Origin of the sequence: Lysobacter sp. TAB13, assembly GCF_052113885.1 — a bacterium.
Lineage (GTDB): Bacteria > Pseudomonadota > Gammaproteobacteria > Xanthomonadales > Xanthomonadaceae > Lysobacter > Lysobacter gummosus.
The window spans coordinates 115,344-170,562 of sequence record NZ_JBFRDR010000012.1; the positions used below are offsets into that span (position 1 = coordinate 115,344).

A 55,219-nucleotide genomic window follows, 5' to 3' on the forward strand; every position below is an offset into this window, starting at 1 on the left:
AACCACAGCACGAAGCGCTTGACCTCGCCCGCCGGCAACCGCACCGGCGTGCGCACGAAGCGGCCGTGGGTGATTTCGCTGATCAACCGAGGCGAGGCCGCGGCAGCGGCCGGCCCGGAAGCGAGCGTCGGCGGACAAACGGCGCACAGGCACGTCGCCAAAGCGGCAGAAAAAAGACGGGGCGAAGCGAGCATGGGGTTCTCCTGGATGCGCCACCTTATACCCGCGCCGCGGTGGAGAAAACGCATCGGCCGCCTTCGCATCCGCGCGAGCGGTGGACGCCCGCCCGGGTTTGCCTGATCCTTGGCGCGGCAGCACTGTCGAGCGGCGCCGCCGTTCGCATGGAGCGGGCTTCCAGGAGGAACCTGTCGTCATGAAAAAGCTGAAGTCGATTCTGATCCGCCGCGGCGAGTCGTCCGGCAATGCCGATCGCGCCGCGCGCCCGCGCTCGCATGCGCACGCCGATCCGTTCCTTATCTGATCGCACCGGGTTTCATCACGACGTTCCCGCCACAGGACATCGCATATGCCACGTCCCGCTTTCATCGCCGCGAGCATCGCACTGCCTGTGACGCTGGCGTTGCTGTCCGCCGCCGCGCCGGTTCGCGCGCAAGCGCCGGCCGCGCAAACCGCGTGCGCATTCGGCGCCTTCGTCAACGAAACCGATCCGGCCGGCCTCAACGTCCGCGCCGGCCCCGGCACCGCCTATCCCGTGCTCGGCACTTTGCCGCCGACCAAGCTCAGCACCGACGATCCGCCGCTGCGCGCGCGGGTCGAAGTACGGGTCACCGCGGGCGCAGACGGCTGGTTCCGCATCGCCGGCGCGCAGGACAACGAAGCCTTGCTCGACGCCGCGGCGCGGCCGATGTTCAAGGGCACCGGCTGGGTCAGCGGGCGCAAGCTGACGGTGAAATCGCAAGCCACTGTCGGCCGGCAACGGCCCGACGCCAAATCGCCGGCGATATTGATCGGGAAAGACGGCATGAGCTTCGACAACGACGGGTTCCTCGAACACGGCCGCCTTGTCGCCTGCGCCGGACAATGGGCGCAGGTCGAATACGCACCCGACAGCGAGCTGCGCGCCAACTTGCAGATCAAGCCCGCCGCGACCGTCGGAGTCGAAGCGGGACGGGTCCGCGCCTGGGTCGATCATCTGTGCGCGCTGCAGGAAACCAGCTGCGACGGCGGCTGAGCGCAGCCGGCCGTCGCAGGCGGCCGGTCAACCCCGCAGCGGCGGCCGGGTTTCGCCGAACACCACGCTGTGCACCAGCGGCATCGCCATGAAGTCGTGCGGGAAGCCGGGCTCGATCGCGCTGGCCCGATCCAGGCGCGCACGTTGTTCATCGCTGAAGCTCACCTCCAACGCGCCGAGGTTGTCTTCCAGTTGCGCCAGCGTGCGCGCGCCGATGATCGGCGAGGTCACCGCCGGATGCAGCAGGGTCCAGGCCAGGGCGACTTGCGCCGGGGTCTTGCCGATGTCGGCGGCGACCTCCTTGACCACGTCCGCGATCGCCAGGCTGCGTTCGCTCAGCGCGCCATTGCCGGCGGCGACGTTCTTGCGCGTGCCGACCGCCTCGGGCACGCCGCTGCCGATGTCCAGGTCGGCGCGGCTGTACTTGCCGGTCAGCACGCCCATGCCCAGCGGCGACCACGGCACCACGCCCAGGCCGAGTTCGGCCGCCATCGGCATCAGGTCGCGCTCGACCGTGCGCTCGATCAGGCTGTACTGGATCTGCAAGGCGATCAGCGGCGACCAGCCGCGCAGGTCGGCGATGGCCTGCATGCGCGCGACCTGCCAGGCCGGGGTGTCGGAGATGCCGACGTAGATCAGCTTGCCGGCGCGGACCAGATCGTCCATCGCGCGCAGGATTTCCTCGGCCGGCGTGGTGGCGTCCCACACGTGCAGGTACAGCAGGTCGATGTAGTCGCTGCCCAGGCGGCGCAGGCTGTCTTCGACCGATCGCACCATGCTCTTGCGGTGGTTGCCGCCGGCGTTGGGGTCCTTCGGGCGCGAGGTCATGGTGTATTTGGTCGCGATCACCAACTGATCGCGGCGGCCCTGGGCGAACTGGCCGACCAATCGCTCCGAGGAGCCGCCCGTGTACTGGTTGGCGGTATCGATGAAGTTGCCGCCGCGTTCGACATAGGCATCGAAGATCCGCCGCGCCTCGGCCTCTTCCGCGCCCCAGCCCCAGTCGTTGCCGAAGGTCATCGCCCCCAGCGACAGCGGCGAGACGCGCAGGCCGGAGCGGCCGAGCAGACGGTAGCTATCCAAGGTGGTCGCAGTGCTCATGGAAGGTGTCTCCAGTGGGATGCCGGCACGATAGGCCGCGCGCACTGCTGCGTTAATCCGGCATTATCCGCATGGGCCATTAAGAGAGCGATGCATAATGCGCGGCAACGACTACGCCGAACTGCGCGCCTTCGCCGCCATCGCCGAACACGGCAGCTTCGTCCGCGCCGCCGCCCACCTGGGCCTGTCGCCGTCGGCGCTGAGCCAGACCATCCGCAGCCTGGAAGAACGCCTGGGCGTGCGCCTGCTCAACCGCACCACCCGCTCAGTGGCGCCGAGCGAGGCCGGGCAGCGGCTGTTGGCGCGATTGCAGCCGGCCATGGCCGACCTGGACGCCGCCGTCGCCGACCTGCGCAGCCAGCGCGACACCCCGGCCGGGCTGCTGCGCATCAATTCATCGCGGATCGCCGCGATCCAGCACATCGCGCCGCTGCTGGGGCCGTTCCACCAGCGCTATCCGGACATCCTTATTGATCTGGTCACCGACGATCGCCTGGTGGATATCGTCGCCGGCCGCTTCGACGCCGGCGTGCGCCTGGGCGAGATGGTCGAGAAGGACATGATCACCGTGCGCCTGGGCGGACCGGCCGAGATGATGGTAGTGGCCGCGCCCTCCTATCTGCAGCGCTGCGGCGCGCCGGCCGATCCGCGCGAACTGCGCGATCACCGCTGCATCAACTTCCGCTGGCCCACCGACGGCAGCCTGTACCACTGGGAGTTCCAGCGCGGCGCGGAGAAACTCGAAGCCGCGGTCGACGGGCCGCTGATCGTCACCGAGCCGGAAGTGGCCCAGCGCGCCGCGCTCGACGGCATCGGCATCGCCTACCTGTTCGACTTCCACGTGCGCGAGCACCTCGCCGCCGGCCGGCTGGTGCAGCTGCTGCCGCAATGGACCCCGGCGTTTCCCGGCTTCTATCTGTATTACCCCAGCCGCCGGCAGATGCCGGCGCCGTTGCGGGCGTTCGTGGAATTTTTGCGCGAGCGCCAGCCGGCCGATTGAGCAAACCGGCGCCGGCGATGCCGTCGCCGCGCACTGGCCGGCGTTAAACGGTGCAACTGGTTCCTCGCCGGCGGTGCCGGCCCCTTACACTTGGCCCATGCCCGATACCCTGCCCGTGCTGGTGCTGAGCACCTGCCCCGACCAGACCAGCGCCGACGCGATCGCCCTGGCCCTGGTCGAGGAAGGCCTGGCCGCCTGCGTCACCCGCATCCCCGGCGCGCGCTCGACCTACCGCTGGCAGGGCCGGATCGAACATGCGACCGAGGTCCAGCTGTTGATCAAGACCCGCGTCACCATCCACGGCGCCCTGATCAAGCGGCTCACCGAACTGCATCCGTATGAACTGCCGGAGGTCGTCGTGGTCGAACCCCGCGACGTCTCCGAGCCTTACATGCGATGGGTCAACGAACAGACTCCCGACCGATGACCAACCACTCGTTTCCGGGCCGGCGCCTGCGCGCCGGTCTGACCGCCCTGGCCTTCGCCGGTTTCGCCCTGCTGCTGTCCGCGCCCGCGCTGGCAGTGGACGAGAGCGATCTGCTGCCGGTGGACGAAGCCTTCGCGCTCAAGGCCGATGCGCCCGCGCCCGATCGCATCGCGATCTCGTGGAAGATCGCCAAGGGCTATTACCTCTACCGCCACCGCATCTCGGTCAAGGCCGACGCCGGCTTCGCCGCGCAGCCGTTGCAATTGCCCAAGGGCAAGGCGCACAAGGACCAGTTCTTCGGCGACGTCGAGACTTATCACAGCGACCTCAACGCCGTGCTGCCCGGCAAGGGCCGCGGCGCCAGCACGACGCTGACGATCAAATACCAGGGCTGCGCCGAAGCCGGCGTGTGCTATCCGCCGCAGACGCGCACGCTGACCCTCGCCCTGCCCGGCGCGGCCGCGATCGCCGCGACCGCTGCGAATGCGGCGGCGGTCGATCCGGTGCCCGCGGCCGCGCCGCTGGGGAATTTCGGCTCGCGCGTGGGCGCGTCCAATCCGCTGCTCGGCGCCGCCTCGCCGCTGAGCGCGCCGGGCAACGCCAACGTCGGCGCGACCGAAGCGCTGCCGCTGCCGCCGGAACAGGCCTTCGGCTTCGAAGCCATCGCCCAGGACGGCAACACCTTGCTGCTGCGCTTCACCCCGGCGCGCGGCTATTACCTGTATCGCGACAAGACTTCGCTGAAGACCGACAACGCCGCCATCGCCGCCGGCAAGCCGCAATGGCCGCGCGGCACCGCCCATCGCGACGAACACTTCGGCGATGTCACCGTGTTCTTCGAACAGATCGACGTGCCGCTGCCGCTGATCCGGCGCAGCGCCGAGGCGGCGACGATCGTGCTGACCGCCGGCTTCCAGGGCTGCCAGACCGACGGCATCTGCTATCCGCCGATGACCCGCAAGATCAGCGTCGATCTGCCGGCCGGCACTGTGACCGCCGCGGCGCCCGCCGACGCGGCGAAAACCGGCGCCAGCACCGCGACCCTGGCCGCGGCCATCGCCGCGACCGAAGCGGCCACTGGCGACAGCGCCCCCGCGCCGGCCGGCACGACCGCCATCGGCGCCGCGCCTGCCGTCGCACCCAATCCGGAGGACGTGATCGATCAAACCGGCGCCAGCGCGAATCCCAAGCTCGCCGCCGCGACCGCGGCCGCCGAAGCCAAGTCCTCGCCCGCAGTCGGCGCCGCCGCGCCGCAGGCCGAAGACAGCCTGCTCGCCGCGACCCTGGCCGGGCCCAACCGCTACCTGGCGCTGCTGAGTTTCTTCGGCTTCGGCCTGTTGCTCGCCTTCACCCCGTGCGTGCTGCCGATGGTGCCGATCCTGTCGGGCCTGATCATCGGCCAGGGCCCGGGCCTGGGCGCGAAACGCGCGTTCGCGCTGTCGCTGGTGTACGTGCTGGCCAGCGCGGTGGTGTTCACCATCGCCGGCGTGATCGCCGGGCTGGTCGGCGCCAACCTGCAGATCGCGTTCCAGACCCCGTGGGTGATCGTGCTGTTCGCGCTGCTGTTCCTGGTGTTGTCGCTGTCGAGCTTCGGCCTGTACGAACTGCAGCTGCCGCATCGCCTGCGCAATCTGGTCGGCGAAGTCAGCAATCGCCAGCGCAGCGGTTCGTGGGCGGGCGTGGCGATCATGGGCGCGCTGTCGGCGCTGATCGTCGGCCCGTGCGTGGCGCCGCCGCTGGCCGCGGCGGTGCTCTACATCGGCCAGACCCGCGACCCGGTGTTCGGCGGCGCGGCCTTGTTCGCGCTGGCGATGGGCATGGGCGCGCCGCTGATCGCCTTCGGCGTCGCCGCCGGCAAGGGCCTGCCGACCAGCGGGCCGTGGATGGTCGGCGTGCAGCGCGCGTTCGGGCTGGTGTTCGTGGGCATGGCGATCTGGATGCTCGGACGCATCCTGCCCGGCCCGGTGACCTTGGCGCTGTGGGGTGCGTTGCTGCTAGGCGCTGCGGTGATGATCGCGCTGCCGCTGAGCCGCGGCGCGCTCGGCGACGGCGTTCGCGGGCTGGGCTGGATCGCGGCGCTGCTGCTGGGCCTGACCGGCGCGGTGCAGATCGTCGGTGCGCTGGCCGGCAGCAGCGACCCGCTGCGTCCGCTCGCCGGTCTGCGCGGCGGCGCGGCCACGCATCCGGCCGAACTGCCGTTCCGCAAGATCAAATCCAGCGAAGACCTCGACCGCGAAATCGCCGCCGCGCAGAGCGCCGGCCGGCCGCTGATGCTCGACTTCTATGCCGACTGGTGCGTGGCCTGCAAGGAGATGGAGAAGTACACCTTCCCCGAACCGCAGGTGCATCAGGCACTGGACGGCTTCGTCCTGCTCAAGGCCGACGTCACCGCCAACGACGACCTCGATCAGGCGCTGATGAAGCGGCTGGGCATCATCGGCCCGCCGATGACGCTGTACTTCGCCCACGGCGCCGAGCGCCGCGACCTGCGCCTGGTCGGTTTCGAAAAAGCCCCCGAGTTCGCCCAACGCGCCGCGCGTGCGCGCGAAGCGGCGCGCTGAGGCGGCGCGGTGGCCATTCCTTCCGCGCTGAAGATCGTGCTGATCGCCGCCGCCGCCGGCGCGCTGGGCGTGTTCGCCGGGCAGCTGGTCAGCGGCAACGGCTGGCTGATGCGCACCGACCTGGGCCAGCGCGTGCTGCAGGAACGCATGGAGCGCGATTCGCCCAAGCCGCCGGCCGATCTGGCCGTGGCCGCGCGCGGCGCGGCGATGCCGCCGCTGCGGTTGCAGGGCCTGGACAAGCAGCCGCTGCAGTTGCCGCAGGCCTACGCCGGCCGGCCGATCCTGATCAACATCTGGGCCAGCTGGTGCGGGCCGTGCATCAAGGAAATGCCCGAGCTCAGCCGCTACGCCCGCGGCCAGGGCGCGGACGGCACGCAAGTGGTCGGCATCGCCCTGGACAACGCCGCCGACGTCGCCGAGTTCCTGCAACGCGTGCCGGTCGGCTACCCGATCCTGCTCGACACCCCGGGCCCGCGCGACGCCGGCGTGCAGTTGGGCAACCTCAAGGGCGTGCTGCCCTACAGCGTGCTGATCGGCGCCGACGGCAAGCTGGTCAAGCAGCGGATCGGGCCGTTCGAGGACGGCGAGATCGAAGGCTGGGCGAACTGATCCACCGCCGCGACAGGGCTCGGCCCCGGCCCGCGCGCCGATCTGCGACCGCGACCGCAACATGAACGAGCCCCAGGCCCGCCCGCCATCGCCCCGGCCGTGTTCGAATGGAGGCCGGGCAGAATTTCGCAGTCCCGCGGCCGTGTGTCGCCAACGGTGGCGAACGGGCACCGAAAATTCACCTGTCGCGCCGATCGTGCCGACATTTAGAGCCGCCACTCAAACAACCGCTTAAATCGCGGCAACTTCGCCGATTTGGCGGGCAACTCCTGGACAGCTGAGCGGCCATCACGCAAACTGCCGCCCTTTGAAGGCAACCGTCCGGTCCCGATGGCCAAGCTCCTGGTCCTGCACGGCCCCAACCTCAATCTGCTCGGCACGCGCGAGCCCGAGGTCTACGGCCGCACCACCCTGGCGCAGATCGACGCTGGCCTGGGCGAACGCGCGCAGGCCGCCGGGCACGCCCTGGAGAGCCTGCAGTCCAACGCCGAGCACGTCCTGGTGGACCGCATCCAGGCCGCGCGCGGCGACGGCACCGCCCTGATCCTGATCAACCCGGCCGCCTTCACCCACACCAGCGTGGCGATCCGCGACGCCCTGGCGGCGGTGGCGATCCCCTTCATCGAGATCCACCTGTCCAACCCGCATACCCGCGAAGACTTCCGCCGCCACAGCTACTTCAGCGACCTGGCCCTCGGCGTGGTCTGCGGCTTCGGCGCCGATAGTTACCGCTACGCACTCGAAGCTGCAATCAAGCGGCTGGCACCCTGATCCCCCATTCGCCCGGACCGCCTCGCGCGGCCCGCACCCAAGATCCAAACCAGAGGCCCGCTTCATGGACCTGCGCAAAATCAAGAAACTGATCGACCTGCTCGAGGAATCCAACCTCGCCGAGATCGAGATCAAGGAAGGCGAGGAATCCGTCCGCCTGGCCCGCACGCCCAAGGGCGGCTACGCGATGGCGCAACCGCAGCCGATGTACGCGCCGCAGCCCGAGCAGCCGCGCGCGCCGCAACCGATGCCGATGCAGTCGCCGACCGAAGCGGCCACCGGCGGCAGCGCCAAGCCCATCAGCGACCTGCCCGACGGCCACGTCGTGCGCGCGCCGATGGTCGGCACCTTCTACACCTCGCCAGCGCCGGACAAGCCGTCCTTCGTCGCCGTCGGCCAGGCGGTCAAGGCCGGCGACACGCTGGGCATCATCGAAGCGATGAAGATGTTCAACCCGATCGAAGCCGACGTGTCCGGCACGGTGCTCAAGGTCATGGCCGAAAGCGGCCAGCCGATCGAGTTCGATCAGCCTTTGTTCGTAATCGGCTGATCGCCGATTACGACGGGAATAGGGAATGGGGAATCGGGAATCGTCGAAGCGGCCCCACGAGGGCTTGGAGGTCTGGCGCGACGCCATGGATCTCGTAGAGACGATTTACCGGTTCTCGGCCCGATTTCCCGACAGCGAGCGGTTCGGCCTGACCTCACAGCTGCGCAGGGCGGCGATCAGCATTCCGTCGAACGTGGCAGAAGGTGCGGCACGGCGTTCCACGAAGGAATATCTGCGTTTCCTTTCGATCGCTCGAGGCTCGCTTTCGGAATTGGATACGCAGCAACAGATCGCCGTACGCCTTGGATTCGCCGAATCATCGCCGCCGCTCAATGAATTGATTGATCGAGTATTCGCAAAGCTCACCGGCTTGATGAACGTACTCAGCAAGCGCGAGGCATCGTCATGAAAAACCGTATGCGCTTTTACGATTCCCGATTCCCCATTCCCTATTCCCGAACTTGGCACCCCAATGCTCGATAAAGTCGTCATCGCCAACCGCGGCGAAATCGCGCTGCGCATCCTGCGCGCGTGCCACGCGCTGGGCATCCGCACGGTCGCGGTGCATTCCACCGTGGACCGTAATCTCAAGCACGTGGCCATGGCCGACGAGTCGGTCTGCATCGGGCCGGCGCCGTCGTCGGAGAGCTACCTCAACATGGCCTCGATCATCGCCGCGGCCGAGGTCACCGACGCCCAGGCGATCCATCCGGGCTACGGCTTTCTCAGCGAGAACGCCGACTTCGCCGAGCGCGTGGAGCAATCGGGCTTCATCTTCATCGGCCCGCGCGCCGAGACCATCCGCCTGATGGGCGACAAGGTCGAAGCGATCCGCGCGATGAAGGAAGCCGGCGTGCCCTGCGTGCCCGGCAGCGGCGGTCCGCTCGGCGACGACAACGCCGCCAACATCAAGATCGCGCGCGAAATCGGCTACCCGATCATCGTCAAGGCCGCCGGCGGCGGCGGCGGCCGCGGCATGCGCGTGGTGCACACCGAAGCGCATCTCAACGCCGCGATCCAGACCACCAAGTCCGAAGCCAAGGCCGCGTTCGGCAACGACATGGTGTACATGGAGAAATTCCTGGAGAACCCGCGTCACGTGGAAATCCAGGTGCTCGCCGACGGCCAGGGCAACGCCATCCATCTGGGCGAACGCGACTGCTCGATGCAGCGCCGCCACCAGAAGGTCGTCGAGGAAGCGCCGGCGCCGGGCATCACGCCCGAGCAGCGCGCGCAGATCGGCAAGGTCTGCGTGGAAGCCTGCATCCGCATCGGTTATCGCGGCGCGGGCACGTTCGAGTTCCTGTACGAGGACGGGCGTTTCTACTTCATCGAGATGAACACCCGCATCCAGGTGGAGCATCCGGTGACTGAGCTGGTGACCGGCATCGATCTGGTGCGCGAGCAGTTGATGATCGCCGCCGGCCGCAAGCTGTCGATCAAGCAAAGCGACATCGTGCTCGACGGCCACGCCATCGAATGCCGCATCAACGCCGAAGACCCGGAAACCTTCATGCCCTGCCCGGGCCCGATCAATCATTTCCACGCCCCGGGCGGCCCCGGCGTGCGCGTCGATAGCCATATCTACGAAGGCTATCGCGTGCCGCCGAACTACGACTCGATGATCGGCAAGCTGATCGTGCACGGCCCCGACCGCGACACCGCGATCGCGCGCATGCGCGTGGCGCTCAGCGAGATGGTCGTTGACGGCATCAAGACCAACATCCCGCTGCAGCAGCGCATCTTGTCCGATGCCGGTTTCCAGCAGGGCGGGATGAACATCCATTACCTGGAAAAGCGGCTCAAGGAGCAGAAGGAGAAGACGATTTCGATCGTCTGATCCGGCGGTCCCGTCGCGCGGTGTTGCGATGGGGTTGCGGATGTTCTTGAGCTATGACGAAAGCCCCTTCGCGAGAAGGGGCTTTTTGTTTTTTGCGGCGGGCGAGTTTTGCAGGAGGGCCTTCGGGCCCGATGCCTTTCGCTCAAAGGTGATGCAGCTTCGATGCGAGCGGAAACAAAAGCATCGGGCCTGAAAGGCCCTCCCACAAAAGACTTCGTGGGTTCGCAGCGCGTGTAGCTCAGCAGGATTCGCGAATCCTCAAGTCGATTCGCAGCAAGGAGGTTTCTTGTGGGAGGGCCCTTCAGGCCCGATGCCTTTCGTTCAAAAGCCAGGAAGCTTCGATGCAAGCGGACACAAAAGCATCGGACCTGAAGGCCCTCCTACAAAAGATTTCGTGGCTCCGCAGCGCATGTTGCCTTCGCCGCTTCGCGCCTCGCCGGTTCGGCGGGCCCGGAAAACTTTCGCCAGGATGCGATCAACCAGCATCCGGCCACCGCTTACCGCGATCGGATCAAACCCGATCGCGCGGCCCGGAGCTTTGCGCCCCGGCCATGACACAAACCCGCGACAGCCGCCCGCCGCGCGCAAGCGGCGCGCATGCATCGGCGGCGGCGACGGAACCGGCAAGCATCAATTCGCCGCTTCCAGCCAGGTCGCCATTTCCTGCACGTCGGTCTCGGTCAGCTCCGATGCGCCGGGCACGTTGCGCGGCTGGTTCGAGCTCTTGCCGCTCTTGCCCGCCGCCACCTGGGTGCCCGGAATCGGCTGCACGCCACCGGTGGAGGAGGGGCTGACGACCATCACGTACTCGCTGGAGCCGTCGGGCCACACCACCTTGAACGTGCTGCCCGGCGGCAGCGACGAGAACGGCGCGCCGCTCTGCGCGCGGTAGACCGCCGCGATCTGCGCCGCGCTGAGCGAGCGCTGTTCGGCCTTGGAGTCCACCGAGGTCACCGCCACCTGCGACAGGTCGCGGTAGTCCTCGCCGAACACATCGATCATTACGCCGGCGGCGCCGACCGAGTAGGCGCTCAGCAACAGCGCCCAAAACCCGACCTTGGCCGTGCTTATCACGTGCTCGCGTTTCATTTCGTCCTCTCTTCGCCAGTCAGCGAATCGACCATTTCCTGCACCACGTCCGCCCCCTGACGCGGGATCGCCGCGTCGTAAACGAAACTTGCGAAATCCTGCTGCGGGTCTTGCGAGCAAATGCCGCCGTTGGCGCAGTAGGAGGTCATCAACGAGCCCTTGGGACCGCAGTCCTGGCCCAATTTGCATGCCGCGAGCTGCCAGGCCAGTTCGGCGAACTGGGTGCCGGCGACGCGGTTGTATCCGAATCCGGTGCTGCGCCCGTTGGCGGCGATGCCCATGCCCGGCGCCAGCGCGGAATACGCGTCGGCGTCCTTGGAGCGCACCACGCGATCGACCAGGCTCTGGCGGTATTCCTCGGTCTTCTCCAAGGGTTTGCCGGCGGCCAGCAGCGAGGCTTCGGCGGGCAGGCTGCCGGCCTTGGCCGCTTCGGTGCGCTTGATCACGATCATCGAGTAGCTGAGGTTGTCCTCGGGCGCGAAGCGCGCGCAACGCTGGCTCACGCGCGTGCGCGCGGCCGCCATCGCGGCGGAGCTGCGCATCTTCATCGCGTCGATCGTGCGGGTGTCGTTGCCGTAATCGACCGGCGCGTTGGAATAGTTGGCGCAGTAGTCGTACACGCGCGTCAGCAGCCAGATCGCTTCCGGCTCGCCGGCGTCGGCGCGCGTGCGCAGCGTCTGCGCGTAGGCGTACAGGTCCGGCGCCTGCTCGAACTGCTGACGCAGCGGCGATTGCGCCGGCAGGTGCGCGTTGCGGCGCGGCGCGGGCGCACGGATCGAGTCGTCGCGGCCCAAGTCGCCCTGCCGCGCCAGCGGCTGCGGCCGCGCCTGCGGCGACTGGCCGATCTCCGGCGCCGCCATGGCGGTATCGTCCTGCACGCCGCCGCGGCCGGCGTAGACGAAAGCGCCGGCCAGCAAGGTCAGGCCCACGAACACCGCCAACGAGCGCCCGCTCACGCGCGTGACCGCCGGTCTTTCATGCGGAATCTGCGGGTAGCCGGTCGTGTAGGCATCGGACATCAAGTGCGTGACTCGGGATCCTGGCTGGCGGACGGCGGCGCGGGGGCCGGCACGGACGCGATGACCGCCGTACCGGACCGGCCGCGCGGGCTGGAGGGGCACATCGGTACATCGTTGAGGCACCGATGATAAGTCAAGCGCCCGACAGATGTCCGCGTCCATATAAAATGTGCGGAGCGTCACGATCCGGGCATGCCCGGTCTGAACGGGTCGGCGGTGCCGATGCCCGCCACGGACCAAAGCCGCGTGGAATCCGGCCTTGGCGCCCGCACACGCTTCCCTGCCGCGTTGCGCGACCGGGACCGGCCCTCGCCCTGTTCATCGCAGGCGGCCCACGACGCGCCCGCCAGGCCGTCGCAGCGGCCGCTTCCATGCGCAAACCCCCGCCACCCACGGCACGCGAGCCGCCCGCGCGCTATCTGATCGCGGCCAAACGGGTCAATAATGGCCGCCGCTTTCGATCACCCACCGCGCCTCATGCCCTTTCTCGAACTGACCCTGCGCTGCAGCGAAGCCGAACAACCGCGTTTCGAAGCCGCGCTGGACGATGTCGGCGCGCTCGCCGTGACCATGCTCGACGCCGATGCCGACACCAGCGACGAGCACGCGATCCTCGAGCCGGGCGTGGGCGAAACCCCGCTGTGGCAGTCCATCGTCCTCAGCGCGCTGTTCCCGCACGAGACCGACGCGCTGATCGTGTTGGCCGCGCTGGAATCCTTCGACCCTGGCCTGGACTGGACCCAGGTGCGCTTCCGCCAGGTCGAAGACCAGGATTGGGAACGCGCGTGGATGGACCAGTACGAGCCGCTGCACTTCGGCCGTCGCACCTGGATCGTGCCGTGGAATCACGAACTGCCCGCGCAGGCCGACACGCCCGAAGCGGCGGTGGTGCGGCTGGACCCGGGACTGGCGTTCGGCTCGGGCACCCACCCGACCACCTCGCTGTGCCTGGCCTGGCTGGACACCCTGGCCGACGAAGGCCAGCTCGACGGCCGCCGCGTGCTCGACTTCGGCTGCGGCTCGGGCATCCTCGCCCTGGCCGCGCTCAAGCTCGGCGCCGCGCACGCGGTCGGCGTCGATAACGACCCGCAGGCGCTGATCGCCACCCACGACAACGCCGAGCGCAACGGCGTGGGCGCGCGGATCGAGGTGCACCTGCCGCAGGACGAACCGCCGGCGACCTATCCGGTGGTGGTCGCGAACATCCTCGCCTCGGCGCTGATCGCGCTGGCCGACACCCTGGCCGCGCGCGTCGCGCCGGGCGGACGCATCGCCCTGTCGGGCATCCTGGCCGGACAAGAGGACGAGGTGCTGGCGCGCTACGCCGCCGACTTCGATCAGCTACGCGCCGACCGTCTCGAAGACTGGATCCGCGTCACAGGCATCCGTCGTCGCTGAGCGCGGCGCCATGGTTGAATAACGCGAATGTTCGTCGCCTGCCCTCACTGCGGATATCTGGTCGCGCTGATCGTCGCCAAGGACGGTCCGCCGCGGACCTGTCCGCGTTGCAACGGCGCGCTGCAAAGCGAAACCGCGGATGCGGGCGACGCGGCCGCCGCGACGCCGCAACAAAGCGCCACGGCCGAGCCGGGCGCGACGCCGGACCCGAACCCGCCCGCCGCGCCATCGGCCGCGCACGCGATTGAGCCCGGCGAGTTGCGCCGACCCGGCACCGTGGCGACGACGCAGCGCGCGCCCAAGCCGCCGCTCGACACGCCGGCGGCGAGCACCGGCGCGGACGTGCGCGCCGAGCGCGAAATCGTCATCGCCGATGTCGGCGACGACGCAGCCGACGCTCATCGGGCCGATGACGAATCCGCGCGCGCAGCGGCGCATGCCGACGCGCCGGCGAGCTCATCGTCATCCGATCCGGACGCGTCGACCGAGCCGTCCGTCGCATCGGCACAAACTCCGTCCGCGCCGCTGCCGCCGCTCACCGAAGCCGCGCCCCTGCCGGCGCGGCCGGCCAGGCGCGCTGCCGCGCGCAACGGCAAATCCGAGACCGCCGTATCCGCCGGCCGGCGCGCGCCGAGCTTCGCCCGCCAGCAGGCGCGCGCACGCGCCGCCGCGCCGCGCATGCATTGGAGCGGGCCGCTGCTCGCGGTCGCTCTCACGCTGATCTTGTCGTTGCAATTGCTGCTCGCGCAGCGCGACGAACTCGCCGCCGACGCGCGCTGGCGGCCGCTGGTGGCGACGCTGTGCGGCGTGCTGCCGTGCGAGATTCCGCCGTGGCGCGAACCGGCCGCGCTGACCATGCTTAATCGCAATGTGCTGCCGGTCGCCGACCGCGCGGGCGTGCTGCGCGTTTCCGCCGGATTCCGCAACGATGCGCGCTGGCCCCAGCCCTGGCCGACCCTGGTGCTGAGTCTGGAGGACGTGGATGGCCGCCGGGTCGGCCAGCGCGCGTTCTCTCCCAGGGACTACCGCAAGGGTTTTCGGCCGCAGGAACTGATCGCACCGGGGCAAAGCGCCGCGGTGCAGTTTGACGTGCGCGAACCGGCGCCGCACGTAGTCGCGTTCACTTTCGATTTCCGTTGAAATATCGAACCGTCGCGTTGTTTATAGCGACTCCAGCGCGCTAGACTCCCCCTCCCGTCGGCGCGACCGGCGGACAGAACCTGCTACGGGGAAGCACTTGAACGCACTCAACGACCGCAACGAAGCCGCCCGCTCCGGACCTCGCGTTCCGTTGCGCGATCACGTCGCGACTTCGATCCGTCGTTACCTGGGCGACCTCAACGGCAGCGGCACCGAGAACCTGTACGAAATCGCGCTGCGCGAGCTGGAAATTCCGCTGTTCGCCGAAGTGCTGCTGCACTGCGACGGCAACCAGAGCCGCGCCGCGGCGATGCTCGGCATCCATCGCGCCACCCTGCGCAAGAAGCTGCGCGAATACGGCCTGGAGTAACGGCCGCATCGCACGGCGGCCGCACCGGCCCGCCGCCGCGACGATTCATCCCGCGATCCACCGCCGCCCCGCACCCGCACTGACCGCGGCGCATGCCGCCGACTGCGCGTCATGATGCCCATGCGATGATCCGCCGGCCCCTCCCACCGGCACGCGACATGCAGGACGACTTCACCCGACCCGGTTCCATCCTGCGGCCGTTTCCGGACGCAGGTAACGTGTTCGCGCCCGGCCAGGAATCGCTGCAACGCCATCTGCATCCGCTGGTGTCCATCGACCTGAGCGCGGTGCGTCCGCAGTGGTCGGGTTGGCTGCACCTGCTCAGCCCGCTGGAGCCCTGCGACGGGCTGGTCGGCCAATACACCGAAGACGAATTCCACGGCGAATTGCTGCGCAGCAACTGGATCGGTTTCGCGGTCGAGGACGGCCGTTACCGCCTGCTCGGCGACGCGCGTTATTTCCTGCTCGAACGCAGCCTGGAAGAAACGCCGCCGCAGCTGCGCGGCGACCGCGCCGAACTGGAAAAGCATTACCTCGCCGAAGAACGGGCCTATCGCGTGTCGCGCGATTATTACCGCGAGCACGGCCGTCTGGTCCGGCTCAACCGGTTCGGCAATGCGCCCTCGGACGACACCACAGCGCTGGACCTGGTCGAGCGGCTCGGCGGCTTCGCCGACGCGGGCTACAACTGGGAAGAGACGGTCGAATTCCCGCTCGAATACGGACAGGCCGAAGGCGTGGAACAAGCGGTGTGGCCGCTCAGTCCCAGCGGCCGCCGCTTCGAACACGTGGCCTCGGTGCCGGGCTGGAATTACCGCAAGACCGGCGCGGACCTGATCGTGTTGTTCTACGAACCGGTCGAACAATTGGCGCTGCTGACTTTCGACTGGACCTGAGCTCGCGCCGCGCGCCTAGAGTTGCGCGCGGGTGCCGAGAAAGCGCAGGTACTCGGGGTCTTCGGCCGCGAACAGCTCGGCGCCGGCGCCCATGTAGGCGCGCATGAGTTGATCGGCGGCCGCGTCGGCTTCGCCGGTGTCCAGCAGCACCTGTCCCAGGCGCAGATGGATGAAGGGATTGCCCACGCCGCCGGGGCATTGCATCGCGTATTCCAGCACCGAACGCGCGGATTTGAGATCGCGCAGATGGAAATAGCAGTCGCCGATCGCGGTCAGAATCCAGGTCGATGCCTCCCAGTCTTTCTTCGGCTCCGGCACGAGTTCCCAGGCGTCGTTGAACTGGGTCACCGCGGCGTCGAAACGGCCTTGCTCGGTCAGTTGGTTGCCGGCTTCGCACAGGCGGTTGAGGTGGTTGTAGACGGTGTCGTCCATTTGTAGGGGTTGGGAGTTCATTTTTTTGCTCTCCGCGGGGGCGGGGTTGCTTGAGGCATGTAGGTTTGGGTTGCTGTGCGGCGCGCGCGTACGGCGCTTCTTGCGTTACTCGCTGCCGTCCATGGCGAAGTTTTCGCGTGCTTCGGATCGTCCGGCCCGGCCATCCATGGCCGGGCGTGTAGCCCGACTGCGCGCAATGCGCGCAAAGCGTCGGGCTACACCCACCAATACCGTATCAAATGAAAAAATACGGGGGCGGCGAAACACACCGAATCCAACCGATCGAGCACGCCGCCATGGCCTTCGATCATATGCCCCCAATCCTTGATTCCGCGGTCGCGCTTGATCGCCGACATCACCAGGCCGCCGTAGAAGCCCATCAGGTTGATCACCAGCGCCAACGCCGCGGCTTGCCAGGGATTGAACGGGGTGATCCACCACAAGGCCGCGCCGAGCGCGGTCGCCGAGGCCACGCCGCCGATGAAACCCTCGAGCGTTTTCGACGGCGACAGCTTCGGCGCGATCAGGCGCTTGCCGCACAGCTTGCCCCATACGTACTGCAGCACGTCGGAGGACTGCACCACGATCACCAGGAACGCGATCAACAGCAGATTGCGCCCTTCATAACCGGGAATATGCAGATTGATCAGCGCCGGCACGTGGGAAATGCAGAACACGCAGATCATCAGGCCCCACTGAACCTTGGCCGTGCGCTCCAGATAACGGGTGGTATCGCCGCCGATCGTGGACAGGATCGGCAGCAGCAAGAACGCATACACCGGAATCAACAGCGTATACAGCCCGTACCAGTCGATGTAGACCAGCCAGTACTGCAACGGCAGCGCCAGATAGAACGCCGCCAGCAGCGCGTAGTAATCGCCGCGACGGGTCGGCGCCAGAGTGATGAATTCGCGCAGCGCGAACAAGGACACCAGCGCGAACAACACGATCATGCCGCTGCGGCCGATCACGAACGCCACTCCGACCACCAGCGCCATCACCCACCACGCGCGGATGCGCGCGACCAGATTGGCGATCACCGCGCTCGGGCGTTCGCGGGTTTTCCAGCGCAGCCATTCGGCGATCACCGTCGCGATCAGCAGCACGCCGGCCACGCCGGAGAACAACAGCACCGAGTGCGGCAACTCGCGGGCGAATCCCAGCCACTGGTTCATGCCGCCGTCCCCTGGCCGTGCTCGGACAAGGCCAGCAAGGCGTTGCGCGCGCGCTGCAGGAACGCCTGCTTGTCTTCGTCCGCCTCCAGCCGCAGGGTGTCGCCGAAGGTCGCCGTACACAGCAGCGGCAAGGGCAGCAGCTTGCCCTTGGGCATCACCCGGGCCAGGTTGTCGATCCACACCGGCACGAATTCCAGCTCCGGCCGCTTGCGCGCCAGGTGATACAGGCCGCTCTTGAACGGCAGCAGCGGCTCATCGCTCTGATTGCGCGTGCCTTCCGGAAACAGGATCAGCGAACTGCCGCCATCCACGGCTTCGCACAAGGTTTCGATCGCATCCTGCTTGCGCTGCTGCGGATCGCGCTCGATCAGCACACCGTTGAAGACTTCGCGGATCAGATAGCGGCGCAGGACATCGCGCTGCCAGTAATCGGCGCCGGCCACCGGCCGCACGTCGCGGCGCAGCGACGGCGGCAACGCCGACCAGATCATGACGAAATCGCCGTGGCTGACGTGGTTGCCGTAATAAACCCGGTGATCGGCCGAGGGCGAGCAGCGCCACAGCGCGCGCGCGCCGGTCAGCAGCCGGATCGCGGCGCTGAAGCCGTCGGCCAGCAGTTGCGAAATCATCGCGCCTCCAGTTCGCGCACGATCGCGCGCAGACGCAGGCCGATGGTCCACGCCGCGCCGACGATCACCGCGCCCAGCGCGGCCAGCAGCAACCACGCGACGACGATCGGATGCCCCAGCGCCAGCCCCACCGCCGACAGCAGCGCCGCGATCGCGGTGGCGATCATGCGCGTGCGCCGCGGCATCGGCCCTTCGTCGTGTTCGCGCAGGCCGCAGGCCAGACCGAGCACGCGCACGTAGGCGGTGCCGACCGCGAGCAGCGACGCCGCCCAGCCCAGGTCCGAGGCCCACGGCAGCCACGCCGCCAGACCGTAGCCGACGCCGAGGAATACCAGCGCATCGGCCAATCGATCGGGCGCGTCGCTGTAGACCTCGCCGGCCTTGCCGACCATGCCGCCGCGGCGCGCCAGCAAGCCGTCGAGCCGGTTGCACAGCAGGCGTCCGCCCAGGCACAGCGCCGCGAACAGCAGCAAGGCCGCGCCGTAATGCGGCGGATCGCGCAAGGCGAAGAAGAACGAAGCGCCGGCCAGCGCCGACAGGCCGATGGCGAACAGCGAAATGCCGTTGGGCGTGGCGCCGCGCGCGCGCAATCGCGCGGCCAGGGCCATGAGCCGGTCGTCGCGCGGCGCGGCCGCGGCGCCGGCCTGCGGTGGCGCAGGCGGCTGCGGTGCGGCCTCGCGGCCTTCGCGGGATTGCTCGTTGGGTCCGTGCTCGCTCGTCATCGTCGTACTCCGCTGCATCGTGCTGCATTCACTTGCGTCGCGTTCAATCGCCACCGCCGCCGCCACAACCGCCGCATCCACCGCCGCCGCCCCCGTCGCCGCTGCTGCAACCGCTGCTGCTACTGCTGTTCGAATCGCTGCTCGACGAACTCGATACCGGCGTGCGCAAGGTGTGGTACTCGCTGTAGTCGGTGCCGACCAGGCCGATCGTGCCCATCAACGCGGCGCGGTGCATCGGCTCCGCGCCGGACAGCTGCTTGCTGGCGTCGTGCAGCACCCACTCGCCGGCGCGCGTGCGTGGTTGTGCGCGCAGCAGTCGGCCCAGGCACGTGAACACGGTCAGGATCAGCGCAATGAACAAGAACCCGACCGGCTTGTCGCGCGCCAGGCCGATCATCAGTTTCATCACGCCCAGCGCCGCCAGCGCCAGCAGCGGCGCGCTGCCGATCAGGCGGATCTGCCATTCGCGCGCCGCCGGCAGCCACCAGCCCTTGCGCCGCAGTTGCGCGGCGATCGGCGTGTAGGCGCGTTCGAGCGTTTTCAATGTCGCGCTCATGGTCTGTTCGCGCGCGGCCACGTCGGCGGCGGTGCGCAGCGGCGGCGTCAGTCGCGCGGCCTGGGCGGCGTCGATGCGCAGCCACACTTCATCGCGCTGCTGCGCGGCGGCGTAGGCGCTGCCCTGATAGTCCAAGCTCAGCACGCCGCGCTCCATCAGCTCGACGATGGCCACGTCGGCTGCGCGCTCGGCGCCGCCGGCGAGGAAGCCGAGTTCGACGAAGTCGTCGTAACTCTTGCCGTCGCGCGTGTTCGGCCCGCGCATCGGCCGCTTGACCGCGCTGCCGGCGAGGAAGCCCCACACCAGCGCGAACAAATAAAACGCGAGGAACGCACCGCCGCGCCAGTTCAGCACGTTGAAGGTTCCCTGCGCCGGCGCGAGCAGCACCCACAGCGCGATCAGCGCCGCGCTCGCCGCCCACACGCCGATGCCGATGCCGCCCGGCGCCGAGGCCCACGGCGTCAGCAGGCGCAGCCGCGCCTCATCGCGCGCCGCCGGCTTGCGCGGCGGCGGTTCGACCCGCGCCGGCGGCCACAACGCGGCCGGCGGTTCGTCGAAGTAGCTGCGGTAGCTATCCAGCGTGTCGCGGTATTGCTGCTGATGGCGCGAATCCTCGACCTGCCCGCCCAGAGACGGAGTGTGGTGCAGATCGCGCTTGAGCACCTGCGGGCAGAACCGCAGCCAGTAGTCGCGCGTGTCGGTCATGTGCGCGTGCCAGACCTTGTCGATGGTCTCGCTCGGCGTCACCGTGTGCGTCGCCACCACCGCCAGGAAACAGAAGCGGCGGTATTCCTCCAGCGCCGCCTCGGCGGTTTCGCGCGAAGACTGGATGGCGTGGGCGATGCGGTCCACATAGGCCTGCGGATGTTCGCCACCGAAACGATAGTCGCGCAGCCGCTGCCACAGGGCGCGCTGCTCATCGGTCCATTGCGCAGCGTCGGTCGGATTCATAGCCACACTCGTCCAAAGGGTGCGATCAGTGCCGCGAACTGTACGATCAAAACCAGCGCCTGCCGCAACAGCAGGCCGCGCGCGCCGCGCCAGCGCCGCGGCCAATCGCGGCCCTCGCGGCCGGGTTTGAGCAAGCCCAGGCTGAGCAGCGCGGCGTCCAGCCGGTTGGCGGCATGGGCGGCGGTGCCGGATTCGGCCAGGGCTTGCAGCAGGCGCGCGTCGAAGTCCACGCGGATCGCGTAGTACAACTGCGCCAACCCCGCCAACAGGCTCAGCGGCCAGGCGATCGGTGCCCACGGCGGCGGCGCGGCGCCGAGGATCAATCCAAGCAAAGCCGCAAGCCATAGCAGCAAGGACGCCGCGCACAGCCAGCGTCCCTGCGCGAGCAATGCTGACATCGCCCGCAGTTCGAAGGCGGAGATCGGTGCGGCATCGGCCGCGTCGCCTGCGTGATCCGCGCTCATGCCGTCTGCTCTCCGAACGCGGCCGGCGGCGGCGCCGCCTCGCGCATCATCAAACCCAGCGCGCGCCGATGGCGCTCGCGCAGCACGATCGCCGGACGCGCCCGGCGCAGGATCGCGATCGCCTCATCGACCGTCGCCGCGCGGCCGCTGCGCAACAGCCACGCCGCCACCGCGGCGGCGCTGCGCGAATAGCCCAGGGCGCAGCACACCAGAACCTCGCCGCGGCCGCGCGCGGATTCGATATCGGCCGCGACCTGACGCAGTTGCTGCGGCGTCGGCGCGACCAGATCGAGCATCGGCCGCACCACATCGCCCTCGCGCCACGGCCGCAGCGGCAGCTCCGCGCTGACATCGACCACGCGCGCATACCCGTCGCGCTGCCCGCGCGCCGGCACCCGGCCCAGCCACAGCTCGTCGATGACCCACACCGGCTGCGGCGCGCGCCGCGTCCACCAGCGCGAATTGGCCCAGGCGCCGAGCAGGTACGGCGCGTACAGCCATTGCGCGGCGTGGCTCAGGCGGCCGTCGTCGCGTTTCTGGAAACCGTTCGCGCCGAACACGGCGTAGTTGGCCGCGACCAAAAGCAGCGACGCCGCCGGCCAGAACAACCACAGCGCCCAACCGCCCAGATCGATCGCGACCCACGCGCACAGCGCCGCGCCGGCCAGATAAACCCCCGCCAGCTTCCAGCACTGCGGATCGCGCGCCAGCGCCGCGTCGCGCCACGGCGCGGCCGCGCGCTCGGGCCACAGCCACACGCACAGCCAGCCGGCCAGCACGCCGGTGGGAATATCGATGAAGTGATGCTGATAAGTGGTCAGCACCGACACGCCGATCAGCGCGAACCACCCATGCAGCAGCCAGCGCCAGGCGCCGCTCAGGTGCTGGGCGAAACGCACCCACAGCACGATCAGCAACACGATATGCAGCGACGGCGCCTGATTGAACGGCTTGTCGAAGCCCAGCAGCACGTCGAACAGCCAACCAAACACGCCGCCGGAGTCCGGACGGGTGAAGGTGAAATGCAGCGGGAACAGCAGGAAGCAGCCGACCGCGATGGCCTGCGCGGTCAGCAGCCGAAACGCCTGCGTGTCCAGCTCGCGCTTGTCGCGGCACACGAACAGGGAAATGCCGTAGAACAGATCGATCGACCAGTACGGCACGATGGTCCAGGCCCAGAACGGGATCGCATGTTCCCAGCCGAACACGATGCTGGGCACGTCCGCGCGCGCGGCCGCGACCGAGTTGGCGTAGCCGTAGCTGAGGAAGAACAGCGGCCCCAGCAACGCCAGCCACAACGCCGCCCGCGCCCACGGGCGGCGCGCGGTCGCGACGGTCATGGCTGGACTCGCTGCGCCAGCGATACGGTGAAGATGCCCCAGGCATCGATGCGCTGGTCGATCTTGACGAAGCCCGCCGCGCGCACCAGGTCGTCCATCTCCTGCTGACTGCGCCGGCGCATCACCCAGGCCTCGCCGCCGCGATGGCTGGTCAGCGCACGGGCGATGAACTCCAGTTGCGGATGCCAGGGCTGGCCGGTGTAGACCAGGAAGCCGCCCGGCGGCACCGCCGCGGCCAGACCGTCCAGCGAACGCCGCACCAGCGCGTTGTCGGGAAACAGTTCGTACAGGCCCGACACCACCGCCAGGGTCGGCTTGGGATCGAGCGCGGCCAGCGCGTTGCGATCGAAGGCGTCGCCCTGGTCGAAGCGCGCGAGCGCGCCGGCGCCGAGTTCATCGATCAGCGCGCGGCCCTTACCGACGTTGAGCTCGCTGTAGTCGCGCAAGCGGATCGAATCGGCGCGCTCGACGCCGCCGGCCAGCGCTTCGAGCGCGTAACGGCCGTGACCGGCGGCGATGTCCACCGCGTCCACCGCCATGCCGGCCGCACGCAGACGGCGCATGGCGTCGCGCAGCAGCTCGTGCAGGTGGGTGCGGCGCACGCGGATGCCGCGCCAGCCGATGGCTTCCAGATAATTGCGATCGACCATGCGGCCGAGCGGCCCGCTGCCGCGCGCTTCGTTGCGGTACACGTAATCCAGGCTGCTGCCCGAGTCGAAACCGGTGTCCAGGCCCAGCTTGATGCCTTGCGACAATTTGCCGCCGAAGCGCAGGCCGGCGCGGACGAAGCGCCAGCGCAGATCGGCCAGCGACCAGCGCTGCGGCGGCCACGACAGTTTTTCCGATTCCTCGAAGCTGGGCCCGTGCCGGTGCGCGTCGAGCAGATCGGCGCGCTGCAGCGGCTCGGCGAAACGCGCCTGCACGAACGCGCGGATGCGGTTGACCGCGGCGGCGCGGCCTTTCTCGCCCAGGGTGTCGTGGTAGAAATCCGCGAGCAGGTGGCGCTCTTTGATGCGCGAGCCCAGGCGTTCGTAAAAACGGTCCTGCGGGCCGCGATGGACGACGAAATCCGCGCCGGACACCAACAGCTGGATGGGCACGGTGATCGCCTGCGCATCGGCGACGATGCGGTCGGCGGCTTCGTACAGGCCCAGCAGCACCCGCACCGAAATCGGCCGGGCGATCAACGGGTCGGTGCGATAGCTTTCGATCCGCTCCGGATCGTGGGTCAGCCACTGCGGCTTGACGTAGCTGTTGACGAAGAAATTGCCGCGCAGCTTCTGCATCAGCTTCAGGCCCGGCCGCGCCAGCGGCACGTACAGCTTGACCTTGAACGCCGGCGAAGCCAGCACCAGCGCGCGCAGGCGCGGCGCGTAATCGTGCACCCAGGTCGCCGCGACCACCGCGCCGATGCTCTGCGCGATCAAGGCGATGTCTTCGACTGCGACCTGATGCTTGGCGTGGATGTGGGCGATGAAGCGATCCAGATCGCGCACCAGCGCCTCGAAACCGGGCGCATCGCCGCGCTCGCCGGGCGAACGGCCGTTGCCGCGCGCGTCCCAGGCGAACACGTCGAACTCGTCCAGCCCCAATTCGGCGACCAGATGCTGCACGCGCCCGGAATGCTCGTGACCGCGATGCAGCAACACCAGCGCCTTGCGCGGCCCGCCGTCGCTCTTGCTCGCCGGCCAGTGGCGATAGAACAGTTCGACCCCGTCGAAACTGGCGAAATAACCTTCCTGCGCTTCGCTCATGACCACGTCCTCATGATTGTTCTCCTTGTCGGTGCGCGACGTCCTGCGCGGCATCATGCCGCAAACCGGCGCGCACACGGCGCACTACGGTCCACGCGCACATCAGACTGCCCAGCGCCAACGCAAGTTCCGTCGTGCGCGCGCCGATCCATCCCAACGCCAGCAGCAGGCCGAGCAGACCGATCACGAAGGCGCGATCGCTCTTGCCCATCGGCCCGTCGTAACGGCGCGGCGCGCCGATCATCGGCCCCAGCACGCCGGCGTATTCGGTCAACACCGCCAGCAACACGAACGCAAGCAACGGCGCCGGATGCAGGCCGGCCAATGCGAACAGCGACAGATACAGCGCGCTGTCGGAGACGACGTCGCACAATTCGTTGAGGTAAGCGCCCAGCCGCGACTGCTGGCCGAATTCGCGCGCGAGCATGCCGTCGATGGCGTTCATCGCCATGCGCACGAACATCCATGCCGGCAACAGCGCGAACCACCAAGGCTGGCGCGGCGCGCCCCAGTACACCAGCGCGGCGAGCGCGAGCGAGATCAGCGCCGCGGCGGCGGTGACCTGATTGGCGGTGACGCCCAGCGCATGCATCGCGCGCACCATCGGCCGCAACAGCGCCTGGAAGCGTCCCTTCAACGCGTAGATCGATGCCATTCCTTGTGCGTTCCTCCGCACCCCCACGGGCGGTCGGGGACCAGCTTAGCGGCTGTGGGGCGCGATGGTGGGTGCTGGGGCGGCGGGTGTGGGTGGTATCGGAATGCTCGACTTGGGGACTAGCGTGGGTGGCCTGCGTGGCGGGTTGGGGGAAGAGCAAATCCCCCCTGCCCCCCTTTTTCAAAGGGGGGAACAGCAAAGGCGGGGTGGGAAGGGCCGACGTTGGCGCTTGTCGCCTCAAAGACGCACGGCCTCCCCCGCCGGCGCCACCGCCTTTTGCCCCCTTTAGAAAAGGGGGCGAGCGTCCGCAGGACGCGGGGGATTTGAGCCTTTGATCTTGCTCCACCCAACACCCCAAGCCGCAAAAACCCCCTTCCAGGCACGAACGCCCCGGCCCGCCAGCACAGCCCAGCTATAATTCCCGCGCCCTTCGCTGCCCTCCTCCCCGCATGACCTCCGATCGCTCCACCGGCACGCCGGTTCACGTCCGTCGCGCCCTGCTGTCCGTGTCCGACAAGACCGGCCTTCTCGAACTCGCCCAGGCCCTGGCCGCACAAGGCGTGGAACTGCTGTCCACCGGCGGCACCGCCAAGGCCCTGCGCGAGGCCGGCCTGAACGTGCGCGACGTGTCCGAGGTCACCGGTTTCCCGGAAATGATGGACGGCCGGGTCAAGACCCTGCATCCCATCGTCCACGGCGGCCTGCTCGGCCGCGCCGGCATCGACGACGCGGTGATGGTTCAGCACGGGATCGATGCGATAGATCTGTTGGTGCTGAACCTGTATCCGTTCGAGAAAGTCGCGGCCAACCCGGCCAGCAGCTTCGAAGACATCATCGAGAACATCGACATCGGCGGCCCGGCGATGCTGCGCTCGGCGGCGAAGAACTTCGCCCGCGTCGCGGTCGCGACCGACCCGGCCCAATACGCCGGCCTGATCGCCGAACTGCAGGCCAACGCCGGCGCGCTCAGCGCCAAGACCCGCTTCGCGTTGTCGGTGGCCGCGTTCAACCGCGTCGCCCAGTACGACGCGGCGATCAGCAACCACCTGTCGGCGATCGCCGAAGACGGCAGCGCGCAAGCCTTCCCGGCCCAGCACAACGCCAGCTTCGTCAAGGTCATGGACCTGCGCTACGGCGAAAACCCGCACCAGCAGGGCGCGTTCTACCGCGACCTGCAGCCGCTGCCGGGCAGCCTGGCCACCTTCGTCCAGCTGCAGGGCAAGGAGCTGAGCTACAACAATCTCGCCGACGCCGATGCCGCCTGGGACTGCGTGCGCCAGTTCGAGCGCCCGGCCTGCGTGATCGTCAAGCACGCCAACCCCTGCGGCGTCGCCGAGGGCGTGGCCTGCGGCGATGCTTACGAACTGGCTTATGCCACCGATCCGACTTCGGCCTTCGGCGGCATCATCGCTTTCAACACCAGGCTCGATGCGGCAACGGCGAAAGTCATCCTCGACCGCCAGTTCGTCGAAGTGCTGATCGCGCCGGACTTCGACGACGCCGCGGTCGAGTACGCGAAGAAGAAAGCCAACGTGCGCGTGCTGCGCATTCCTCACGGCGAGGGCCGCAACGCCCTGGATTTCAAGCGCATCGGCTCGGGCCTGCTGGTGCAGAGCAGCGACCTGCGCGAAGTCGGCCGCGACGAACTCAAGGTGGTCAGCAAGCTCGCGCCCACCGATGCCCAGCTCAGCGATCTGCTGTTCGCCTGGCGCATCGCCAAGTTCGTGAAGTCCAACGCCATCGTCTATGCGCGCGACCATCGCAGCATCGGCATCGGCGCCGGCCAGATGAGCCGCGTGGTCAGCGCCAAGATCGCCGCGCTCAAGGCCGAGGAAGCCGGGCTGGTCGTGCCCGGTTCGGTGATGGCTTCCGATGCGTTCTTCCCGTTCCGCGACGGCATCGACGCCGCCGCCGCGGCCGGCATCAAGGCGGTGATCCAGCCGGGCGGCTCGATGCGCGACGGCGAAGTCATCGCCGCCGCCGACGAACACGGCCTGGCGATGGTGTTCACCGGCGTGCGTCACTTCCGTCACTGAGGTCCGCGCGGGCGCGAACCGTTTTCGCGCCCGCCTTCCAACGCGTATGTCCGATCCTTCCAAATCCGATGCCTCCGGCAACAACGGCCGCGCCAAGCCGCGGGCGACGCCGGTGGTCGTGAATCCGGCCACCGCGACCGCCGCAACGTCGTCGCTGGGCCGCAACCTGATGCGCTCGCTGGTGCGCAAGCTCAGCGTGTTCGCCGTGCTGATCGCGGTGATGGCCGTGTGGGGCGCGTGGCAGTACTCGCGCCGACAGGCGGTGGAAAGCGAATCGCTGGGCGATTACCGCATCGGTGGCCGCGCGGTCACGGTGATGGTGGTCGAGCCCGACGTGGCGCTGGAAATCGGCGCCGGCCTGCGCCGCGACTACACCGTGCAAGTCGCGCGCGCATTGGCCAAGCGCTTCGAGCAATTGGGCTATGAAACCCGCGAGGTGGCCGCGCGCAGCGACGAAGAACGCTTCGGCCAGACCACCCGCGTGTCCGACCGCCACGCCGCCGCGCAATATCAGACCCAGACCAAGCAGTCGATCCGCGACGCCAACGCGCCGGTGCTGCGCGTGTCGCTGCAGGATCTGAAATTCGACGGCCACACCGTCAGCGAACAGAACTACCGCATCGAACTGCTGGACCCGCAGAACCTGCAACCGTCCTGGCGCGCGACGCTGACCTGGCGCGAAGGCCGTTTCCAGTCGATCGCGCTGCTATGGAATCTGCGCAAGAACCATTTGCCGCCGCCGCTGTGGGACAGCCTGGCGGATCTGGCGATCGCGCGGATGCGCAAGGATGGGGTGATCGCGGCGGGTTCGACGATTCACTGACTGCTGCCATCTCCTACCGTCGTAATATCCATCTTCCGCGACTTCTTCCCCTCGTTTCCCCGGAGCAAGCATGAAAGTCCTCGTAATCGGTTCCGGCGGACGCGAACACGCGCTGGCCTGGAAGCTCGCCCAGTCGCCGCGCATCGAGGAAGTGCTGGTCGCGCCCGGCAACGCCGGCACCGCGTACGAACGCAAATGCCGCAACGTCGCCGTCGCCGCCACCAATATCGACGGCCTGCTCGAACTGGTCGGCCAGGAAAACATCGCCCTGACCGTGGTCGGCCCGGAAGCGCCCTTGGTCACCGGCGTGGTCGATCGCTTCCGCGCCGCCGGCCTGCGCATCTTCGGGCCCACCGCCGCCGCCGCGCAGCTCGAAGGCAGCAAGGCCTACGCGAAAGACTTCCTGGCCCGCCACGGTATTCCCACCGCGTACTACGCCGTGCACACGCAAGTCGATGCGGCGCTGGCCTACATCCGCGAGAAAGGCGCGCCGATCGTGGTCAAGGCCGACGGTCTGGCTGCCGGCAAGGGCGTGATCGTGGCGATGACGCTGGCCGAGGCCGAAGCCGCCGTCACCGACATACTCTCCGGCAACGCCTTCGGCGCCGCCGGCGCGCGCGTGGTGATCGAAGAATTCCTCGACGGCGAAGAAGCCAGCTTCATCTCCATGGTCGATGGCCGCCACGCGCTGCCGATGGCGACCTCGCAAGACCACAAGCGCGTCGGCGACGGCGACACCGGCCCGAACACCGGCGGCATGGGCGCGTACTCGCCCGCGCCCGTAGTGACGCCGCAAGTGCACGAACGCGTCATGCGCGAAGTGGTGATGCCGACGGTGAACGGCATGATCGCCGACGGCGTTCCGTTCACCGGATTCCTCTACGCCGGCCTGATGATCGACGCGCACGGAGCACCGAAAGTCATCGAATTCAACGTGCGCTTCGGCGACCCGGAAACCCAGCCGGTGATGCTGCGCCTGGACTCGGACCTGCTCGATCTGGTCGAAGCCGCGCTGGACGGCAAGCTCGACAGCGCGCAAGCGCAGTGGAACCCGCGCCCCTCGCTGGGCGTGGTGATGGCCGCGGCGAACTACCCGGAAACGCCGAAGGCCGGCGACGTCATCCACGGTCTGGACGCGGCGCAGCCCGCGCACGCGAAAGTCTTCCAGGCCGGCACCAAGCTCGGCGCGGACGGCGAAACGCTGACCGCTGGCGGCCGCGTGCTGTGCGTATGCGCGCTCGGCGACGACGTCGCGCAGGCGCAGCGCGAGGCCTATGCCGCGCTCGCGAAAATCCATTGGGACGGCGAGTTCCATCGCAACGATATCGGCTGGCGCGCGATCGAACGTGAGCGGGAAGGCGCTGCGGGCTGAAGGCAGCCGGCCGCTTCGAAAACTAAAACGGCCGGGAGAGTGCGACTCTCCCGGCCGTTTTCATTTCACAGCGTAAGCACCGCTGTTACCTGTCGGGCGCCTTGAGTTCGCCGCGTTGCCATTGCGCGAATCGATCCGCGATGCACGGCGCGATCAGGTCATAGTTCCGCCAATCGTCTTGCGTCATCTGCGCAGAGTCGTCCTTGAAATGATTGGAGGCGCCGAACACCGTCTTGATGTCGGCCACCCATCGCTGCTCATCGGGCAGGTGCATGCCCATGTAGTACGTCCACATGAACTCCAGGAAGGGCGGGCGAACGTCTTCGCTCCAGAGCAGGCGGCCGCAAGCGCCGTGCAGGAAGGCCAGAGGAGTGACCGACCGCTCGCGCAAGGGCCGGATCACCTCCGCCGTGAACTTCGTTTCATCCAGCACGCCGTTCAACGCGCACCACACGGTGAAGAACGCGTCCTCGACGTACACCAGCGGTTTGCTGACTTCATACGCTTCATACGCGGAAATGAAGTCGTGCTCGGTGGCCAGCTCGATCAGGATCCGGTCGGCGGCAGGCTGCTCCGGCGGGAACAAGGCATTGATCGACGTGCATGCCGTGAGCTCCACCTCAGGCGCGGGCGCGGCGAAGTTCCAATACGGAATCGCGCGCGACCCGCGCAGCTCGAACGCGGCAATGGCGTCGAGTTCCGGCCGGGTGATGCCCCAATGCATGCCCTCGGGCAAACGGCCCGAGTAAGGCGGCGTGAGTTCGATCTTGTGGATGTAGTTCACGTAGGCCCGCTTCTCCCTGCGCTCCGGCCAGTAGGCCCGATACTTCGGAATCGGCGTCGCCGACACGCTGATGCCCAGCGACTTGACCTGGGTGTAATCGGAAAAATTCTGCGGAGTGACCGCGCGCAGCGGCTTGGCGCCGATCGCCTCGACCAGCGCCAGTCCCTGCGGACTGTCGATCCGCTGCCCGATCGCTGCGAGCATCAGGTTCCAAACCGCATCGTCCGTTTGCATGTATTCGCCCCTAAACCCTTTATCGATCCGTGGATAACAGCCGATGCCCGCACCGGCCGAACGCTGAAGCCTCGATATGACAGGACGATCCTGGAAGCGCCAACCCCCATCGCTTCGCAAAAAAAACCGGGAGAACTGAGTTCTCCCGGCCTTATCGTTTCTGCCTGCAGGGGTCGCGCCAACCGTTGCCTCACCCGGCGGACTAATGCACCGTCCCGGCCGCCTCATCGGAAACCGGCTGCAACGAAACCGCCACTTCCTCCAACTCGGCGATCTCCGCGTCCAGGGCGTCGTACAACTCGCCCTGCCGCGTCATCAATTCTTCGATCCGCGCGGCATCCAAATCGGCCCATCGGGCTCGAGACGAGTTCTCTCGAGGAGTAGGGATGATCTGTCTAGTACATTTCCATTATTTCATCCGAAATCACGATTTCGGAATTTGCATTGCCTCCCTCAGAAACCAGTTGGTACCGTCGCCCGCCCTTAAATATCCCAACCTCAACTCCAACAAGAAATTCCTTTGCCATCTTTGATACAACTTCTTCGGCCGTCTCACTTGGAATTTCAACTGCTGCCATCGTATCGGAACCATCTTCAAAAATTCTCAAGACGAGACCACTTCCGGGCGGAACCTTCAAAAGGTTGCCTTGATTTAAAACGACCCTCAACACTCTAGAACATATCAAACCGCTTTCCCACACATCCTCTGGAGTGTCAAAATGCAAGTCATCAGGCTCGCCACCCTCTTTCGTTTCCTGGCGAATTCCCCTGTTCTTAAAGCTAATTCCTGCATACCTCTCGTACTGCTTTACGGTCCGAACCGAGCCGAGACCATACTCACCAAAGTCGTGACTTAAATCTCCCTCGGAAATCCCGAGCATTGAAAGCGCACGCTCATAAGATGTTCTTGCAAAACTTGGAATATCAAGCGCGGCCTCGGAAGCCTCGCGACCATGATCATCCCAAATTTTCGCAGAGTCAGAATTGTATTGATGCCAAAGCAAGATCTTGTGCGGATGGAAAAAATCATAGCCATGCGTGTAGGATCTCACGGCCATGATTATTTCTTCAGTTCCAAAAAAATGATGCTCATCGCTCATCACATCATTGATTATTGCTCCATCCGCGAAAACAAAACCGCCACTTATAAAACGCGATCTAATTGGCGCGACAAGCTCATGCCAACCCTCCATTCGTTTTGACTTGAAAGAAACCAACGCAGGCGGCGAAAATTTTCCAAACAGCATCTTTACAGGAAAATTCTGCCTTCTTTCTGGATAAAACTTTGGATCGAACGACGGCGGGTAGCCAGTCAATATCGGCTTTTTATATTCACCCCTCAGGGATTCGAGCATTTCAATCATTGCCGCATCCCAATTTTCTATAAATCGGTGATGCGCGTCGATTTGCAAGCTATATCCTTCTCCTCGATAAAGCCTCTGAGAGAAATTTCTTGCCCAACCAAGGCCCTTGGCTTTCAAGTAATGAATATCTATGAGATCGACTGAAGCTCCGTTATATTTCATGGAATATAGATCATGCCCGAAAAACAGGCTGACGCTGGATATACTAAATCCAGAATCGGTAAAATCGCTGATGGCCTCGTCTTCCCCATGCTGCCAACACACAGCAATTCTCAACACTTCCGGATTAGACGAGTTTCCTATCAAATCCAGAAGAGTAGGTATTAACTGCTTGTCGCGATAGCTAGGGATTTGAACGAACACACTCTTTTGAAGAGTCATAACGAATCTTCCTCTGGGCTTAATATCAGCTTCTTGTTTCTAAACTGTTTTTACAATCACATGCATGAGTAGCGTATGACTTCATCAATTCATGCGATATCCATGCGGATACGTGGACTGCCAGCGCCAGGCATCTTCACACATCTTATGTAAGTCGTATTCTGCTTCCCAGCGCAGGCGCTGCCGTGCCGATATCGGTGATGCTACTGATTTAGCAATATCACCAGCTCTGCGCGGCATGTAAGATAGAGGGATCTGGCAGCCACTAACGCTCTCGAAGGCAGCGACAACATCTAACACACTGTAGCCACATCCAGTACCCACATTGACAACGAATGTTTCGTCGCACTCGCGCATGTACTCGAGCGCTCGCGCGTGCGCACGTGCAAGATCGACAACGTGGATGTAGTCGCGTACAGCCGTGCCATCATGCGTTGGATAGTCATCCCCGTATATCGGTAGAAATGGAAAACGCCCAGCCGCGACCTGGCATAGGTACGGCATCAAATTACTAGGAGCACCAATTGGATCTTCTCCAATCAGTCCGCTAGGATGGGCGCCAACAGGATTAAAATACCGCAACACCGTGGCCTGAAAATCCAAGTGTGTAGCACCTAGCTCTTGGATCATATTCTCGACAACGAGTTTGGTACGCCCATATGGGCTCGAGGGACAGAGCGCCGCCGACTCTGGAATCGGAGTCACATCGCTTGAGCCGTACACCGCCGCCGATGAACTAAAAATCAGTCTCGACACTTTCGCGCGAAACATCGCCTGAAGTAGAGAGATCGTTCCGGTGACATTGTTTTCATAGTACAGAAGTGGCTGTCGCCAAGATTCAGTGTGCGACTTCAACGAAGCAAAATGGATCACGGCATCGAAATTGTGCCGCGAAAAAACAGCATCAAGCGCGCTTGGATCACGAATGTCGCAGTGAATGGCCTCGATATCCACGCCAACAATGCGAGCAACATGCTTTAGTGATTGCGGGGACGAATTGACGTGGTTATCTACCACGACCACTTCATGCCCTTTCGCTAGAAGCTCAACAATCGTATGCGATCCGATGTATCCGCTTCCGCCGCACACCAATACTTTCATTGATTGAAGTAGACCCACTTAATTAACAAGACCCGAAGCCCATTCGAAAACGGATATCCATTCAACGCTTCACGTTAACGGAATTAGCGCCCTGATCCACGGAGAAAAAGAACCTATGCTCAACCTCGCCTTTTCCAAGGTTATATGGGCTATCAATGAAAGAGTACGTCGGCAACGCCGCCTTTTCGTTTAATCTATCCCGCCAGCTATTGTACTGCTGCTCGCCAGCATCGCCATTGGCTCGCATCGTACCCACGCAAATACTTAATCCGCATGCCAGGTCTGACAATGCTATCGAATCCCCATTACCTATAATGGATTCAAAGTTAGACTTATAGAGCCTTGTAGCATCTTGCGCATCAGACTCAGCTGCCGCGTCTTTCTTAAACTCTTCAATAACCGCAGAAAAATTTCTCTGCGTTATAGCCTCCCCCACCCCACTCATATTTAGGGCATTTCCAGCCAAATATCTTTGCTCTGCGCCGAGATAATTTCCCTTCTTTCGATTGGGTTGCCCTCCAACATTGTCAGGAGGCAATGTGAGTTTATCCTGGTCATTCGACTCAAAATCCTTACCGCTATTAGCAGTTGGAGGCGAGTCAACGCCATTGTCTTTTGACGCCAGTTTTGAGTCCGCCCCTTGTTGCTGACTTAGATCGCGCGAAGCCTCTTGTCTTTTGTAAAAATAGCCCCCCCCCGCCAAGCATAGAATAACTAACGAAATTACAATCTTCTTCATGAGAGCCTCCCATAATAAGTGCCTGCAACGTTATGCACGTTGCAGGCATAAGCATCAAGACAACTTTAAATTAATCCGCCGGAGGGGTCGACTGGAACGTTGTCCATATTCTTCCACCTAAGGCATCGCTAATGCTGTAGCTACCGTCGGACCTGGTCGTAACTTGACACTGATTGGTGCAGTACCATTTATGCCCATTTACAGTCACGGAATCGACGGCGAGTGCCGGGCTGGAGATAACGCTCAGTCCCACAACACACAATGCAGCAGGTAATTTTTTGTTCATAGAAGTTCCTCTAAATGCATTCTAACAAGCTCCTGAGAAACGCACATCCTGTCCATTTCCAAATCTCGCCAGTCCGGCACAAGTCCGACCTGGCCTCACCCCACCAGGGGCGACGTAGCTGTCCCTAGCTACGCTAGCGAGCGTCTTTCAACGCATCACTAAAGCTCATAAAGTTGCACGCAAATTGCAGTCTCCAAAGATGGCTAAATGTTGATCGGTCCAAGTAACAACGCCAAATCGCCATGATCCCCCTACCCATCTTCTCTCTACTTCCTTGTCAACAAACGGAAATACTCCCAGGATGTGCAAACAGTGCTGTGTTGATTGACGATGTAGGCACTTTTAAAGACACCGCCACCCGTTGCCTATCCATTTAATATGGCCGCGTCTTTCGCGACCGTTTCGAGTTTGTGATTCGAATTGAACGGGACATTACTCAGATCCATACTCCCTATAATTGTGATGGAGTTCGATTATTTGCCAAGCACAGTCCTGCAGCCCGCACAGGCACGCCGCCGCGCCCACGATCAAGTCGCCGGTTCAGTCGAAAACCAAGCGGATGAAATTTTCGAGGCGTTCGACCGGAGCCACGCACGCTCAGCCGGCGTGGCGTATCCGAAACCGCTCCGGTTCCGCCGGATCTCGATCGACGACCTGGATCGGCGCCCAAGCCCACTGCCAGACGCTGATGCCGGGCATGCGCGAGAACTGAATCCGCCCGCGGGTGCCTTCGACATCAACCTGAGGCCAGGCTTCGGCGATGCGCGCCCGGTCCGTGCCGTGGGATCGCAGCACATCGGCGAGGACGGCGATGGTGTCGTAGCCCTCGAAGGCGACGAAGGACGGCGCTTCGGCCAGCCGCTCGCGCAAGGCCGTTTCGACTCGTGCGCCCAGCGGGCCAAGGCGCTCGGGCAGATAGCGCAGGAAAGAGATCGCGGCGCCGTCGGCGCCGAGCAGGCTCGCCCATTCGGCGAATTCCGGTTGCCCGGCCGGAGCGCCCAACATCAGCTGCGTCAGGCGTGGATCGCTGCGAACCGATTTGACGATCGACACGGCCGGCTCCGGGTAGCCGACCAGAAGCAGCGCAGCGGTCGCGCCATGGGCGACGACTTGCTCGCACACCTGCGCGGCGGTGAGCGCGCTGATGTCTAGTTCGACAACGCTGCCTCCGCGCGCAGCGAGGCAGTCGCGCAGAATGCGGACGCCCGATGCCCAGTAGACGCTCGGCGCGATGGCCACGGCGATCCGGCTGTGGCCCGCGCTGAGGAGGAAGTCGGCGTAGATCCGCCAGCCGCGGGACTGCGCCGGGGCGAGGCGCGCGACCCATTGCGTCGGCTGTTCGGTCAGCGCGTCGAGCACCGCCGACGAACACAGGAACGGCAGGCGCAGGGCGTCGGCCCTGGCGGCGGCAGCGCGAGCGACGACGCTGTGATACTCCCCGGCCAAGGCCGCCACGCCCAGATCCGCCAGTTCGTCCACGGCCGCCGCGGCCTGCTGCGGATCGGCGGCGGTGTCGCGGACGATCAATTCGAGAGGTCTTCCGACGATCCCGCCGTTGTCGTTGACGTCGCGAACGGCCAGTTCGAGTCCCGCGAGCAAATGCCGCCCCGCCTCGACCCAGCCCGGCCGGGTCAGCGGAACCAGTGCGCCGATCCGGACGGCCGATCCGTCGGTTCGCGGCGTTCCGGATGGCGAAGGCGGAGTATTCATGCGCTGGCGTCTCGATCGGTTGGTGGGTAGATACGTCTCGCGAGTACGGCCGCGCGCGCATCGGCTTCACCACCATAGCCGAGGTCGGCGACACTGTTCGAAACGGCCGAGCATCTATCGGTCGGCTTCACCGAGGAGATCATGATGAACGCCCTGGCCGAGTTGCAGCAGTGGTACGCCCGGCAAGACAAGAACCTGTGGGAAGAGGGACAGATCGAGATCAAGACGTTCTCGAATCCCTGTTGGTTCGTAAGCATCCGCTTGACCAATACGACGCTCGCCAATGCCGAGTTCACCGATATCGACGAAGGCATCGCGGAAACCGCGCCCTGGGCGCGCTGCTACATCGAGGAGAACGTATGGAAGGGCGCCGGGGACGACCTTGAACGGCTTGTGGAGTTGTTTCTTTCCTGGAAATCGGCGAACGAGAAACCTGTCGCATGACGGCGCCGGTCGGGGTCGGCGGTCGCGATGGCCAATGTCATCAGATAAGGGCTCTCCAGTCCGACCCGGCCGGACACATGGCGTAACCCGGGCGGGAGCTTTGTCGATTTGCGCGCCGGCCATTCGTCGGTATGAGGAAGGCAGGCCATTGGGCGTCCCTGGAGGGCACGTCCGAAATGTTCGGCCGCTTAGGTCCGCTCTGCCACGAACTTCGTAACGCGCACTCACGACTTCGAATCAATTGGAGAAAACCGAATGACCCCGACCATCACCGCATTCGAAATCTCGCCCGACCGCGGCAAGGGACTGGCGCGCGACATGCGCATTCGCTGGACGCTGGAAGAGGTCGGGCAACCTTACGAGGTCCGCTTCCTTTCCTTCCGCGACATGAAGCAACCCGAGCATCTGGCGCTGCATCCTTTCGGACAGATTCCGACTTACGAGGACGGCGATCTCGCGCTGTTCGAGTCCGGCGCGATCGTGCTCCATCTCGCCGAACGCCACCCGGGCCTGCTGCCGGCCGATGCGAACGCGCGCATGCGCGCCATCGCCTGGATGTTCGCCGCGCTCAACACGGTGGAACCCCCGATCGTCGAGCGCTCCATGGCCTGGCTTTTCGATCGCGAGCAGCCTTGGTACGCGCAGCGTCTGGCGATCCTGGATGAGCGCGTGCGCGGGCGGCTCGGCGAGCTTTCCCGCCGCCTCGGCGATGCCGATTGGCTGGACGGCGATTTCAGCGCGGGCGATCTGCTGATGGTGACGGTACTGCTGCGGCTGCAAAGCTCCGGCATCGTGGACGAATTCCCGAACCTCGCAGCCTTCGTCGCCCGCGCGACCGCGCGGCCCGCCTACCAGCGCGCGTTCGAAGCGCAGTTGGCGGCATTTCAGCAGGCGCAGTCGGCCGGCGGATCATCGCCGGCGGCTTAATTCTTCAGTCCGTGCGCGCGGCATCGCGCCAGTCGCCGATGCCGCTACGGCCTCCTCAGCCGATCGCTGGACAGCTTCGCGATGTCCCAAAACAACGACGCCTTGCCCGCGGCCCGCGCGGCCAGCATGGCGCCGTGTATCGACGCCATGAACACGGAGGCCTCGGCCGATGCGGTGTCGGTCAATCGCATCTTGCCGGCCGACTGGCCCTCCTCCATGGCCGCGGTCATCCAGGCGTGCAGATCGCTGAAATGCCCTCTGACCTCGTCGGCGACTTCCGCCGGAACCGCCGGCAGTTCCGCGGCCAGCATCGCGCAAATGCAAATCGGCGGGCTGGATTGTTCGATGCATTGCGCCCAGAAACGGCTGTAGGCGATGAGGCGTTCCAAAGGATCGGGCATCGCTTGATCGAGCGACTGCAGCCCACGCCGCGTCGCCTCTCGATGGAGGACGACGGTCGCCTTCACCAGATCCGCCTTGGTGGGAAAATGATGGTGAATGCTGGCCTTTCTTACCTCGACCAACTCGGCGATATCCGCATAGCTGAAGCTGTTGTAGCCGCCCGAGGCCAGCAGCTCATTCGTCCGTTGAATGATCTCCAGGGCTTTGGGCGAGTACGGCGCCTGCGGATCGGATCGGGATGGGGACATCAACCGCCTGCCTTGCTTCGAATGGCTTTGTGCTTATACAGCGCGCGCATCTGCAACGCGGTGCCGACGATCAGCGCCAGGAACAACGCGCCCTGCGTACCGAGCAGAAGCGGGTCTTTCAAATCGGTCACCAGCGGTTTGCCCACCGGGAGCCTGCGCAAGGTTTCGCTGACGGTGGGGATCATCAGCAGGAATACGCTGAGGCTGAGCGAGGCGGTCTCAATGTACTTCCACACGCGCGGCGCCGTGCGCCATCGCGCGATGCCGTAGCCCAGAAGAAGCACCGCCAGGGTGACGGTCGCGACGATCGAGCTGATGGGCTGATGCGCGATCGGGTAAACCGTGAGCACCCCCAGCAGCATGAACCAGAAGTAGGCGCGCCCGGCCCGGGTTTCGGGGGCGATCCGACCCTGCTTGACCAGCATGTAGGCGGCGAGCGGTATCGCGGGGAGGCTTCCCAACGTGTGGAGCCAACCGAGAGGGGAGATGGCCATGGAGGGTCGTTTCAGCCTGAGGAGACGCCAGCCTACCTATTGGTAGGTAGACAGTCAAATGCGCGGTCAGGCACCTGGGCGGCACCTGCCGCCGCCTCAGGACGGGCGCGTCGGCTGTTCGGGCTATCGGCTCATCTGAGCAGGCCCGCGGATGGCACCGTCAGGCCCGGCCCGATTCAATTGTCCGGAATCGTTGCGGCCGCGAACGGCGCGAGCACCGCCCAGCCAAGATTGGCGTAAAGGCCGCGGCCGTCTTCTGTCGCGACCAGAAGCTGCGTGCTGGCAAGAGATTTTCTCGCAGCCCCGAGAGCGGCCATCACCGCGATACCCAATCCTTTCCGCCGGTGTTCCTGCGCGGTTTCGATTCGGTCGTAGATGAAGACATCCGCCGCTTCCGCCGCGGATCCGTTTGCGGCCACGGCGCCATCCGGCGCGATGACGCAAGCCCGGGCGACCGGGCCGGCTCGATGAAGCTCCATCCTGTAGCCATCGGGCAACGGTTTGGTATCCAGGGTCGCCGCCGTCGTCATGAAATAGTTCGCGGGTTGAATCTGCCAGCGCGCCGGCAGTGCGCTGCGCAGTTCTTCGTCGGAGCCGCACAGCTTCAAGTAATGCCGTGGCGCCACGACCTCATTCGCGATTTCGCGCAACCCTTCGCATAGCTCCGGGAATACCCAGCGCTTCGTTTCCTTTTCCGAATGCGTATCCACCCGGAAGCCGCCGCGATCGTGGACCGGGGCCGGGGAGCCGCGGGCGATGGAATGCGCGGCCTGCCAGGCGAAAACGAGATTCGGATCGATGTAGGTCATGGCTGATCGTCTGTGGTGCTCAAGATGGGGCGCATTCTCGGGCGACTGCGCGTGCTGCGCCAAGTCGATTGTCGGCCACAACGTCTGCGCGACTTCCAACTAAAGCATCGGCCTGTCTCAAGCGATAAGACCGCGGCGGCTTTGGGCCGATCGACGATATCCCGATCGACAGCCCCATCGTCCCGGCCTTCGCCGGCCGGCATAATTCCGGCATCGGACGGCAATCGATTGCACGGAGGCGGCGGATGATTCTTTGGGGCGCCAGCAAGCAGGTACTGGACTTCGACCTGTCGGAACGCGAGTACTGCCAGCAATGCCGGCAGGACCAGGATTTCGGACTTCGCCTCAAGTACGAACACGGCCACTTCTACCATCTGTTCGGCTGGGTGATGTCGAAGCAGTATCAGCTGGTCTGCCCTGATTGCACGCACGGCTGGGTGGTCAATCCGCGCGCCGCCGAGGCGCTGATCGGCCGCAATCCGATCCCGTTCTATCAACGCCACGGTTGGCTGGTTATGCTGGCTCTCGCCGCGATCATCGGCGTGGCCGCGCTCGCGCATCAACCCGCCGGCTGACGATTTCCACATCGCTCAAGCGGCCGGACTCAGGCATCGGCTCCCTCGGTAACGACCATGACGCAACGACTCTTCGTTTACGGAACACTCGCCCCCGGCAAGCCCAACGCGCATGTGCTCGCGCAGGTGCCGGGCACCTGGGCGCCCGCCTTCGTGCGCGGCACGCTGCATCAGGAAGGCTGGGGCGCGGCCGCCGGCTATCCGGGCATCGTCCTGGATGCGCTGGGCGAGGAAGTCCAGGGGCTGGTTTTCAGCTCGGACGCGCTGCCCGAGCATTGGCCGCGCCTGGATGAGTTCGAGGGCGAGGGCTACGAGCGCGTGCTCACCTCGGCCACGCTGCGCGACGGCGCGGTGGTGGAGGCTTACGTGTACCAACTGAGCGGCCGTTCGCGCGATGGCGGCTAGAAGCCGACTCACTGGCTGATTCGATTCGCCGGTAAGCGGACGATCCAGTGACGTACTGCGATCACTTCGCTGTATCGCCGACGCGTTGCGATTCCTTCCGCCGTCGGCAACCCACGCCCTCGCTACCGCACGCAGTGCGGTGATTCGCCGAGGACGGCTATAAACCCTCAGGCCCGACGACGCATCCGATAGCCGTCCCGTGGAAGCGACCTCGCGGGCGCAGCGGCCGTCATCCTTCGCATCTTCGGCGAGTCCACCTTGGGGAACCTCATGTTGTCCGCAAAGCACCGTGTCACCACGATCATCGCCATCGCGCTGTTTTCGCTGCCCCGCCTCGCCCTCGCCGCGAGCGGCCTGGACGAAGCGAACGAGCAAGCCCGGCGATTGATCCAGCAAACGATGAAGGAGCTGCGCATACCCGGCCTGCAGATCGCCGTGGTCAAGGACGATCGCGTGGTGCTGTCGCAAAGCTACGGTTTGGCCAACGTCGAAAATCACAAGCCGGTCAATCAAGCCACGTTGTTCCCCATCAACTCGGCGACCAAATCGTTTACCGGCGTGGCCATGATGCAGTTGGTCGAAGCCGGACAGGTGGAGCTGGATGCGCCCATCTCCCGCTACCTGGACGACTTGCCGCAGGCCTGGGCAGGTATCCGCGTGCGTCAGCTGCTGGCGCATACCTCGGGGTTGCCCGACATCGTCGATGAAAACGGACTGGTGGGCGGCGGCTCGGAGGCCGATGCATGGAAAGCGGTGAAGCAGCGCCCGATGGAGGCGGCCATCGGCGAGCGGTTCGCCTATAACCAGGCCAACTACGCCTTGTTGGCGCAAATCATCGCCAAGCAGACGAAGATGCCGTACGAGCGTTTTCTCGCCCAGCGCCAGTTCGCCGCGGCGGGCATGCGGTCGTCCACCTTCGGCGACAGCTACGACCTCGTCGCCGATGCGGCCACGATGTACAGCTACTTCCCGCGGAAAACCGATGCGCAAGGCGACGCCGAGCGCTTGTCGCACTGGTTCTACGACATGCCCCGCGGGCTTTGGGCCGGGGGCGGCATCCAGACCACGGCCGATGAAGTGGCCGGTTGGCTGATCGCGTTGTCGAAGGGCAGGCTGATCAGCACGCCCCATGTTCGCGGCATGTGGACGCCGGAAAAACTCAACAGCGGCGCCGACGGCAGTTGGGCCGCTGGATGGCCGGTGCTGCAATCCTCGCCGCATCGGCAGGTGGCCGGCATCGGCGGCGCGCGCGCCGCGTTCGTGGTCTATCCCGACGACGGGCTGGCCATCGTCGTGTTGACCAATCTGGTCGGGGCGAATCCGGAGCGCTTCATTCCCAAGATCGCCGCGCTCTATCAGCCGCTGCAAGGCGAGCGCCCGCACTGAATCCGGCTGCGGCGTCGGAGCCGGTGCGCAGTCGCGCACGGCTCCGGCACCGACTACCGAACTACCGCCCCCTCAGGCACGGCGCCCTAACTCCCGCCTTCTTACACTGTCGGGCCCTATCCGCAGCCATGAGGCGACCCACACCATGTCCCCCACCATCGCCCAAGCCGCCTACATCGCCGCGAAACTGGGCGAAGCGCTGGCGATCCTCGTCGCGGCATGGCTGCTGACCACCCTGTTGCGGCATCTGCTGCGCCGGCTGTCCACGCGCTACGAGCTGGCGCCGGCGTTCGCCATCGGCGTGCGCCGGGTGCTGAGCACGGTGATCTACATCACCGCGCTGTTGCTGTTTCTCAATCGGATGGGGATCTCCGGTTCGGTGGTGTGGACGACCTTGACCGGGTTCGTCGCGGTGGGCGCGGTGGCGTTCTTCGCGGCGTGGAGCGTGTTGTCGAATATTTTCTGCGCGCTGTTGATTCTGACGACGCGGCCGTTCCGGCTGTACGACTACATCGAAGTGCTGGAAGGCGGCGACAAGCCGGGGCTGCGCGGGCGGGTGGTGGATATCAACTTCATCTTCACCACCTTGCAGGAGAGCCATGCCAACGGCGACGACACGGTGCTGCAGGTGCCCAACAGCCAGTTCTTCCAGCGCAGTACGCGGCGGTGGCGGCAGGAGCCGGAGTGGAGCCGGATTGCGCATGCGAAGGCGGCGGAGGGGGCGGATTGGCGGGATGCTGCGGCTCGGTGAGGGAAGCAAGAGCAAATCCCCCCTGCCCCCCTTTTTCAAAGGGGGGAACAGCAAAGGCGGGAACGTGGGGGTGTGGACGGCGGCGGGCGGGTCTAGGCGCACGCAATGCCGGGGCTACTTTTGCGCTACCCGCCCGAAGCCGCTACACCCCGCGATACCGGGTTTGCTAGGCTCCCCACGCGAATCCTTCGCGCGAGCCGCACATCGATGTGCGGACCAGATCCGACAAAGCAGGACGGCATGGCGCACAACCAGTTCGCGTTGCTCACCCAACGGCGGTTCCTGCCGTTCTTCCTGACCCAGGCCTTCGGCGCCTTCAACGACAATGTCTACCGGCAGGCCATCATCGGGCTGCTGTTCTATCTGGGCGTGGACGACGCGCAGCGCACGCTCTACACCAACCTCGCGCCGGCCTTGTTCATCCTGCCGTATTTCCTGTTCTCGGCCACCGCCGGGCAGATCGCGGAGAAGCTGGAAAAGCACAAGCTGATCCGGATCACGACCTCGATGGAGATCGCGATCATGAGCCTGGCCGCGGTCGGGTTCCTGACCCAGAGCATGACGATCCTGCTGATCGCGCTGTTCTGCACCGGCCTGCAATCGACCCTGTTCGGGCCGGTCAAGTATTCGATCCTGCCCTCGGTACTCAAGCCGGAGGAACTCACCGGCGGCAACGGCTTGGTCGAGATGGGAACCTCCATCGCGATCCTCACCGGCATGATCTTCGGCGGCCTGATCTTCACCCTCGCCGGCGCGCACGGGCCGGTGGTCGCGGCCACCGCGATCATCGCGTTGGCGGTCACCGGCAACCTCGTCAGTCGCCTGATTCCGCGCGCCGACGCCGGCGAGCCGGATTTGAAGATCAACTGGAACCCGATCCCCGAGTCGGTGAAGATCATGCGCATGACCCGGCGCCAGCCGGCGGTGCGCAATTCGGTGCTGGGCGTGTCGTGGTTCTGGTTCGTCGGCACGGTGCTGACCTCGCAGCTGCCGGGTTATGCGTTGACCAATCTCGGCGGCGACCCGACCTTGTACATCTTCGCGTTGGCGCTGTTCTCGATCGGCACCGGCGTGGGCTCGATGCTGTGCGAGCGGCTGTCGGCGCGCACGGTCGAAATCGGCCTGGTGCCGCTGGGCGCGTTCGGCATCAGCGCTTTCATGATCGATCTGTATTTCGCCCGCACCGGCGCGGCGACCGCGACCGGCCTGAACGTCTCCGCCTTCGTCCACAGCGCCGGCTCGTGGCGGATCATGATCGACCTGGTCGGCATCGGCATGTTCGCGGGTTTCTTCGTGGTGCCGCTGTTCGCGTTGATCCAGAACCGCTCGCCGAAGAACGAGCTGTCGCGCGTGATCGCCGGCATGAACATCCAGAATGCGGCCTTCATCGTGTTGGCGGCGGTGCTGGGCGTGGTCGTGCAGCGCTTCTTCCACTGGACCATTCCGCAGGTGTTCCTGGCCCTGGCGATCGCCAATGCGATCGTGGCCATCTACATCTTCACCCTCGTGCCCGAATTCCTGATGCGCTTCCTGAGCTGGGTGCTGGTGCGCGCCCTGTACCGGTTGCGCGTGTCGGGCACCGAGCGCATTCCCGACGAGGGCGCGGGGCTGATCGTTTGCAACCACGTCAGCTACATGGACCCGCTGATCCTCAGCGCGAGCATCTCGCGGCCGATGCGCTTCGTGATGTATTACAAGATCTTCAACATTCCGGTGATGAGCTGGATCTTCCGTACCGCCAAGGCGATTCCGATCGCCAGCGCGAAGGAAGATCCCGAAGTCATGCGGCGCGCGTTCGAGGAAATCGAAGCCGCGCTCGCCGACGGCCAGCTGGTCGGCATCTTCCCGGAGGGCGCGCTGACCAAGGACGGCGAGATCGCGCCGTTCAAGACGGGCGTGGAGCGGGTGCTGGCGAAGAACCCGGTGCCGGTGATCCCGATGGCCTTGCGCGGCATGTGGTCCAGCATGTGGAGCAAGCGCGACTCGCGCCTGGCGCGCATGCGCGTGCCGCGGCGGTTCCGCGCCCAGGTCGAGGTGATCGCCGATGCGCCGCGCGACGGCGCCGAGGCCACCGCGCAGTCGCTGGAGGCGCAGGTGCGCGCGTTGCGTGGCGATCAGGCCTGATCGCCGCACGCGCGGCGTGCCGCCGCCGCGGAGCGCTGCTAGGATGCCCGCGAGCGGACGCCGTCGGCGTCCGGCCATCGCCCTGGGAAGGACACCATGAATCAGCCCGTCACCGCCGCCGCCTCGCCGTATCCGAACTACCTGCCGTGGTCGATCACCCTGACCGTGCTGGGCGCGTGTTTCTGCTGCCTGATCGGCGCCGCGCCGGGCATCGTCGCGCTGGTGTTCGGCAATCAGGTCAACAGCAAGTACGCCGCCGGCGACGAAGACGGCGCGCGGCGCGCGTCGGAGACCACGAAGATCTGGTGCTGGGTCGGCACCGGGCTGGTCGCGCTGGGCCTGATCTGGACGATCCTGTCGTTCTTCATCAACGGCATGTCGATGATGTCCGACGAGTTCCTGCAGGAACTGCAGAAGGCGCAGTCGCGCTGAGGCGCGCCGCCCGGCGAACCCATCGATATGGACCGCAGCGCCCGTCAGCGCCATCTCACTCTCGCCGTCACCGCGACCGCGGCCACCGCGGCGGCGGCAGTCGGGGTGTGGGTGCTGCGGCATGTCGATCCCAATGCCGCCGGCAGCCCATTGCCGGGCTGCATGTTCTATCACCTCACCGGTCTGTACTGCCCCGGTTGCGGCATGACCCGCGCGCTGCACGCGCTGGCGCACGGCGATCTGGCGCAGATGATGGCAATGAATCCGCTGCTGGGCCTGTTGATCCCGGCGCTGCCGCTGCTGGTGTTGCAGGGCCTGGGCTATCGCCTGCCGCTGCCGCGGCGCGTGCTGGCGGTCCTGGGCAACGGCAAGGCGTGGCTGGGATTGCTGGCCGCGTTCTGGGTACTGCGCAATCTGCCGTGGCCGCCGTTTTCGTGGCTCGCGCCGGGTTGACGGCGCAGCAGGTTCCGAGCCGCCGCTACGCGGCCCGACGATCTACCCGATGACTTAAAAGCGGTACACCGCGCTGATCAGGTAATAGCGTCCGACCGGATCGTCATCGACGATGCTGTAGCCGCCGAGATTGTAATCGTAGTTGACCGGCCGGCGATCGTTGAGGTTGCTGATGTTCAAACCGATCAGCCATTTGTCGAAGCCGCCGTAGGCCAGATCCAATCCGAGCAGGGTCGCGCTGGGTGTGCGGCAGCGCGCGGGGATGTCGTCGATGACCGGGCAGGCCACGCCCGGCCGCGTCACTATGACTTTGGCATGGCCCATGTAGCGCAGGTTGAGCGTGGCGATCCAGTCGCGATAGGTCCAGCGCACGCTGCCCAGCACGGTGCGGTTGGGCGTGCCGAAACCGGCGTAATCCAGTTCTTGTTCGGCCGGATGCGGACGGCGCAGCAGGCGATCCATGTAGTGGCCGTTGAGACGAAACGCAAAATTGCCCCAGTCCTGGGTCTGGCGGCGGTATTCGGTATCGATTTCCCAACCGCGCACTTCGGTGCTGCCGATGTTGTCCAGATAGGTTTCGACGGCGGTCAGATTGCCTTCTTCGTCGCGCACCAAGGCCTCGGGAAACAGGTCCGGGCGGCCGGTGGCGTTGATCGCGAGAATTTCATTCCTGCGGCGGATGCGGTAACGGTTGAGCGTGGCGGTGAAGCTTTCGCTCGGCGTCCAGATCAGGCCCAGGCTGCGGCTGGTGGAGGTTTCCGGGCGCAGATCGGGATTGATGGTGGCGCGTTGTTCGACCACGCACGCGATCTCGTAGTCGTACAGGCATGGACGGGTGCTGGCGTCGGCCCTTACCGCGGCCAGCGTATCGACCAACAAGGGCCGACGCAGCTCGGCCAGGGTCGGCGCACGGTAGCCTTCGCCAAAGGAGCCGCGCAGGATCAGCGACTTCCACGGCTGCCAGCGCACACCGAACATCGGCGAGACCTGATTGCCGTAACCGCTGTTGCGATCGACGCGCCAGGCGACGTCGGCCCACAGCTTGTCGTGCAGCGGCACGTTGACCTCGGCATAAACCGCGGAGGTGTTGCGGCTGGCGTTGCGGTCGTCGAGTTGTTGCGCCAACGCGATGTCGCCCTGCTTGAACGAGTTATCGGGCCGGTTGCGCAGATGCTCGTGGCGCGCTTCGAAGCCGGCGGCGATCTGCACGTCGCCGGCCGGCAACGCGAACAACGGCCCCTCGATGCTGCCGGATAACGTATCGAGCACCACTTCGCCACCCAGCGTCGTCTGCGGCGACAGATCGGCGAGCACTTCCGGCGAGTTCTCGTCGGCTTTGTTGAAGTGATAGCTTTTGGTGGTGATCGCGGTTTCCGCCGCAGGCAGATTGATCAGTCCGTCGATGCGGTTGACTACTTTGTTGCTGCGCCGCGAGAAGCTCACGTCCCATTCCCACTTGCCGCGGTAGCCCTTGATGCCGGCGGTGTAGTCGCGCGTGCTGGTCACCGTGCGGTTGCGCACCGGACCGACATCGGAAAACCAATAGTTCAAATCCAGATTCGGATTGGGTTTATACGCATCTGGATGATCATTCGGCAGGCTGACCCCTGCGAAGAACGGGGCGTTCTGCATTTCCAGACCCACCCGGGTCGCGCGCACGTCGGCGTAGAGCTCGGTGTCCTCGCCGATGGGCTGGCGCCAATACGCATACAGCGCATTGCTGGTGATGCCCGGTTGCAGGCTGACGTATTGCGGAACATCCAGACTGCAACGATCCTTGACCTTATCCCCCGGCGGGCCATCGAGCGAATCGCAGCCTTCGATGGGAGCCACTACTTCGTAGGGATCGCGATAACCGAAACCCGAGCGGAAGCGACGATCTGCCAGGCCATTGCTGCTCTGATCGAGCGTGCTCCACTCGCGCTGGCTGCCGATCAGCGGATTGCGGGTGAAGTGGTCGATGCTGACGAATATGCTGCCGCCGCCGGGCGTTTGCTCGCCGAAGCTGGCGTACTCGCGCTGCTGCTCGGCGTCGCCGCGCTGGGACACGCCGTAGCTGCCGCCGACTTCGGCGCCGCGGTAATCCTTCTTGAGGATGATGTTGACCACGCCGGCCATGGCGTCGGCGCCGTAGATGGCCGAGGCGCCGCCGTGCGCGATCTCGATGTGATCGACCATGCTCAGCGGAATGCCGTTGAGATCGGTCAGCGCGCCCATGTCGGTGGACACCAGGCCGTAGTTGGCCATGCGCCGGCCGTCGACCAGGAACAAGGTCGCGCGCGGCCCTAGCGAATACAGGCTGGCCGAGGCTGCCGCCGCCGACGGCACCTGGCTGGCGCCGCCTTCGGTTGCGACATTGCGCGGGTGGTGGCCGGTCATGCCCGGGGTCAGCCGCAGCAGATCGAACAGGGTCTGGTGGCCGCTGGCGCGGATCTGTTCGTTGGTGATCAGGGTCAGCGGCAGCGAGCTTTCGAACGCGGCACGTCCGATACGTGTTCCTGTCACATGGACTGTGTCTAATTCCGTCGTAGTCGGTGCCTTGGGCAATGCCTGGGGCTTCTGAACGAACGGCTGCGGCACCGGCTTGGGCCGCGGACGCGGCGCCGGCTGCAGCAAGTAGACATTGGCTTTTACGGCCACTGCGGTGAGGCCGGTGCCGTCCAGCAACTGGGCCAGGCCCTCGCGGATGCCGGGCCGGCCCTTCAGGCCCGCGCTGCGCCGCCGCGCCACCAGGGCCGGGGCGTAGATCAGCTGCAAACGGTTACGGGACGCGAACGCGTTCAGCGCGTCGTCCAACGCGCCGGGAGGGATGTTGTAGCCATCGGCTGGAATATCGCCTTGGGGGGGCTGCAAAGCCCCGGCAACAGGCGAGAACGTCAGCGCGACGGAAACGATGAACGCATACGCAATCTTGGCCATCCACCAACCGCATCGATCGGGCTACAGCTGAACCGGTACGCCCCCTGTCTGTAGGCGCAGTCCAACCATAGCATCGCTACGGCGCACAGGGGACTCAACCGGACTTGCGATGCAATACGATTTCGTCGTCGGCGCGCTGTTCGGACTGCAACGACCAGCCCTGCTCCAGGGCCTCCAGCAACGCGGCCTGGTCGCCGATGTGGAACACGCCGCTGACGGTGATCTTGCCCAGGGCCGGATCGGCCAGGCGCAGCTTGGTCGCCGAGTAGCGGTTCATCTCGATGAGCAACGCGTCCAGGCGCCGGTTCTTGAACACCAGATCGCCGGTCGGCCAGGCCTGCGCGGCGCTGAGGTCCAGCGGTTCGGGCGGGCTCATGCGGCCGCTGTGGTCGTAGCTGAGCTGCTGACCGGGCTTGAGCGTGCTGTCGGCCTGGGCGACGCCGTTGGAGACGATCACCTCGCCTTCCAGCAAACCGACGTTGACCGTGCTGTCGGTCTTGATGACCTGGAAGGTGGTGCCGATGTCGCGGATCAGGCCGTTGCCGGCCTTGACCGAGAACGGACGCGCGGCGTCGGCGGCGACCTGGAACTGCACGCGGCCGCGATCGACCTCGACCTCGCGGCGCTCGTCGCTGAAGCGCGCGAGGATGACCGAGTCGGTGTCGAGCATCACCTGGGTGCCGTCGGCCAGACGCAGCGAACGCTGCTCGCCGACCGCGGTGAGGAAGCGATCCTCGCTGGCCGGCGCCGGCGTGCGCAACCAGTTGACGCCGACCGCGGTCGCGACCAATAAGGAAGCGGCCATCGCCGCCGGCATCCACCAGCGCGAGCGCGCGCTTTCGCGGCCGGTCGCGCGCCAGGCGATGCGCGCGGCGGCCTGCAGCATTTCGTCGCTGGCCAGTTGCGCCGCGGCCTGGTGCGCGCGCTCGGCGGCGACGTAGGCGGTGACGTGCTCGGGCGCGGCGTCGAGCCAGCGGTCGAACTCGGCGCGATCTTGCGCGGTGCATTCGGGCGAATCCAGCCGCGCCACCCACGCTTCCGCGCGGCCGTCTGCGGGATCGGCTGTCGGGGTCGTCGTCGATGTGGGCAGTGTAGTAGTCATTGTTCTTGCAAGCTCTCGTAGCCGCTTTCCTTCATGCGCACGCGCAACAACGCGAGCGCCCGGCCTATATTCTTCTCCACCGCCTTTACAGAAATACCGCAGTGTCGTGCGATCTGCGTGTAACTCATTCCGTTGACGCGGTTGAGCAGGTAAATCTGCCGGCTGCGCATCGGCAATTGCATGATCGCCGCGCGCACCAGCGCCAGTTCCTGCTCGGTCGCCACGCGCTGATCGTGGCTGGGTTCTTGCGAGGGCAGCGCGTGGTAATCCTCATCCAGACTCACGTGCTCGGGCGCATGCCGGGTTTTCTGCCGCCGGCCGCGATCGTTGAGCGCGTTGATCGCGATGCGGTACATCAGGATCTTCAACGCGTCGGCCGGCTGGTCGCGATAACGCAGCATGCGCATCATCGTTTCCTGCGCGATGTCCTGCGCGTCCTCGTGCGAGGCGGCGGACTTGCGCAAAAACGCGATCAGCGGCTCGCGGTGATCGCGCAGGAAGCCGACGAAATGATCGTCTTCCTGCCGCGTCGTCGCGGGCTGATTCGCCGCCGATGAATCCTGGCCCACGTCCACCTTCACCCATGCCCTGGTTACCTGCTTCGATACTAGCCCAGCCGCAACGGGCGGGTGAACGAAGCTCAGGTCGTCTTGCGCAGTAACGCCGGGCGCAAAACCCGTGGAGCCGGGATCGGTCTGACTCAGACCGACCAGAAGCTGGGACGTGAAGCGATTCACCAATCCGAATCCTCCGCTAGCGTGATGAAGCGCGCATCCGATGAGTGATGTTTACTCCGCACACGAGGCCCGGTCTTGATCGCCGGGCTCTCGTGCGCGGGGTAAAGCGTCGCCTCATCGCCGCCGCGCCGTCTGGCTGCTGCCGCGATCGCGCTGACCAACGCGCGAATCAGGTTCCGTGAAAGCCGCCGCGCAAGAGTGTGTCCAGCCCCCTCGGCAGGACCGTCGTCCGGCGCCGGGGTGGCCGGCGGCGAACGACAATGCGGCACGCGGTTTACGCGGAACCTGTACGTCTAAACGCAGTGCAGACGAGCCCCCCTACCCCGACCGTGCGCTTGCGTTCGGTTTCCGCTCAGGCGGTCGCATTCCGGGGATGCGCGGTATCTCAGCGGCGCGGGGCCGCCGCGCGGGGGTTCAGGCGACGAAGCCGGCGATCACGAACAAGGCCAGCACCGCCAGCCAGACCAGCAGGCTGCGCCAGACCAGGCTCATCGCGTCGCGCAGTTCGGGCACTTCGCCGGTAGTCATCAGCGCCACGCCCTGCGCGGGGGCGGCGACGCCGGATTCGTCCACATAGTCGGCCGCTTCCTCGGCCAGCTCGCATTTGACGCTGGCGCGGGCGACCGCGCCGAGGAAGCGGTTGTCCAGGCTGAAACGCGCGCCGCCGGCTTCGCGCCAGGCGCCGAGCACGGTGTCGAAATTGCCGACCAGGGCCAGCGCCAGGGTCAGCAGCTGCGCCACCGGCCAGTCCAGCAGCGCCAGCAAGGTGCGCGCGCCGCCCAGGGTGTCGCCGGACAATTGCTTGGAGGCCTCGCCCTCGGCGGCCAGCGCAACCAGCCGATAGCCCAACGCGCCGACCGGGCCGAGCAGCAGAAACCAGAACAGCACGCCGAACCAGCGCCGCAGCGCGCTGCGAAACACCGCCTCGACCAGCGAGCCGCCGTCGAGCAAGGGCGTGGCGCCCTCCGGCCAGAGGCGGGTGGCGGCTTCGCGGCGCGAGACGCCGTCGCGTGCCGAGGCCAGCGCTTCCACGTCCAGGTCCAGATCGCGCGGGCCCCAGGCGTAGAACAGGATGAAGATGCCGAACACCAGGCCGCCGAGCCCGATCAGGGGTTCATCGAGCGCCAGTTGGAACAGGCCGACCGCCAGCAGCGGCGGCACCAGCGCGATCAGCAGGCCCCAGCGTCCGCGCCAGAAGCTGCCTTCGGGAAAGCGGCTGTCGATCCAGCGCAGCCAGTCGCCGTACCAGCCGTAATGACGCACCGACGCGGCCAGGGACTGCGCGAGATGGCCGAGCACGAGTGCGACGACGGCGGCGATCAGCGTGACGGACATCGGGGCGACGCTCCTGGCGAGGCGAAGAAAAGCATGAACTGGCCGGATTCTAGCGCGACCGCGTGCAGGCGCGGTCGCGAGCCTTCGAGGTCTTTTGTAGGAGGGGCTTTAGCCCCGATGCTTTTCGATCCGATCGCTTCGATGGTTCGCGGCTGCCGATCGAAAGGCATCGGGGCTAAAGCCCCTTCCACAAAAGACTCCGAGCCTGCGCGGGAGCGATTCGATACTCAGCAGAATGGAACGCTCGCAGCCGACGCAACCCCGCACGCCCATGCGTGATTCAACGCCCCGCGCGCGCCTGCGCGGCCACGCGCCAGTGTTCGATCAGCCAGCGCGAGATGGAAATGCTCGGCGACAGCAGCGGGCCGTCGTCGTCGCCCGGCTCGGCCGTGGCGGCGCGTTCGCCGCGCGCGGAAGCGGCATCGATTTCGTCCAGGGTGAACCAGCGCGCTTCTTCGAGCTCATCGCCGGTCTTGGGTTCGTCGGGCTCGGCTTCGGCGGCGAAGCCCAGCATCAACGCGCTCGGGAACGGCCACGGCTGCGAGCCCAGATAACGGCAACTGCGCACGCGCACGCCGGTTTCCTCCAGCACTTCGCGCGCGACCGTCTGCTCCAGCGATTCGCCGGGTTCGACGAAACCGGCGATCACCGAATAACGCCGCGCCGGCCAACCGGTCTGGCGGCCGAGCAGCAGGCGTTCGCCGTCGCTGACCGCGACGATCACCGCCGGGTCCGTGCGCGGGTAATGTTCAGTGCCGCACTGCCCGCAACGCCCCTGCCAACCGGCGCGCGCGGAGGCGACTTCGCCGCCGCACACGCCGCAATGGCGATGGCGGCTGCGCCAATGCTGCAGCGCGCGCGCCTGGGCGAACACGCTGGCCTGCAGCAAAGGCCAGTGCCCGGCCGCGCTGCGCAGATCGACCCGGCGCGGCGCATCGAAGGCGACCAGATCGGCGTCGATGGAGAACCAGGCCTGCCCGTCCGCGGCCAGGCCGAGAAACGCCGCCGCGCCCACGCCGCCGGGACCGTCGCTGAGTTCGTGGCCGAGCGGCGCGCGCAGGCTGCCGTCGTCGTCGGCCAGCGCGTTGCCGGAATTGTCGAGCACGATCACCCGCGCCCGCGGCCACAGCTCGGACAAGGCTTCGGGTTGATCGCGAAGATGGTCGGCGCGATCCAGCGCCGCCTGCCACGCGGCATCGCCCTCGACGAAGGCGAACGGCCGGCCGGTCGCGGAAGCGGCTTGCGCGGTAGTCACACGCCGAACGAGGAGCCGCAGCCGCAGGTGGTCTTCGCGTTCGGATTGCGGATCACGAACTGCGAGCCGTGCAGGCTTTCGGTGTAATCGACTTCCGAGCCCATCAGGTATTGCAGGCTCAGCGGATCGACCAGCAGGGTCACGCCGTCGGTCTGCACGGCCAGATCGTCCTCGCCCTGCTGCTCGTCGAATTCGAAACCGTACTGGAAGCCCGAACAGCCGCCGCCCTGGATGTAGACGCGCAGCTTGAGCGCATCGTTGCCTTCCTCGGCGATCAGCTCGCGCACCTTGCTGGCGGCCGACGAGGTGAATTGCAACGGCCGATCCAGGGACTGGTAGCCCGGCGCGGCATTGAGCGTGGTGATTTCCATATTGAAAGGATAAGGCCGCCGCGCCCGCATTCAAGCGCGCCAGGCGAACACTGCGATTGGCTGGTGCGGTCCGATGGCGCGTCTGGGCGTCCGATCGGAGCGATATCGCCGGCCGCGGCGCCCGGATCGGGCCTGTCTTGCGGCCTCAGCCGCCCGGATTGGCCGCGGGCGCCGGGGCGAGGGTGTCGCGGGTCGCCTCGGCCCAGCTGAAGGATTGTTCGACCGCCGCGCCCGATTGCGGGGTCAACCGCACCGTCACCCGGACCGGAGTAAGGCCGGCGGGGACGAATACGTCGCCCTCGACCTGTTCGAAGTACTTGAACGAATACGCCGCGCCCGGCGCATCGGGCTGCTGGCGCAGGTCGGCCCAGGCGAGCTTTTCGAGCTTGCCGGCGCGGGTGCCTTCCAGCGCCAGGGTCAGGCGCCCGGCGCTGACCGCGCCGCGGTTGAGGTTCTGGGTCAGGGTGGTGGTGAAGTGCCAGGCCGAGGGCGCGCCGTCCTGCGACTGCATCTTCAGGGTGTGCACGGTGAGGCCGCGGCGCTGGCCGGTGGCGCCGACCAGCCGCTCGTAGAAGGCCACGTCGGCGCGCAGGCCGGCGATTTCCTCATCGCGCTCGGCCAGGGCGCTTTGCAGATCGCGATTGGCCTGGCGGCTGATGGCGTCGGAACGGCCCAGGGTGGCCACGCGCTGCCGCAGTTGCTCCAGGTCGGCCTGCATCTGCCGCGGGCTCAGGCTGGACGCCTCCGGACCGGGCGGCGGCGGCGCGTCCTGGGTTTCGCTGAGCGAGCGCCACAGCCCCCAGGCGCCGAAGCCCAGGGCGGCCGCCAACAGCACGGCGGCGGGAATGCGCCAGCGATGGTGACCCGCATCGCCCGCGCCGGACGGCGGCGGGCCGGACGACGGCGGAACCGTCGCCCCGGCGGGAGCGCTGTCGTGGCCGAGGGCCGGATCGGCCGCGGCAGTCGCCGGCCGCTGCGTCGCGGGACGGTCGGCCGGGGTTCCGGGAGACGGCGCGGACTGTGAGGTTTCGTCGCTCATCCGCACCGTCTGGGGGCTGGGGCGGCAGCCCTCAATCCATGCGGGCGTCCGCGGTAATCAGCGCTTCAGGCGCCGGCAGCGCGGCCGCCGGCGATTCGGCGTGGATCAGGCGTCCGGTGAGCATCGACCCGGCCGTCATCTCGACCACCTTGTAGTGCACATTACCTTGAACGCGCGCCTTGGCGGCGAGTTCGATCCGCTCGCTGGCATACACGTCGCCGTCGAGCTGGCCGTTGATGATTACCACCGGGGCGCGCACCTCGCCCTCGATGACGCCGTTCTCGGCCAGGGTCAGGCTGGCCGGCTGCCCGTCCAGGGCCACCAGCTTGCCGATCACGCGGCCTTCGATATACAGCCCGCCGCTGAAATGCAGGTCGCCGCGAATCACCACCTGCGGGCCGATCATGGTGTCGACCTGGCCTTCGCGCAGTTGGGTCGGTTTACTGTTGGTCTTGAACATCGCTTAAGTTTCCCCGGTTACGGTGACGCCGCTCTTCCAGGCGAAATGCTGCTCGATCGCGGCGTTTTCCCCGTGCAGCGAGATGCGCACGCGTTGCGGGGTGAAGCCGGCCGGCAGCATCACGCTGCCGTCGAGTTGCTGGAAGTAGCGGAAGGAATAGTCCTGGGCGGGCGCCTTGGACTTCTGGTGCAGTTCGTCCCAGCCGATCGCGGCCAGCTTGCCGCCGCGAACCCCTTCGACCTGGAACTGCAGCCCCCCGCTGCTGACCGCTCCGCGGTTGAGATTCTGAGTCAGGACGATCTGGTAACGCCAGGTGCCGCCGGTCTCGGGCTTGAACTCCACCGAGTGCACGTTCAGACCCTTGGCCGGCGCGGTCGCGCCGACCAGGCGTTCGTAGAAAGCCACGTCGGCGCGCAGATCGGAGATTTCCTCCTCGCGCTGGGCCAGCGAGTTCTGCACCTGCTTGTTGGCCGCCCGGCTGATCTGGTCGGAGCGCTGCAGGTTGGCTTCGCGTTGTTCCAGTTGTTCCAGCGCCTTGGAGCGGACCCGCAGCTCGCGCTTGGTCTGGTCGAGCTCGGCGCTGAGCTTGGGCAGCTTGGGCGCGGCCAGCGACTGCGACCACAGCCAGGCCGCGACCAGCGACAGCGCCCACGCCACGCCGACGGCGGACCAGATATAAGGGCGCTTGTCCGGCTGCTGCTGGACGATGACGAAACGCGGCGGCGGGGTCTTGCTCATGCGGACGGGATCATGCGGACAACGACGGCTCACACCGCCGGCTTTACCTATACTCAACCCTAAATCTTAACGGGAACGCCACGATGTCCGATGCGCACCTGTTCGCAGTTGGCGTAGTTCTGGCCTGGCTGTCGGGGGTCCGGGTCTATCTGACCGTCTTCGGGGTCGGCATCGCCGGCGCCCTGGGCTGGCTGGAGTTGCCGCAGGCGCTGCAGGCGACCCAGTCGCCGTGGGTGCTGGGCGTGTGCGGCCTGCTGACCGTGGGCGAGTTCTTCGCCGACAAGATTCCCGGCGTGGACTCGGGCTGGGACTTGCTGCACACCCTGCTGCGCGTGCCGGTCG

56 protein-coding genes and 1 pseudogene (2 of these 57 only partly in view) are annotated in these 55,219 nt (G+C 66.2%); 27 read left to right on the forward strand and 30 right to left on the reverse strand.

The window, feature by feature from the left end; translation table 11 throughout:
- A protein-coding gene (locus tag AB4Y92_RS15640; protein ID WP_441820490.1) for a virulence factor family protein crosses the window boundary here: on the reverse strand, nt 1-194 show its start. It extends 1,252 nt beyond the left edge of the window; the window shows 194 of its 1,446 coding nt (coding positions 1-194); it begins with the start codon at nt 192-194; its stop codon lies off the left edge, out of view.
- Nucleotides 195-526: 332 nt separating this feature from the next.
- On the opposite strand from AB4Y92_RS15640, the gene AB4Y92_RS15645 reads away from it, so the two are divergent.
- Nucleotides 527-1,192 carry an SH3 domain-containing protein gene (locus AB4Y92_RS15645; RefSeq protein ID WP_441820491.1) on the forward strand — a complete coding sequence of 222 codons (666 nt, stop codon included), beginning with the start codon at nt 527-529 and terminating at the stop codon, nt 1,190-1,192.
- A 27-nt stretch (nt 1,193-1,219) separates the two neighbouring features.
- Here the strand turns inward: AB4Y92_RS15645 and AB4Y92_RS15650 are convergent, their stop codons facing one another.
- Nucleotides 1,220-2,293, reverse strand: a complete 1,074-nt coding sequence (locus AB4Y92_RS15650; protein WP_441820492.1) for an aldo/keto reductase — start codon at nt 2,291-2,293, stop codon at nt 1,220-1,222.
- Between the two features lie 97 nt (nt 2,294-2,390).
- Here AB4Y92_RS15650 and AB4Y92_RS15655 point away from each other — a divergent pair, with 97 nt between their 5' ends.
- From AB4Y92_RS15655 to AB4Y92_RS15695, 9 genes and pseudogenes are all read left to right on the forward strand, one after another.
- Nucleotides 2,391-3,293: a LysR family transcriptional regulator gene (locus AB4Y92_RS15655; RefSeq protein ID WP_441820493.1), complete on the forward strand. Its 903-nt coding sequence runs from the start codon at nt 2,391-2,393 to the stop codon at nt 3,291-3,293.
- A 97-nt stretch (nt 3,294-3,390) separates the two neighbouring features.
- A complete protein-coding gene (gene cutA, locus AB4Y92_RS15660) occupies nt 3,391-3,720 on the forward strand; it encodes a divalent-cation tolerance protein CutA (RefSeq protein WP_441820494.1) in 330 nt (109 codons plus the stop codon).
- The gene (gene dsbD, locus AB4Y92_RS15665; protein WP_441820495.1) at nt 3,717-6,281 is read left to right on the forward strand and encodes a protein-disulfide reductase DsbD; all 2,565 of its coding nucleotides are present in this window, start codon (nt 3,717-3,719) and stop codon (nt 6,279-6,281) included. Before cutA ends, dsbD begins: the two co-directional genes overlap by 4 nt.
- A gap of 15 nt (nt 6,282-6,296) precedes the next feature.
- Complete coding sequence (locus tag AB4Y92_RS15670; RefSeq protein ID WP_441820560.1) at nt 6,297-6,890, forward strand: TlpA family protein disulfide reductase; 594 nt, start codon at nt 6,297-6,299, stop codon at nt 6,888-6,890.
- Nucleotides 6,891-7,220: 330 nt separating this feature from the next.
- Complete coding sequence (gene aroQ, locus AB4Y92_RS15675; protein ID WP_057941641.1) at nt 7,221-7,661, forward strand: type II 3-dehydroquinate dehydratase; 441 nt, start codon at nt 7,221-7,223, stop codon at nt 7,659-7,661.
- A 64-nt stretch (nt 7,662-7,725) separates the two neighbouring features.
- On the forward strand, nt 7,726-8,211 hold the full coding sequence (gene accB / locus AB4Y92_RS15680) for an acetyl-CoA carboxylase biotin carboxyl carrier protein (protein ID WP_057941640.1): 486 nt from the start codon (nt 7,726-7,728) through the stop codon (nt 8,209-8,211).
- Nucleotides 8,212-8,236: 25 nt separating this feature from the next.
- The gene (locus AB4Y92_RS15685; RefSeq protein WP_441820496.1) at nt 8,237-8,620 is read left to right on the forward strand and encodes a four helix bundle protein; all 384 of its coding nucleotides are present in this window, start codon (nt 8,237-8,239) and stop codon (nt 8,618-8,620) included.
- Between the two features lie 63 nt (nt 8,621-8,683).
- The gene (gene accC / locus AB4Y92_RS15690) at nt 8,684-10,051 is read left to right on the forward strand and encodes an acetyl-CoA carboxylase biotin carboxylase subunit (RefSeq protein WP_441820497.1); all 1,368 of its coding nucleotides are present in this window, start codon (nt 8,684-8,686) and stop codon (nt 10,049-10,051) included.
- A gap of 286 nt (nt 10,052-10,337) precedes the next feature.
- A pseudogene (locus AB4Y92_RS15695) lies at nt 10,338-10,427 on the forward strand (DUF6053 domain-containing protein); the annotation flags it as partial.
- A gap of 254 nt (nt 10,428-10,681) precedes the next feature.
- Here the strand turns inward: AB4Y92_RS15695 and AB4Y92_RS15700 are convergent.
- Nucleotides 10,682-11,140, reverse strand: coding sequence for a hypothetical protein (locus AB4Y92_RS15700; RefSeq protein ID WP_441820566.1), 459 nt, complete (start codon nt 11,138-11,140; stop codon nt 10,682-10,684).
- The gene (locus AB4Y92_RS15705) at nt 11,137-12,159 is read right to left on the reverse strand and encodes a hypothetical protein (protein WP_441820498.1); all 1,023 of its coding nucleotides are present in this window, start codon (nt 12,157-12,159) and stop codon (nt 11,137-11,139) included. The genes AB4Y92_RS15700 and AB4Y92_RS15705 overlap by 4 nt, the downstream gene beginning before the upstream one ends.
- A 477-nt stretch (nt 12,160-12,636) precedes the next feature.
- On the opposite strand from AB4Y92_RS15705, the gene prmA reads away from it, so the two are divergent.
- The 4 genes from prmA to AB4Y92_RS15725 all read left to right on the forward strand — a co-directional run bounded on the left by prmA (nt 12,637) and on the right by AB4Y92_RS15725 (nt 15,963).
- Entirely contained in the window at nt 12,637-13,557 is a 921-nt protein-coding gene (gene prmA / locus AB4Y92_RS15710; protein WP_441820499.1) for a 50S ribosomal protein L11 methyltransferase, read from the forward strand.
- A 27-nt stretch (nt 13,558-13,584) separates the two neighbouring features.
- On the forward strand, nt 13,585-14,697 hold the full coding sequence (locus AB4Y92_RS15715) for a DUF3426 domain-containing protein (RefSeq protein WP_441820500.1): 1,113 nt from the start codon (nt 13,585-13,587) through the stop codon (nt 14,695-14,697).
- 97 nt (nt 14,698-14,794) lie between these two features.
- Nucleotides 14,795-15,067: a DNA-binding transcriptional regulator Fis gene (gene fis, locus AB4Y92_RS15720; protein WP_057941637.1), complete on the forward strand. Its 273-nt coding sequence runs from the start codon at nt 14,795-14,797 to the stop codon at nt 15,065-15,067.
- A 158-nt stretch (nt 15,068-15,225) separates the two neighbouring features.
- Complete coding sequence (locus AB4Y92_RS15725; protein ID WP_441820501.1) at nt 15,226-15,963, forward strand: hypothetical protein; 738 nt, start codon at nt 15,226-15,228, stop codon at nt 15,961-15,963.
- Nucleotides 15,964-15,978: 15 nt separating this feature from the next.
- Here AB4Y92_RS15725 and AB4Y92_RS15730 read toward each other — a convergent pair whose 3' ends face one another.
- The 9 genes from AB4Y92_RS15730 to AB4Y92_RS15770 form a co-directional block, all read right to left on the reverse strand.
- The gene (locus tag AB4Y92_RS15730) at nt 15,979-16,416 is read right to left on the reverse strand and encodes a tetratricopeptide repeat protein (RefSeq protein ID WP_441820502.1); all 438 of its coding nucleotides are present in this window, start codon (nt 16,414-16,416) and stop codon (nt 15,979-15,981) included.
- Between the two features lie 194 nt (nt 16,417-16,610).
- Complete coding sequence (locus tag AB4Y92_RS15735) at nt 16,611-17,570, reverse strand: phosphatidate cytidylyltransferase (protein WP_441820503.1); 960 nt, start codon at nt 17,568-17,570, stop codon at nt 16,611-16,613.
- On the reverse strand, nt 17,567-18,199 hold the full coding sequence (locus AB4Y92_RS15740) for a lysophospholipid acyltransferase family protein (protein WP_441820504.1): 633 nt from the start codon (nt 18,197-18,199) through the stop codon (nt 17,567-17,569). The genes AB4Y92_RS15735 and AB4Y92_RS15740 overlap by 4 nt, the downstream gene beginning before the upstream one ends.
- Nucleotides 18,196-18,807 carry a CDP-alcohol phosphatidyltransferase family protein gene (locus AB4Y92_RS15745; RefSeq protein WP_441820561.1) on the reverse strand — a complete coding sequence of 204 codons (612 nt, stop codon included), beginning with the start codon at nt 18,805-18,807 and terminating at the stop codon, nt 18,196-18,198. The genes AB4Y92_RS15740 and AB4Y92_RS15745 overlap by 4 nt, the downstream gene beginning before the upstream one ends.
- Before the next feature lie 157 nt (nt 18,808-18,964).
- Nucleotides 18,965-20,428: a TIGR04222 domain-containing membrane protein gene (locus AB4Y92_RS15750; RefSeq protein ID WP_441820505.1), complete on the reverse strand. Its 1,464-nt coding sequence runs from the start codon at nt 20,426-20,428 to the stop codon at nt 18,965-18,967.
- The gene (locus AB4Y92_RS15755) at nt 20,425-20,892 is read right to left on the reverse strand and encodes a hypothetical protein (RefSeq protein ID WP_441820506.1); all 468 of its coding nucleotides are present in this window, start codon (nt 20,890-20,892) and stop codon (nt 20,425-20,427) included. Before AB4Y92_RS15755 ends, AB4Y92_RS15750 begins: the two co-directional genes overlap by 4 nt.
- Nucleotides 20,889-22,232, reverse strand: a complete 1,344-nt coding sequence (locus tag AB4Y92_RS15760; protein WP_441820507.1) for a phosphatase PAP2/dual specificity phosphatase family protein — start codon at nt 22,230-22,232, stop codon at nt 20,889-20,891. Before AB4Y92_RS15760 ends, AB4Y92_RS15755 begins: the two co-directional genes overlap by 4 nt.
- Complete coding sequence (locus AB4Y92_RS15765) at nt 22,229-23,986, reverse strand: bifunctional alpha/beta hydrolase/class I SAM-dependent methyltransferase (RefSeq protein WP_441820562.1); 1,758 nt, start codon at nt 23,984-23,986, stop codon at nt 22,229-22,231. The genes AB4Y92_RS15760 and AB4Y92_RS15765 overlap by 4 nt, the downstream gene beginning before the upstream one ends.
- A gap of 10 nt (nt 23,987-23,996) precedes the next feature.
- Nucleotides 23,997-24,641, reverse strand: a complete 645-nt coding sequence (locus tag AB4Y92_RS15770) for a CDP-alcohol phosphatidyltransferase family protein (RefSeq protein WP_441820508.1) — start codon at nt 24,639-24,641, stop codon at nt 23,997-23,999.
- Nucleotides 24,642-25,090: 449 nt separating this feature from the next.
- On the opposite strand from AB4Y92_RS15770, the gene purH reads away from it, so the two are divergent.
- The 3 genes from purH (at nt 25,091) to purD (ending at nt 28,872) form a co-directional block, all read left to right on the forward strand.
- Entirely contained in the window at nt 25,091-26,677 is a 1,587-nt protein-coding gene (gene purH / locus AB4Y92_RS15775; protein WP_441820509.1) for a bifunctional phosphoribosylaminoimidazolecarboxamide formyltransferase/IMP cyclohydrolase, read from the forward strand.
- Between the two features lie 46 nt (nt 26,678-26,723).
- Nucleotides 26,724-27,500, forward strand: coding sequence for a hypothetical protein (locus AB4Y92_RS15780; protein WP_441820510.1), 777 nt, complete (start codon nt 26,724-26,726; stop codon nt 27,498-27,500).
- A 70-nt stretch (nt 27,501-27,570) separates the two neighbouring features.
- A complete protein-coding gene (gene purD / locus AB4Y92_RS15785) occupies nt 27,571-28,872 on the forward strand; it encodes a phosphoribosylamine--glycine ligase (RefSeq protein ID WP_441820511.1) in 1,302 nt (433 codons plus the stop codon).
- A gap of 85 nt (nt 28,873-28,957) precedes the next feature.
- On the opposite strand, the gene AB4Y92_RS15790 is transcribed toward purD, so the two are convergent.
- The 5 genes from AB4Y92_RS15790 to AB4Y92_RS15810 form a co-directional block, all read right to left on the reverse strand.
- On the reverse strand, nt 28,958-29,890 hold the full coding sequence (locus AB4Y92_RS15790; RefSeq protein WP_441820512.1) for a hypothetical protein: 933 nt from the start codon (nt 29,888-29,890) through the stop codon (nt 28,958-28,960).
- A gap of 395 nt (nt 29,891-30,285) precedes the next feature.
- Nucleotides 30,286-31,635, reverse strand: coding sequence for a GlcNAc-transferase family protein (locus AB4Y92_RS15795; protein WP_441820513.1), 1,350 nt, complete (start codon nt 31,633-31,635; stop codon nt 30,286-30,288).
- A gap of 84 nt (nt 31,636-31,719) precedes the next feature.
- Nucleotides 31,720-32,736, reverse strand: coding sequence for a UDP-glucose 4-epimerase GalE (galE, locus tag AB4Y92_RS15800; RefSeq protein WP_441820514.1), 1,017 nt, complete (start codon nt 32,734-32,736; stop codon nt 31,720-31,722).
- Nucleotides 32,737-32,797: 61 nt separating this feature from the next.
- Nucleotides 32,798-33,475, reverse strand: coding sequence for a hypothetical protein (locus AB4Y92_RS15805; protein ID WP_441820515.1), 678 nt, complete (start codon nt 33,473-33,475; stop codon nt 32,798-32,800).
- A gap of 883 nt (nt 33,476-34,358) precedes the next feature.
- Complete coding sequence (locus AB4Y92_RS15810) at nt 34,359-35,471, reverse strand: ABC transporter substrate-binding protein (protein WP_441820516.1); 1,113 nt, start codon at nt 35,469-35,471, stop codon at nt 34,359-34,361.
- Nucleotides 35,472-35,615: 144 nt separating this feature from the next.
- Between AB4Y92_RS15810 and AB4Y92_RS15815 the strand changes: the two genes are divergently transcribed.
- Nucleotides 35,616-35,915: an Imm53 family immunity protein gene (locus tag AB4Y92_RS15815; protein WP_441820517.1), complete on the forward strand. Its 300-nt coding sequence runs from the start codon at nt 35,616-35,618 to the stop codon at nt 35,913-35,915.
- A gap of 255 nt (nt 35,916-36,170) precedes the next feature.
- Nucleotides 36,171-36,842, forward strand: coding sequence for a glutathione S-transferase family protein (locus tag AB4Y92_RS15820; protein WP_441820518.1), 672 nt, complete (start codon nt 36,171-36,173; stop codon nt 36,840-36,842).
- A gap of 44 nt (nt 36,843-36,886) precedes the next feature.
- Here AB4Y92_RS15820 and AB4Y92_RS15825 read toward each other — a convergent pair whose 3' ends face one another.
- The 3 genes from AB4Y92_RS15825 to AB4Y92_RS15835 all read right to left on the reverse strand — a co-directional run bounded on the left by AB4Y92_RS15825 (nt 36,887) and on the right by AB4Y92_RS15835 (nt 38,795).
- The gene (locus tag AB4Y92_RS15825; RefSeq protein WP_441820519.1) at nt 36,887-37,492 is read right to left on the reverse strand and encodes a TetR/AcrR family transcriptional regulator; all 606 of its coding nucleotides are present in this window, start codon (nt 37,490-37,492) and stop codon (nt 36,887-36,889) included.
- A complete protein-coding gene (locus tag AB4Y92_RS15830) occupies nt 37,492-37,986 on the reverse strand; it encodes a hypothetical protein (protein WP_441820520.1) in 495 nt (164 codons plus the stop codon). The genes AB4Y92_RS15825 and AB4Y92_RS15830 overlap by 1 nt, the downstream gene beginning before the upstream one ends.
- 176 nt (nt 37,987-38,162) lie before the next feature.
- Nucleotides 38,163-38,795, reverse strand: a complete 633-nt coding sequence (locus AB4Y92_RS15835; RefSeq protein WP_441820521.1) for a hypothetical protein — start codon at nt 38,793-38,795, stop codon at nt 38,163-38,165.
- A gap of 245 nt (nt 38,796-39,040) precedes the next feature.
- Between AB4Y92_RS15835 and AB4Y92_RS15840 the strand changes: the two genes are divergently transcribed.
- From AB4Y92_RS15840 to AB4Y92_RS15870, 7 genes are all read left to right on the forward strand, one after another.
- On the forward strand, nt 39,041-39,370 hold the full coding sequence (locus AB4Y92_RS15840; protein WP_441820522.1) for a hypothetical protein: 330 nt from the start codon (nt 39,041-39,043) through the stop codon (nt 39,368-39,370).
- Between the two features lie 57 nt (nt 39,371-39,427).
- Entirely contained in the window at nt 39,428-39,775 is a 348-nt protein-coding gene (locus AB4Y92_RS15845; RefSeq protein WP_441820523.1) for a gamma-glutamylcyclotransferase family protein, read from the forward strand.
- 309 nt (nt 39,776-40,084) lie between these two features.
- Nucleotides 40,085-41,161 (forward strand): serine hydrolase domain-containing protein, encoded by a 1,077-nt coding sequence (locus tag AB4Y92_RS15850; protein WP_441820563.1) that lies wholly within the window; start codon nt 40,085-40,087, stop codon nt 41,159-41,161.
- 145 nt (nt 41,162-41,306) lie between these two features.
- Nucleotides 41,307-41,912, forward strand: a complete 606-nt coding sequence (locus AB4Y92_RS15855; RefSeq protein ID WP_441820524.1) for a mechanosensitive ion channel domain-containing protein — start codon at nt 41,307-41,309, stop codon at nt 41,910-41,912.
- Nucleotides 41,913-42,152: 240 nt separating this feature from the next.
- Complete coding sequence (locus AB4Y92_RS15860; protein WP_441820525.1) at nt 42,153-44,036, forward strand: MFS transporter; 1,884 nt, start codon at nt 42,153-42,155, stop codon at nt 44,034-44,036.
- Between the two features lie 96 nt (nt 44,037-44,132).
- Nucleotides 44,133-44,468, forward strand: coding sequence for a CD225/dispanin family protein (locus AB4Y92_RS15865; protein WP_441820526.1), 336 nt, complete (start codon nt 44,133-44,135; stop codon nt 44,466-44,468).
- Nucleotides 44,469-44,495: 27 nt separating this feature from the next.
- Nucleotides 44,496-44,921 carry a DUF2752 domain-containing protein gene (locus AB4Y92_RS15870; RefSeq protein ID WP_441820527.1) on the forward strand — a complete coding sequence of 142 codons (426 nt, stop codon included), beginning with the start codon at nt 44,496-44,498 and terminating at the stop codon, nt 44,919-44,921.
- A gap of 54 nt (nt 44,922-44,975) precedes the next feature.
- Here AB4Y92_RS15870 and AB4Y92_RS15875 read toward each other — a convergent pair whose 3' ends face one another.
- The 9 genes from AB4Y92_RS15875 to AB4Y92_RS15915 form a co-directional block, all read right to left on the reverse strand.
- Nucleotides 44,976-47,840: a TonB-dependent receptor domain-containing protein gene (locus tag AB4Y92_RS15875; protein ID WP_441820528.1), complete on the reverse strand. Its 2,865-nt coding sequence runs from the start codon at nt 47,838-47,840 to the stop codon at nt 44,976-44,978.
- Nucleotides 47,841-47,934: 94 nt separating this feature from the next.
- On the reverse strand, nt 47,935-48,942 hold the full coding sequence (locus AB4Y92_RS15880; protein ID WP_441820529.1) for a FecR family protein: 1,008 nt from the start codon (nt 48,940-48,942) through the stop codon (nt 47,935-47,937).
- Entirely contained in the window at nt 48,939-49,523 is a 585-nt protein-coding gene (locus tag AB4Y92_RS15885; protein WP_441820530.1) for an RNA polymerase sigma factor, read from the reverse strand. The genes AB4Y92_RS15880 and AB4Y92_RS15885 overlap by 4 nt, the downstream gene beginning before the upstream one ends.
- 570 nt (nt 49,524-50,093) lie before the next feature.
- Nucleotides 50,094-51,014 (reverse strand): hypothetical protein, encoded by a 921-nt coding sequence (locus AB4Y92_RS15890; RefSeq protein ID WP_441820531.1) that lies wholly within the window; start codon nt 51,012-51,014, stop codon nt 50,094-50,096.
- A 280-nt stretch (nt 51,015-51,294) separates the two neighbouring features.
- Nucleotides 51,295-52,269 (reverse strand): NAD(+) diphosphatase, encoded by a 975-nt coding sequence (nudC, locus tag AB4Y92_RS15895; protein WP_441820532.1) that lies wholly within the window; start codon nt 52,267-52,269, stop codon nt 51,295-51,297.
- The gene (erpA, locus tag AB4Y92_RS15900) at nt 52,266-52,640 is read right to left on the reverse strand and encodes an iron-sulfur cluster insertion protein ErpA (protein ID WP_057945245.1); all 375 of its coding nucleotides are present in this window, start codon (nt 52,638-52,640) and stop codon (nt 52,266-52,268) included. The genes nudC and erpA overlap by 4 nt, the downstream gene beginning before the upstream one ends.
- A gap of 145 nt (nt 52,641-52,785) precedes the next feature.
- Nucleotides 52,786-53,679 (reverse strand): DUF6776 family protein, encoded by an 894-nt coding sequence (locus AB4Y92_RS15905; protein WP_441820533.1) that lies wholly within the window; start codon nt 53,677-53,679, stop codon nt 52,786-52,788.
- 31 nt (nt 53,680-53,710) lie between these two features.
- Entirely contained in the window at nt 53,711-54,139 is a 429-nt protein-coding gene (locus AB4Y92_RS15910) for a bactofilin family protein (RefSeq protein ID WP_441820534.1), read from the reverse strand.
- Nucleotides 54,140-54,142: 3 nt separating this feature from the next.
- On the reverse strand, nt 54,143-54,877 hold the full coding sequence (locus tag AB4Y92_RS15915; RefSeq protein WP_441820535.1) for a DUF6776 family protein: 735 nt from the start codon (nt 54,875-54,877) through the stop codon (nt 54,143-54,145).
- A gap of 83 nt (nt 54,878-54,960) precedes the next feature.
- On the opposite strand from AB4Y92_RS15915, the gene AB4Y92_RS15920 reads away from it, so the two are divergent.
- A protein-coding gene (locus tag AB4Y92_RS15920; RefSeq protein ID WP_441820536.1) for a DUF4126 domain-containing protein crosses the window boundary here: on the forward strand, nt 54,961-55,219 show its beginning. 332 nt of this gene lie beyond the right edge of the window; the window shows 259 of its 591 coding nt (coding positions 1-259); it begins with the start codon at nt 54,961-54,963; its stop codon lies beyond the right edge, outside the window.

Bases quoted from the DNA above. Each gene is read 5' to 3' on its own strand.
- AB4Y92_RS15765 (WP_441820562.1), bottom strand. From the start codon at position 23,986: ATGAGCGAAGCGCAGGAAGGTTATTTCGCCAGTTTCGACGGGGTCGAA.
- AB4Y92_RS15725 (WP_441820501.1), top strand. From the start codon at position 15,226: ATGCAGGACGACTTCACCCGACCCGGTTCCATCCTGCGGCCGTTTCCG.
- AB4Y92_RS15870 (WP_441820527.1), top strand. From the start codon at position 44,496: ATGGACCGCAGCGCCCGTCAGCGCCATCTCACTCTCGCCGTCACCGCG.
- prmA (WP_441820499.1), top strand. From the start codon at position 12,637: ATGCCCTTTCTCGAACTGACCCTGCGCTGCAGCGAAGCCGAACAACCG.
- purH (WP_441820509.1), top strand. From the start codon at position 25,091: ATGACCTCCGATCGCTCCACCGGCACGCCGGTTCACGTCCGTCGCGCC.
- AB4Y92_RS15875 (WP_441820528.1), bottom strand. From the start codon at position 47,840: ATGGCCAAGATTGCGTATGCGTTCATCGTTTCCGTCGCGCTGACGTTC.
- AB4Y92_RS15790 (WP_441820512.1), bottom strand. From the start codon at position 29,890: ATGCAAACGGACGATGCGGTTTGGAACCTGATGCTCGCAGCGATCGGG.
- erpA (WP_057945245.1), bottom strand. From the start codon at position 52,640: ATGGAAATCACCACGCTCAATGCCGCGCCGGGCTACCAGTCCCTGGAT.
- AB4Y92_RS15650 (WP_441820492.1), bottom strand. From the start codon at position 2,293: ATGAGCACTGCGACCACCTTGGATAGCTACCGTCTGCTCGGCCGCTCC.
- AB4Y92_RS15805 (WP_441820515.1), bottom strand. From the start codon at position 33,475: ATGAAGAAGATTGTAATTTCGTTAGTTATTCTATGCTTGGCGGGGGGG.
- AB4Y92_RS15835 (WP_441820521.1), bottom strand. From the start codon at position 38,795: ATGACCTACATCGATCCGAATCTCGTTTTCGCCTGGCAGGCCGCGCAT.
- AB4Y92_RS15760 (WP_441820507.1), bottom strand. From the start codon at position 22,232: ATGACCGTCGCGACCGCGCGCCGCCCGTGGGCGCGGGCGGCGTTGTGG.
- AB4Y92_RS15865 (WP_441820526.1), top strand. From the start codon at position 44,133: ATGAATCAGCCCGTCACCGCCGCCGCCTCGCCGTATCCGAACTACCTG.
- galE (WP_441820514.1), bottom strand. From the start codon at position 32,736: ATGAAAGTATTGGTGTGCGGCGGAAGCGGATACATCGGATCGCATACG.
- AB4Y92_RS15825 (WP_441820519.1), bottom strand. From the start codon at position 37,492: ATGTCCCCATCCCGATCCGATCCGCAGGCGCCGTACTCGCCCAAAGCC.
- AB4Y92_RS15750 (WP_441820505.1), bottom strand. From the start codon at position 20,428: ATGAATCCGACCGACGCTGCGCAATGGACCGATGAGCAGCGCGCCCTG.
- AB4Y92_RS15715 (WP_441820500.1), top strand. From the start codon at position 13,585: ATGTTCGTCGCCTGCCCTCACTGCGGATATCTGGTCGCGCTGATCGTC.
- AB4Y92_RS15890 (WP_441820531.1), bottom strand. From the start codon at position 51,014: ATGTCCGTCACGCTGATCGCCGCCGTCGTCGCACTCGTGCTCGGCCAT.
- AB4Y92_RS15755 (WP_441820506.1), bottom strand. From the start codon at position 20,892: ATGAGCGCGGATCACGCAGGCGACGCGGCCGATGCCGCACCGATCTCC.
- accB (WP_057941640.1), top strand. From the start codon at position 7,726: ATGGACCTGCGCAAAATCAAGAAACTGATCGACCTGCTCGAGGAATCC.
- AB4Y92_RS15645 (WP_441820491.1), top strand. From the start codon at position 527: ATGCCACGTCCCGCTTTCATCGCCGCGAGCATCGCACTGCCTGTGACG.
- AB4Y92_RS15770 (WP_441820508.1), bottom strand. From the start codon at position 24,641: ATGGCATCGATCTACGCGTTGAAGGGACGCTTCCAGGCGCTGTTGCGG.
- AB4Y92_RS15655 (WP_441820493.1), top strand. From the start codon at position 2,391: ATGCGCGGCAACGACTACGCCGAACTGCGCGCCTTCGCCGCCATCGCC.
- AB4Y92_RS15780 (WP_441820510.1), top strand. From the start codon at position 26,724: ATGTCCGATCCTTCCAAATCCGATGCCTCCGGCAACAACGGCCGCGCC.
- AB4Y92_RS15815 (WP_441820517.1), top strand. From the start codon at position 35,616: ATGAACGCCCTGGCCGAGTTGCAGCAGTGGTACGCCCGGCAAGACAAG.
- AB4Y92_RS15880 (WP_441820529.1), bottom strand. From the start codon at position 48,942: ATGACTACTACACTGCCCACATCGACGACGACCCCGACAGCCGATCCC.
- AB4Y92_RS15830 (WP_441820520.1), bottom strand. From the start codon at position 37,986: ATGGCCATCTCCCCTCTCGGTTGGCTCCACACGTTGGGAAGCCTCCCC.
- AB4Y92_RS15855 (WP_441820524.1), top strand. From the start codon at position 41,307: ATGTCCCCCACCATCGCCCAAGCCGCCTACATCGCCGCGAAACTGGGC.
- AB4Y92_RS15730 (WP_441820502.1), bottom strand. From the start codon at position 16,416: ATGAACTCCCAACCCCTACAAATGGACGACACCGTCTACAACCACCTC.
- AB4Y92_RS15700 (WP_441820566.1), bottom strand. From the start codon at position 11,140: ATGAAACGCGAGCACGTGATAAGCACGGCCAAGGTCGGGTTTTGGGCG.
- AB4Y92_RS15740 (WP_441820504.1), bottom strand. From the start codon at position 18,199: ATGATTTCGCAACTGCTGGCCGACGGCTTCAGCGCCGCGATCCGGCTG.
- AB4Y92_RS15795 (WP_441820513.1), bottom strand. From the start codon at position 31,635: ATGACTCTTCAAAAGAGTGTGTTCGTTCAAATCCCTAGCTATCGCGAC.
- dsbD (WP_441820495.1), top strand. From the start codon at position 3,717: ATGACCAACCACTCGTTTCCGGGCCGGCGCCTGCGCGCCGGTCTGACC.
- AB4Y92_RS15735 (WP_441820503.1), bottom strand. From the start codon at position 17,570: ATGAACCAGTGGCTGGGATTCGCCCGCGAGTTGCCGCACTCGGTGCTG.
- cutA (WP_441820494.1), top strand. From the start codon at position 3,391: ATGCCCGATACCCTGCCCGTGCTGGTGCTGAGCACCTGCCCCGACCAG.
- AB4Y92_RS15915 (WP_441820535.1), bottom strand. From the start codon at position 54,877: ATGAGCAAGACCCCGCCGCCGCGTTTCGTCATCGTCCAGCAGCAGCCG.
- AB4Y92_RS15840 (WP_441820522.1), top strand. From the start codon at position 39,041: ATGATTCTTTGGGGCGCCAGCAAGCAGGTACTGGACTTCGACCTGTCG.
- AB4Y92_RS15705 (WP_441820498.1), bottom strand. From the start codon at position 12,159: ATGTCCGATGCCTACACGACCGGCTACCCGCAGATTCCGCATGAAAGA.
- AB4Y92_RS15745 (WP_441820561.1), bottom strand. From the start codon at position 18,807: ATGGCCCTGGCCGCGCGATTGCGCGCGCGCGGCGCCACGCCCAACGGC.
- AB4Y92_RS15810 (WP_441820516.1), bottom strand. From the start codon at position 35,471: ATGAATACTCCGCCTTCGCCATCCGGAACGCCGCGAACCGACGGATCG.
- AB4Y92_RS15820 (WP_441820518.1), top strand. From the start codon at position 36,171: ATGACCCCGACCATCACCGCATTCGAAATCTCGCCCGACCGCGGCAAG.
- AB4Y92_RS15905 (WP_441820533.1), bottom strand. From the start codon at position 53,679: ATGAGCGACGAAACCTCACAGTCCGCGCCGTCTCCCGGAACCCCGGCC.
- AB4Y92_RS15845 (WP_441820523.1), top strand. From the start codon at position 39,428: ATGACGCAACGACTCTTCGTTTACGGAACACTCGCCCCCGGCAAGCCC.
- aroQ (WP_057941641.1), top strand. From the start codon at position 7,221: ATGGCCAAGCTCCTGGTCCTGCACGGCCCCAACCTCAATCTGCTCGGC.
- accC (WP_441820497.1), top strand. From the start codon at position 8,684: ATGCTCGATAAAGTCGTCATCGCCAACCGCGGCGAAATCGCGCTGCGC.
- AB4Y92_RS15685 (WP_441820496.1), top strand. From the start codon at position 8,237: ATGGGGAATCGGGAATCGTCGAAGCGGCCCCACGAGGGCTTGGAGGTC.
- purD (WP_441820511.1), top strand. From the start codon at position 27,571: ATGAAAGTCCTCGTAATCGGTTCCGGCGGACGCGAACACGCGCTGGCC.
- AB4Y92_RS15910 (WP_441820534.1), bottom strand. From the start codon at position 54,139: ATGTTCAAGACCAACAGTAAACCGACCCAACTGCGCGAAGGCCAGGTC.
- AB4Y92_RS15860 (WP_441820525.1), top strand. From the start codon at position 42,153: ATGGCGCACAACCAGTTCGCGTTGCTCACCCAACGGCGGTTCCTGCCG.